The organism is Paenibacillus sp. 1_12 (assembly GCF_900114475.1).
Taxonomy (GTDB): Bacteria; Bacillota; Bacilli; order Paenibacillales; family NBRC-103111; genus Paenibacillus_S.
This window is the reverse complement of sequence record NZ_FOTE01000008.1, coordinates 230,687-288,357: the sequence shown is the minus strand read 5'-3', so window position 1 is coordinate 288,357 and position 57,671 is coordinate 230,687. Positions and strand designations below refer to the sequence as shown.

Genomic DNA, 57,671 nt, shown 5'->3' with positions numbered 1-57,671 from the left:
GCATTGAAAAGGCTTTTGAATGCGGTATCAATTTCTTTGATACAGCCAACGGGTACAATCGAGGTGAAGGGGAAAAGGCAATTGGTGCCGCATTGAAGCCTTACAGCCGCTCAAGCTATGTATTGTCCACCAAAGTGTATTTTCCAATGGGGTCCGGACCCAACGATCGTGGCTTGTCGCGCAAGCATATTATGGAGCAGTGCGAAGCGAGCTTGAAAAGACTGGGTACTGATTATGTTGATATTTATTTCTGTCATCGATATGACGTCAACACACCGCTAGAAGAAACATTACGAGCACTGGACGATCTGACAGCACAAGGAAAAATAGTATACGCTGCGGTAAGCGAGTGGAGCGCTGCCCAAATTACGGAGGCAGATGGAATTCGCGAACGGTTGAACCTGCGTCCTTTAATATCCAATCAGCCCATTTATAATATGTTCGAACGATACATTGAACGTGAAGTGCTGCCTGTATCATTAGCCAAAGGGTTAGGCCAAGTTGTCTTTTCGCCATTAGCGCAAGGTATACTCACTGGTAAGTATAAGCCGGGACAGCCGCTTCCCTCTGAAAGCAGAGCTGCCAACAGCTCGGTAAATCAAATAATTAATAGCTATCTCAACGATAATGTACTGAATAGCGTGCAGGAGCTGGATCAACTAGCCAAGGAACTGGACATTACTGTGGCACAGCTTGCTCTAGCCTGGGTACTTCGCCAGCCTGGTGTAAGCTCAGCTCTTATTGGAGCCACCCAGCCGCATCAAATCGAAGAAAACGTAAAAGCAATCGACGTTCAATTAAGCTCCGATACACTGGATAAAATTGAAACCATATTAGAGCAGGTTTCAGACTTTTCACCGATGCGCTAATCAAAAGCAATCTCAAGTAAGATCGTGGAAAAGGCTGTCACCTAAGAGTAAACATGGTTGTGTCAATCCCATAAAATATGCTAAGAACCTTCAAAACCCACTACAGATGTGGAATTGAAGGTTCTTTTCTTACCGAAGGTTACTTACACAGTGAGGGATAAAACCTTCAAAAACGACTTGTGTGATCACCCCTCGCTAATACACAGGAACGTGAGGTTCGCTTATCCACTGACGTTTGAGATATAGCTGCACCTTAGTATGGAAGCATCTCCTGATTGGGATCAGCTAACCCGAGCGATTTGCGCAGTCGCTGCGTAATAACAACAGCTTCAGCTCGTGTAGCCACTTTAGCTGCCCAAGCAGCCTGCACTTGCTTAGTGATCGCATTCAGTTGAATGCTGTCGGCTTGCTCCTGCTTGCCATTGGGTTGCCCATACACTAGCTCGCTATTGACGTGTCCTTGCTTGGTATCCTCTTCCTCTTGTTTACCGTCCAACAGACCTGCGGCAATTGCACGTTGTTCAAGCAACGTTTCATCGATCATGGTCTCAGGTTCCATTACTCTCAAGCACAGCAATATGAGTACTGAACGGGTTAATTCACGATCCCATTCGTCTGATGTGAATTCATTTTCCTTCATAATACCAACATCACTTAATGACTGGATATTACCGTTGTGAATAGAAAGTTCAGTAGGATTAGCCGCATTTGGAACAGAATTGGCTATAGTCGAGGCCAGATTGGGGATACCTAGGCTTGCAGTGAGCAGCGCCGCAAACTCCCCCTGTGTCAAAGAATGATCCGGCTTGAAGGTTCCATCCTCAAAACCAGATATGAAGCCGTTCGCAGCAGCCTCACGAATCGGAGCTTCCGCCCAATGGCCGCTCATATCACTAAATGATAAAGAACGTTCTTCACCATTCGCTGCAGCGGTGCTACCAGGCTCAGCTGCTGAAAAAGTATCGGAGAAAATTACCGTCTCATTTGATCTTGCGAAACCAGTGTGACTTGGAAACAACAAGCTAAAAGGCAAAGTAACTGCTGCCATTACATAGACCGTCTTTCTTATTAGAGATAGTACCGACAAGGCAATCATAAGCTTGATTTTGTTTTTGATAATTCGGTTTGCCCGAGCTCTGTCCGTAACTGTTTTGTTAGGTAGAATAACATTGCTTTTTGAATAGATCACCTTACAAGCCCCTCTCCTTAAGGTTTACGATGCAAACATTTTTCGTAAGTATGACTCCGTTGGTACTGCATATTGACTACATTAGTATGACTTCACTCATAGGATTCGTATAACCAGCTTAGATAACGTGTCGTAATTAGCGCGACATCCCCAATTCCCCACTAACTGTGAAGGCTTATTCAGCCTCATAAACCTTTACAATGCGGCTGCTCTCACGTTTTCCTTGAGAGGTTACCGTCACATAAAGACGACCGCCATTCCCGTTGAGCTGGAGACTGCCAATCGTGGCTGTGGTCGTTCCAAGCGCTGCAGAGGCAGAAGCCTCTATCCCAGTCACCGTCTGCATCGGTGTAGCTATTACCGCATCGGCGTATAGCTTTATCGTGTCACCCGGCTTGATAGCAATCGCCGTAACCTCGTCATTTCCGTATGCCCCTGTCAGATTGGATATCCGCAGCTGGTTTGGTGAAAGCGGAAGGGTTACAGGCTCAGCTGGATATATTTTAGCCGTACGTGCACTTTCTTCCTCTTGCTTACGGGTAACGGTTACATAAATAACACCATAACCTGTTCCAGGTAATGCTGCATGAACCACAACAGAGCTACCATCATCAGAGGCAGTCGCGCTTCCAATGGCAGCTGCTGATATATCATCCGCATAAACCTTCACGGTATCACCTGCCTGTAAGCTGTTGACCGTAACTGTATCCTCTGAACCGACTGCATTATGAATTTGAATATCGGACCGATCCGGTGCACCACTTGCCAATTCAGCGGCAAATGCTTTGATGACACGACGGCTCTCCCCGCGAAGATAAGAGGTCACTGTCACATATACATAGCCAGCCTGTCTGCCCAGCTGAGAAACCGATACCTTTACTTGGGTTGAACTGCCGTCTGCGGTTGCTGAACCTATCACAGTAGTTGAAGAAGCATCTGCATATACTTTAACGATATCGCCTGCTGCCAAGCCTGACAGCTCAATTCGATCATCAGTTCCAACAGGTTCGTTGGTCACAACAATCGTCCCTGGTGACGGCGCAGCCGTAACCGGCTCTGAAGGGAACTGTTTGGCAACGCGTTCACTTTCCTGCAGCGGTGAGCTTGTAACGGTAACGTAAACAGTACCTTCTCCCACTCCCAGCTGAGGCAGCGATGCGTCAGCTGTATCAGAGCCTGGGGCTACAGCAGCTTGAGTCAAAGCCGAGGCCGCTTTCTCTGAAGCATATACTTTCAAAATATCACCTGCCTGCAAACCGCTCACGATAACATGATCGTGAGCTCCGCTTAGTTCGTTCATAACACGAATTTGTGCCAATTTCGGTTTAGCGCTCATCGCTTCGCCGGCATATCCCTTTTCCGTTACCCTACTCTCTCGTTTCCCTAACTCCGTGACCGTAACATAGACAACACCTTCAGCGCTTCCCAACTGCCCGATGGAGATTATGGTTCCTTCTGCGGTACCCGTTACTGCAGTGGCAGAGCCTAGAAAAGTGTTTTTTGAAGCATCTGCATATACCTTGGCGACATCTCCTGCTTGCAGTCCCAGCAATGCAACCGTATCCGATGTACCCGCTGAATGATTGGTAATCCGAATGGCGCTTGCGGCAGGAGCTACCGACAATGGCTCTGCCAAATACGATTTCACTATACGTCTGCTTTCCGAATACGTGGGTTGTGTAACGGTAACATACACATATCCGGCCGTTACACCCAGCTGATTGATCGAAATGGCTACACTATTCGAGCCGCTGCCTACCGTCGCAGTACCGATTGGTGTAACCGTTCCGCCATCTGTATACACTTTAACGATATCTCCGGCAGACAGTCCGGTTACGGTAACTACATCCGAGATTCCCGTGAGCTTATTTTCAATACGGATCATGCTCGGAGCAGGCGGAACCGATGCAGCAGCAAAAGCCGTATTGCAAACAGCTATCGGGAGCAGTAACGTACTAACTAAACCCGCCACGCAGGCTTTCAGAAAACTAACCTTTAAAACCTTATTCACAAACAATCAGCATGCCTCCCCCTTTTACTGGCTTGACTTGAAATCCAGCGGATATTCGTAAATAACCGTTTTATAAACATCACCGTCATAAGACATTGAACTGCTGCGTGGCAGCTTCACCTTTACCCTATAGATCACAGCAGGCCCCTTCAGAACCTGAACAATATGCTCACTTTCCCTCACATAGCTGTATGGAAACACCACCTCTGGAGACAGATCGTCTACATAATCTTCAAATACAATAACAGGCGCAGCAGACAGCAGACTGCCTATAGAAGGCGTTCCATCTAGACGAAGCTGTAAATTTCCCCGAAGTCCTGCTTCAAAGGCTGCATGTGCAAGCGGACGATCAAATACCACAAGACCATCAGCAAGCCAATCCTTATTCACCTGCAGAGCCGCATCATGAGCGCCGCGATTCAAAGTGAATTTCAAACGATTATGCGTCGTCGTCGTAACAAAGCGGTCTGCCTCAAACCCCGTCGTGTACAAAAACATTAACACCACAAACAGCAGCAGCAGCGCTCTATTCATGTTTCCATCACCATCACCGTACCATCGCCTCGCTCATCTGTTTGGCATAACGGACAATTTGCTGGGGGTCGCGGTCCTGGCTGCCAAACATGCTGTGAAACAGCCAACGTGGCGTGCTTTTTACATAAAGCGTTCCCTCAATATATTCACCCCTAGGTGTGAGTACCGTGGTTCCGATAAATCCGATATCCGCACCATCCAGCAAAAAGGTATGCTCTAGCGTATACCGCATCTCATCGATAATTTCCGGCGTAAACCGTCCGTTATCTGCATTAGCTGCTTTTTGAATGGCACTGTCGAGCACCATTTCTACCGCATTAGCCCGTGTTGAATAAATATCATGCAAAATCGGCTGAAACAGCAGCAGCAGCAAAATATAAACGCTCAGCATCTCCACCAAAGCGGCTTTCATGCAGGAATGGAATCAGATGGTATATGAAATGCAGAATGTAACAATGGCGTGTTCTCACTGTGCTCCGTGTCAGCGTAAAGATATCGATGGATGCCTTCACGGATCCCTCCACGTGCAATGGCTGGCGTATTAATGAAGCTCGAAGGAACATTAGTATTATTAAATAAGTCATCCATTTGCGTCTTTTTATCCTTAATCGAGCTCCACATTGCCACAAAAATGAACAATCCGATAGCTGCCAATGTAGCCGCAATGAGCAAAAACTTTTCCAAGGCCGGTTTCATTATTCATCCACTCCTTCTCATCTTCAACCAAAATGATTCGTGCTGCGCGCCAAATCCGTCACATACTGCTGGGCAATGTTCAGCGCATTCCACAAATAAATCAACAGTGGGCTAAATGCAGCCGCATAGGCCAAGCTCCCAAAAAACTTGCGTCTTCGCCGCCGATTCTCGCGAAGCATTTGGGTATAGCTCTCTTCCCTCGCCTCTACCAAGGCGGAAATATCCTCCGGTGGTGTCATTTCCAGATCTGCGAGCAGCTTGCACAGCTCCTTGGCCTCCTTGGTTCCGATCTCCTCGCCAATTGCGTGTAAAGCAGCGGATGCCCCTTCGTCAAACAACCGAAGACCTTTATTCAAGGCGGGTTTGATTCTTACGGTATAGTCGCGAAGCTTGGTCAGCATCGTATGCAGATTCAGCCTGCGTCGCCCGACCCCTTTGAGCTCATCAGCGATCATGCTGTAAATCATAAACAGCTCGCGATTTTTTTCACCATCGTCAATCTCCTTCCATTTGGCCAGAAAGTAAGTGAGCAGCGAAGCTTTCGTGTTGGTCGCAAGCAGCATCACCACCGGCCCCCACAGCTGCAGAAGCAGTGCAGGCAGCGATTGAGCACTCCAATTAAAAGAAATGTCATATAAGCTGTTGATCAGCCACAGCATCGCCACACCATAACGGATAGATTGGATTTTTAGCGCATTCATCCCCAATGGGTAACCGGTACGCTCAAGACGTTGATCCAGTTCTGGATGACCCAGCCAGGTTTTCAATCGTATATACTGAAGCCGGGACATATATTGAATGGACATAGGGGTCCGCAAACGACGATGAAGGAGATAGGCAGCGAGCATGTAGTTCAGGCAGATCAGGATACTAAGAAGCCCTCCGCCGACAGCATATACATCATGATGCATTTGAAAGAAAGTATTCGACCTCCTTGTGGGCTACTAATATTAAGGGACCAGTGGATGCTATCCGACTAATAATCATTCGGTGGACGTCGGAACCAGGTAGCTAGAAGCAGCGAGCCGATAATGAAGCAAACTGTAACCGTAAGCCAAAATCGCCCCTGCTCCGTTCCTAATTGGTAGTGCACTGTGCTCGTGTAGCCCATAAAAATGACCATCATGATCAAGAGCAATGGAAACAAAAGCACATGAAGCCAGCTTAGCTGAAGTACCTCGGAGCTGGAATCCCCCTCATCACGAAGCATATCGATCTGTTTATGTATATTTTTATCAATTGCCATGAGCGTGCTTTCCACATTCTCATTACGCAGCAGTCCTTTCAGCATCGTTAAGCCAAGCTGCTTGGCAAAGGATGTTTGAATACTGTAGATAAATTCTTCAACCGCTTTCTCCATCTCGCGCGAGTCCACATAGTTAAGCTCCTCTCTGATCAGGTTCATAAAATGGCTGCGGATCGCGCTGGACGACATTTCCTGGCAAGCGAGCTGCAGCGCCACCCGCATATTACCGCGGGTAACCTTGTATTTACTGGTCAAAATGCCTATCGTTTCAGCAAGATCGTATCCGCTTTGGATTTGCTGGCTGCGCAGCTTCAATCACTGATAGATGATCAGTACTGCAAAAGCTACTATCGCTACAAACAGACTGAAACGTATGTCGACAGCCATGACGTAGGAAACCATTCCAGCAGACAAGGAGCTCGATACAGCCAGCAGCAGAAATCGCTGAACCGAATATTCGTTATAACGCTCCTTCTGCGTCGCTTTCAGCAGCAGTTCCAGCTGCCGATGGATCCGTCGGTACAGCACCGCAATTCGCCCAGCTTGAATCATAACTTGCCGCTTGCGCTTAAGCTGCTTCATGCTAAGTCGATGTCGCCGCTCCGTCTGAAGCAGCTTTCGCATATAACGGAGCGGCTGCTTCAGAGCCATGTACAAACCGATCGTAAATAAGCATGCAGAGATGAACAGGAGCCCAATCATCACTATTGAAAACAAGGTCAACGGCTATGCATCCTTTCCTGCTGACATCTGGGAAGGTGATTCTTGTGAGACTGCTGATGTTCGCTCAGCTGAATGATCTTCTGCTGATGCAGCAAGTAAAGCTCGTGCTGGCCGTACAACCGTACTTCCCTCTGCTAGAGAGGAAGAGAATGATTGCACAAGGGGACTATGCAATGCAGCAGCCACTTGCTCTATCGAGACACTGATCCGGTGCAGCGGATTGGCCGCTGCAGGATTATAAACGACTATTCCTTCTCCCTCGGGAATAGGTGATGCCGCTGATAATGCAGCTAACGTTTGGAATGTTCGTTCAGACCATTCGGGGTGGACCTCCTGCATTTCCTTACGCAGACCCTCGCTCAAATCGTTGCGGTATGTCCATGTATCCGTTAACTCATTCCAATGCATCAGTTCATGAGTGCTAATCTCTCCGGTATACCGATTGTAGCGAAGTTCCATGACACTTTTGATCCGTTTACGCGTTCGACTCGGGTCCTGTGTTTGGACGATCAAAATATCGATATTTTCCGCTACCCGTTTTTCCTCCTCCTCAAAACGAACACCGGGATTCAAGCTGCACAACAGCCTGGCGAATTGCGAGGGCACGGTTTCCGGTTTCCAGGTGTGGAAAGTGCTGCCGAAGCCCTTAAGCAGCCGTTCGCAAGCCAGCATAGCGCCCTCCGCTTCTACTCTGCGTACTTCACCGATAATCGCATAATCGACATCAAAGCGCAGGATCTGATCCATCGCATGATGAAAGGTGCCTTCATGGGTAACCCGTTCGATCAGCTTTTTCTCGGGAAAATCGCGACTGGCGGCCAGTTCATAATGCTTTTCTATAATGGCACCTGTGTAATGGTTTGCCCTTTCAGCTAATAATGCTTTGAGTGTCGTAGACTTGCCCGTACCTGGCGGGCCAATGATAATGGTATTACAATGGGTTCTTGATAGGCCCTGCAGCAGCTCGATAGCTTCCGGAGGAATCGTCTTTCTTCGTTCATCTGCAAGGTCCTCTACTGTTACGCGGCCAATTAAAAACCGCCGGAATGTAATCACATCATGCCGTACATCAGGCTTCACCGTGAGCGTGACCCGCTCCCCCGTATATAAATCCACCTCCAAGGTTGTGTTGTAGAGATTGACGATCGCATCTTCCTTTTGGCGGGTGAGTGCACGGACGATTTTATCCACCTCCTGCGTGGAGGCAAACTGAAAGGGCATCCTTTCATGACGTCCATGATGATGAATCCAGATAGAGGTTCCGATAATTTGAGCGGCATAACTGTCCGGATACGTCTGCCAACAAGCCAGTGCCTTAAATCCGTAAATCTCATGAAACATGGCATGTGTCACATCGCCGTAGCATCGCTGCTCTTCCTTGGCAAAACGCCTGAGATTCATATAATAGTCCGGCAGCTCCAGCTGATGCAGTCCATGACGATCCACATGCGATTGTATTTGCTCCATAATCGCAGTCACCGTCTCGGGCACACCAATAATCGCCTTGTTCTCCAGCTCGACGAAAGCTTCCGCATCATCACCTTCCTGTCCGCCTGTCGCATTGCGGCTGTCTAGCCCTTGATGCATCGCACCTGCAAATCGTTCACCCACCATTTCTTTATATGTTCGACAAGCTTGCTCGAAGAGAACCTTTCCGCCACTGCTCATCAATTGGGGTAGTGGCGTGTAAGTTGCATGGGCATGCTCAACTAAGGATGAATGTGTCGGTTCCCACATCTCAGGCTCCGTATGAAACTGTCCAATATGAAACCTTGACTGGCTCACTGTTTAAGCCTCCTTTACAGGCTTCATCCATCGAAACCATGAGCCCTTCGAGGTGCTTGCTGCAGAGTCCGTCAGCTTGGCCTTTTCCATAGCTGAAGTATTAACAAGCGGCAAATCGTAATAATGCAGCATCGCTTTTGCTATTTTACCCAGCTCCTTGTTGTAATCGTGATTTTGCTGTTGACCCCACACTCCCTCTGCTTCCTTGCGATAAAATGACGGATCATATGGCAGACTGCCCACATAAGGCATATCTAGCTGGCGTGACAGCTGTTTTTCATTCTCGATATCGGGTGAACGAACCATTTTATTAAATAACAGCATCGTTTGGCGCTGCTCCCATTGGAAAACCGGATGCAGAATATGTTCGCACATTCGACGCCACTGTGCCTTGGCCTGCTGACTTTGACTCATAGTAACAAGCAGCAGATCAGAAGCATGTATGCTTTGCGCTGCAAGGGCATGGTCAGGATAGCTGCCCGCATCAAGCAGCACCAGATCAAAGCATTCCCGTGCCTTTTCGATTAACCATGCCGCACCGTCCGTCTGGTAATAATAAAGTTTTTTCAAGTCCCGGCTGCCCGCCAAATAATAAACGTTCGGAGCCAGCAGCTGCATTTTACCCGGAAGCTCTGCAGCTTGGAGCTGCTTACTTTGCAAGCTTCCCCACAGCTCATCCATATATTTGGCGGTATATAGTAACCCGCTATCCCCCGGATTCCAGCCGTTTAATCCAAAAACCCCCACTCTCACACCTGATAATGCCGCTAAAGTAACACCGATTGATAATAAGCTCGAAGTAACACCAAGTTGGGGCAGCGCACCGATAGCCGTAATAACCTTACTGACCGCCCTTGCTTTAATCAGGCATATTCTCCCTGCCTCATCCGCTACCTGCTCAGGTGTGTGATAGGGGAGCACATAGTCAATACCATGGGCCGCACACAAACTTTGTGTTGTTTTTAAGTTCAATGGATCCGTTCCATTGCTAAGCAAATATATAATCCGATTAGCTGGATACTGACTGCGCAGTGTGAACATTTCGTGCATGTCGATCAGTGCATCGCTTACAATCCAAATATCTTCGGGCAATAGTGAAGTTTCAAGAACCGTTGTAGACGAATTCGATGTGAAAGAACGAGCCCTTGTTGCAAAAGAATCTTGTTTGCTCCCCGTTCCCTCTCCCATAAGAAGAACCCCTACCATATCCTTGGATACGGTGGATACCGACTTATAATTGCCGGATAGCCTTAACGCTTCTAGCAGTCTTCGGTCACCTGACACCACATAAGCATTCAATGTTTGATAGGCCTCCTTTTGATAAATACGTTTAATCAATACCTTCAACAAGTACCGATTGAGCTTAAAAGTGCAATGAACAATGGACAGGTGGCGAAAGTTTGTGTTCTGGAGAAGTGAAGCGTTCGTCTTTGTTCATGGATTTCCACTTCTAAATCCCCGCAGCCCCTCTTATTCACCGCAATTTTAGTGATAAACGACCAGGAATCGGTAACCTTTGGTGCCGTATTTACGAATCAGCTCTTTTTGATCGTTATTGACAATCAACTCTACCGTACTGACCATCCCTGTCGGCTTCTTACGGTCATCAGTCGCTCCAATTTCCTGATTATTAGTGCCTTTAGCATAGCTGACGACGATTTCCTGAAGCTTTTTTTCCTCCTCGTAAGGAATATTCAGCTGATCCAGCTTTTCTCGCGACAGCTCCTGATTGACCGCCTTGTCATCAACCTTTTTGCTTTCTTCCTTTTGGACCAGCAGTAAGGAGACCCGATCACCACGCAGCAAGCTGCCGGGCGGTTTTCCGAACATCCATTCCACAGGAAGCGGCATATTCCATTCGTCAGGAGCAGGCAGCAAATGCGCAGTGTTCAACATATCAGCTGTTATTTGCTCATTCAGTCGAACGGCTCGTGTCGTCTCCTGACGAAGTGCTGCTGGCATGCGTACTAACGCTCCGTCAACAAGCTGCTCTTTTTTTACCTTGACCGTTTTGAGGTCTGCTTCGGTTAACCTTAAGCCGCGTTCGATAGAACGGGAGGCCTGAACCACCTCTACCGTTCCCCAATTAGGTTCCACGATCCATTTCCAGCCTATAAGCAATGCAGGTCCTGACAGGCACAAGCCGATAACCAATACATAGTACATACATCTATACCAAACATTCATCTGCCGGATCCTCCATTTCCTTTCTATCCGTCATTCCATAGCTTGTGCAGTAGGCCTTTGGAACTCGTATGAGGCAGCCAGCTGCAAAGCCAGTCTTGCAATGAACGCTCCAATTGAGCTCGGATCCCGGGACGATCCTGCACCAGCACACCCAGCCAGCTCGCCTCAGCGATTTTGGTGAAATCTATTGCTGGAAGCATACAGACCGGTGGTTCGGGAAGCACATTCAACCATTGTCCGGTGTGTCCGGATTTCACTGCCTTGTTGGCGATGCCCCATACCGGCTTGCCCAGCAGTCGCAGCTCCTTGAGCCGCTTCAGATTACGTCTTGCGGTGGCCGACTCCAGTTTATGCAGCATTGGATCTATAACATAGACAATGTCGGAAGCAAGATGAATCAGCTCATTTGCAGTGCTATCATGCCAATTCGAGCCTATATCGACCAGCACAAGCGGACGTTCTATTTCTTCTAACAGTAACTGCTGCAGTTGGCTGCAGGTTTGATCGTTGCCGCTATTAACAGCCAAGCTCTGCTGCAAAGGATCTATACCTATGGAACCATTGGGGAGCAGTGGGTAGGAGGATAACCTCCGACTGTCATGCTCAGGTGAATCCGCTTCAGATTGTGGCGCCGCTGGCAGCCAGAGCGTGCTGCCATCCTCCCAAGCCGGCTGCTCCTGCCGCAAAGCAAATCCAGCCTCGTTATAGCAGCGGTAATTTTGCGGAGCATGCTTCTCGCCGTACAATAACGCATATAGCTCAGGCTGCCTCGACTGCGCTTCCACAACCGCGTGCTTCACACCAAGTCCATGCAGTGTACGAGCCAGCGATAAAGTTGTGAAGGTCGCCCCAGCTCCTGCGTACAGCCCAGCTATAATCAAGATACGAGGACGCGGCTTGCTCATGCTTGTTTTAATGTTATCCCTTGTGTATGCGCCTATTTCGTCGTCTAAGTCACTTTCGCTGATTCGTGATACTCTCTGCACGTGAGCCGCTGCACTTAATTCCGTATGCTGGAGCATCGACTGGATTCGCAGCAGCACAGTACGCACTTCCGCGGCGCTCTGGCAGCGAGCTGACGGGTTCGCTTGCAGCAGCTTCTCCACAAGCGCCGACAGGCTCGGAGAAATCGAGGTGTTATGATTGTGCAGAGGTCTGCGGACGGCGTAATAATAGTGACCACCGCTTAGTAAGTAATACAACAACGCACCGAGCCCGAACAAGTCCGTGCGCCCATCGGTCTGTCGTCCCTCGAATTGCTCAGGTGCAGCAAAACCAATCGTACCAATACGCACTGTATCGGCAGCTTGTCCAACCTTATAGCTGCGCGCGATACCAAAATCAATAAGCCGTATCCGCTCCTGGGCATCTATCATCAGATTGGCAGGCTTAACATCTCTGTATATAATCGGCTCAGGCTGATGGCTGTGCAAATAATCAAACACATCGCACAACTGCAGCGCATACCCGATCACATGATGGGCTGGTAATCGCTTGCTTGAGCGTTCGAATCGCTGCAGAAGCGTTTCACCCTCAATGTAATCCATCACTAGATAGCTACAGCCATTTCCGTCCGCTGGAAAATAGTCAACAATATCCGGTAGATTCGGATGATTGAGCTTTACAAGCATTTCCGCCTCCGCCAGAAAATCATATTCCGTCCCGTTACTCTGCCGAGATTCCTTAACCGCCCAGCGCTTGCCGCCTAATCGTAAATCGTCTGCCAAATATACAGTCGACATTCCGCCACTTCCCAGCACGGATACGATACGGTATCGTCCTTCAACGACATCACCAATTTGTTTGTTCTGCGGCTGTATTTGCACTTCAACCACCCCTCATAGAGCTATTTAATGTTCCCCTTCCTGCTCCTATCCCTCAGTCAGCACGATAAGCAACCTGAATCCTCATTTAGATACAAAAAGATGCACAAAAAACCGCCCCTTCCATGCGTATCAGCATGGGAGAGGCGGTTCTTCCGCTCATCACTTTCAATATTGACTATAAATTACCACATTTTTCAATTTAAAGCAACTAGATTCGATAGCATTCCCCAAATGTCACCATGGGAGCCGATCTAATTACAAAATTCGCAGTAAATAACCACTGGTTCGCATTTTACTTCACGAATGATGTCTTGTTCTGTATAACAGCACTTGGTACAATTATTTATATCATGTAGCCATGAGTAGTAAGAGATTAGAAAACAATAGATATTCATTGGGAGTGTTCTTTTGGGGGATTATGTATTTGTATTGTTTGTAGGACTCATAGCGGGTGCTGTGAGCGGCGTCATTGGAACAGGTTCATCCATTATGCTGCTGCCTGTTTTGGTATTTGCATTTGGCCCTAAGCAAGCAGTACCTATCATGGCAGTAGCTGCTGTCATTGCGAACATGGCAAGAGTCATGGTCTGGTGGCGCGAAATCAATTGGCGGGCTTTTGCTGCTTACTCGATAACTGGTGTTCCTGCCGCCGCTATAGGTGCGCGTACCCTGTGGGTATTACCGTCACATGTTATAGATATAGGGCTGGGTACGTTTTTTTTACTTATGATCCCATTCCGGTATTGGCTAAAAGCAAAGGATTTCCACATTTCCTTATGGCAGCTTTCGATCGCTGGAGCGCTCATTGGCTTTTTGACTGGAATTGTCCTTTCAACTGGGCCTCTTAGCGTGCCTGCGTTCACCTCTTTTGGATTAATGAAAGGTGCGTTCCTTTCAACAGAAGCGGCGAGTTCACTTGCACTTTATGTCAGCAAAGTTGTGACCTTCCAAGAGCTTGGGGCACTTCCTATAGAAATGTTAGTAAACGGAATGATCGTCGGCGCCTCGCTCATGCTGGGTACAATCGCATCAAAAGCTATTGTTCAACGAATGAGTGTGGTCTCGTTCCAATATGTGTTGGATATTCTATTACTATGTTCCGGGCTTTCCCTTCTATGGGCTGCAATCCATTAGCACGAACCCAACGCTCTCGGGCTCGTGTCTTGGATTACGCATGAATATTTTAATGATAGCCCCGTTTGTATGGCTGCGGCACATGGGACTGCTCACTCTTGAGTTCAATGGCAGCATGTGTGGCCCAGTACGGATCCCGCAGCAGGCCGCGGGCTATGGCAACTAGGTCAGCATCCCCATTGCCAATGACAGATTGCGCAAGTGCTGGAGACTCCAGCATACCCACTGCAACAACAGGCACGTCCAAAGCTTCTCGAATTCTGCGCGCGAATGGAACCTGGTAACCTGGATAGTTTCCTGGCTTTCTTTCACCCGCTGGACCTTCCCCGCCCGAGCTCACATGAAATATGTCTACGCCTGCCTCTTTGTAAGCCTTTGCCAGCTTCAGTGTATGATCGATATCATAGCCGCCATCCACATATTCAACTGCAGAAATACGGAAAAACAAAGGCATTTCCTTGGGTATTACTTTTTTAACTGCTTGAATGATTTCCACACCGAATCGAGCTAAATCATGTCCATACACATCGTCCCGTTTGTTCGTAAGTGCGGAATGGAACTGGTGGATCAGGTAACCATGGGCTCCGTGAAGCTCAATCATGTCCACACCGGCCTCTATAGCGCGGCGAGCTGTATCCGTAAAAAGCTGTACCATCTCTTTAACTTCATCGGTCGTGAGCGCCCTAGGAACCTTATAGTTAGGACCAGGGAATTTGATCGCGGATGAGGATACCGGTACTTCGGCATCTTCAGCTTTGCGACCGGCATGTGCAATCTGGATACCGATTTTGGCATCATGAGCATGCACTTCATTAATAATTCGGGAGTAGGCAGGAATCTGATCATCTGACCACAACCCCAAATCCTTATCGCTTATACGGCCGTCCGGATGAACATCAGTCATTTCCATAATGATTAGAGCCGTTCCTCCGATTGCGCGGCTAAGATAGTGAACATAATGCCATTCATTCGGTTTACCGTCCTTGGCATCAACGGAATATTGACACATGGGTGCCATCACAACACGGTTCTTTAATTGTAAACCCTTGATCTCATAGGGCGTAAACAGTTGATTTCTCATCGCAATCCCTCTCCGCTATTTCATTTTGATGGTATCGTTACGCAGGTTATTATAACCGCTGCTTATTTTCATATTAATGCTTTTATGATGAAGTTCAAGTACCCACTTTTATGTAAGATAGTATCAAAAGTATAGCTTATAGCATAAACGATGTACAACTTCCCAACTTCTTTATCACAAAAATACGATTGCGGACAGATCCGTTACAGTCGATGTCCGACATACAACAGCAAGCTTAATTCAGATGCAGATCCGTACATCCCCTCACAAAGGTAGAAAAAGGTTGGGTATGCACAAATTACTTTTTTTCAATGGCTAATACTCGGTGAAATGGGAAAACTATCTTCGTCCTACTACACGAAGGAGGCTTTGATTACCATGTGGACTGTCTCCATCCCCATTGTACTGTCCGTATCGATGCTGCTGAGCGGAGCCATGAATGAACTATCCAGTGCTCCCAGTAAAGGGCGTCCTTATTATGAAAAAAGAGGTGAGATCGTATGGGAGGTGCCTACTGAGGAGAAGATTATTGCGCTCACCTTTGATGACGGCCCTGATCCTGAGGATACACCGCAAATATTAGACCTTTTGCAGCAATATGGAGCGAAGGCTACTTTTTTTGTAATCGGCGAGAAAGCTGAACGTTATCCTGAGCTTATAAAGCGTGAGGTCGCTGAAGGCCATGAATTGGCAAATCACACCTATACCCACATGTATTTTACCCGTGGAGTGAAGGAAAGTAATATGCGTGAACAATTGATGAAGGCGGAAGAAGCTATCTTTCGGGTCTCTGGGAAAAAGCCACACTTATTCCGTCCGCCAGGAGGCTACTATAACGATCCCTTGATTCAAATCGCCAAACAGGAAGGTTATACGGTCGTTATGTGGTCCTGGCATATCAATACGATGGACTGGAATACTCCGGGTGTTAGTCACATCACCAAAAAGGTGCTTAACAATGCACGTAACGGAGATATTGTATTATTTCATGATTACGTAGAGGGCAAGACGCAAACCATTGAAGCACTCAAGCGCATTTTGCCCGTGCTAAAAAGTCGCGGCTACCGGTTTGTCACGATTTCCGAGCTGCTCGAGTTTCGCAAAACCAGTCCTGTGAAGGGGATTGACTGAGTTTTAAGGAGGAGGATCCAATAATGAAAAAGCACCTGCCAGCATCCTGTAGCCTGCTGCCGTGGTGCTTCTTCACCTATTTTTGAACCATCATGAAGATTTCATATATGCTTAAATTGACCTTGGCGCTTACACGCCCCAAAACCCTGCTCCTGTAATGATGACCAATAAAATGAACAGAACCAGAATCTCGCCTGTCGATGTGCCGAACCCACCATATGGACTTGCGCATCCTCCTGCACCTACACCGCCAACATGTGCCAATAGAATCACCCCTAAGTCATCATTAAGCCGAATACATCGAATGTACTCCAACCCATATCATAGTGTATGGCAATTAGCGGAAAAGGTATGGACAGATGCACAGATGAACCGCCCATTTCTGTATTTATTGAGAGGCTTCTTCCAATATCCATACGCCCTTGGCTGGGATCGTAACTGCTCCATTGACCACTCGGTTGCTGAGCAGCTCGGTGCGCTCGTTCGGACCCAGATTCACCTCGGTCTCGCTGTCATTGTGATTCAATATCATCGTATATGCCTTACCGTCCTTAACGCGTTTGGTCGCTTCAATTCCTTCAGGAGCGCTTAACACGGATTCAATCCCCGCTTGCTTCACCAGCAGCTTGGCAAAATCGGAAAGAAATTCTTTATCAGGACTGGATGCTACATACCACGCTTCACCTTGCCCAAAGCTGTTGCGTGTCAGTACAGGCGTCCCCTTGTAAAATTCTTCCCCATATTCAGCCCAAACCTCAGCCCCCTCCGTATGCAAAATATCGCATAGCAGATTGCTGGAATATTCCTTTTTAAACCCTTCTCGCCCATCTGTCATCACGATACGGTTAGACATATGCGGGAATAATGCGTCGATTTCTTCAACCCAAATCCCGAGCAGCTTGCGCAGCTCACCCGGATATCCGCCAAGTGTAACTAGATCGGATTCATTCACGATACCACTGAAAAATGTCGTTACAAACCGACCGCCGGTTTCAACAAAGCGTTCGATTTTGTCTGCAACTCCCGGTTTCACCATATAGAGAACAGGTGCAATGACGACATCGTAGCGGGAGAAATCGGCTTCCACTGAAATCATGTCGACTGCAATGTTTTGATCGTAAAAAGCAACATAATATTTCGTAAGCTCGGTCATGTAGGACAAATCAATCGTCGGCCCTGAGGAAAACTCCATCGCCCACCAATTTTCCCAATCAATAATAATCGCTATTCTGGCTTCGATCCGTGATCCGAGCAGCTTATCCCCCAGAATCTGAAGCTCGCCGCCCAATGTCGCACATTCTCTGAAAACACGGGTGTGCTCATGACCTACATGCTCGATAACTGCTCCATGATATTTCTCACATGCGCCCACCGAACGACGCAGCTGGAAAAACATCACCGTGTCCGCACCATGCGCTACAGCCTGATAGCTCCACAAGCGCATCACACCTGGACGCTTCAAGCCATTATAAGCCTGCCAATTTTGCTGACTCGGTGTTTGCTCCATCAGCATGAATGGCTGACCGTCCTTCAAGCCTCGCATAACGTCATGCCACATGGCCACATGACTTAGCGGCGTCGTGTTGGATGGATAGCTGTCCCAGGAAACCACATCAACGTGTTTTGCCCACTTGGCATAATCCAACTGCTTAAACATCCACATCATATTCGTCGTAACCGGAACATCCGGCGTTACAGCCTTCAGTTCGTTGTATTCCATCAGGTAGCAATCGAGCAGTCCATCTGAATTAAACCGCCAGTAATCGAGTGAAATCCCTTGAAAGCTGGTCCGTGTCTCACCCGTGTGCTCACTTAACCTATTCGGAGGCACAATCTCGTCCCAATCATAGAAGGTATGGCCCCAGAATCGGGTATTCCATGCTTTATTCAACTGATCAAGACTGCCATAGCGCTGCTTCAGCCATACGCGGAACGCCTTGGCACAATTGTCGCAATAGCACATGCCGCCATATTCATTATTTACATGCCATATGGCTAGGGCTGGGTGATCCTTATACCGTTCTGCCAGCTTGCGTGCCAGTCGTGCTGCATGAAGTCTGTAGGTGGGGCTGTTCGGACACGAATTATGGCGTTGGCCGAAAGTATGCTTGCGCCCTTCAAAATCGACCCGCAGCACATCGGGATGCCGATGTGCCATCCAGGCCGGATGCGCACCCGTGCTCGTCGCCAAGCAAGCATAAACTCCATTTTCATGAAGCTTATCCAGAATCTCGTCAAGCCATTCAAACTGATAGGTCTCTTCATCTGGCTGCATTAGCGACCATGAAAAAACAGCTACTGTCGCAATATCAATACCCGCCAGCTTAAACATTCTCATATCCTCGATCATGATCTCTTGCGGCCATTGTTCAGGACTGTAATCGCCTCCATAGGCGATTTTGTTTAATTTACTGCTAATCATGGAATGACCTCCAACTTTTTAAATTGCCTCAGCCTTATTGAATTTTGTAAGGGTACTCGAATTTGCAGAAACCGGAGGCCCTTGGGCTTCCGGTTTCCTTATGCGTTATGTTATCAAAGTCGATCATCCATGACTATCAAGGCGAATGCTGCGCTTCTACAGTAAACTGCTTCATTCTCTTGCTATCCATGGGGAAGCACTCTAATAACTTATTTATATCCCAGCTTGTGCAGGTTGCGTAAGCTAATGGCCAGACTGTCAAAAGGATCGTTACCGTAGCATTGATCCTGCTCAACCGCTCCCCATTCCACGCCTGTAGCATCACATGCTTTTAGAATAGCAGGATAATTCATATTGCCCTCTCCAACCTCGGCAAAACGACGCTCCCTATCAACTGTCACGGCCCAGTCCTTCAGATGCACAACCTTCATTCGTCCTTCGACTTTACGAATCCATTCAACAGGATCCGCACCGCCTGCTTGCACCCAATGCAGGTCAAGCTCAAAATCGAACACTTCAGGGTCTGACTCTTCAAACAAAATATCCATGCCTGTACGGCCGTCAAATTTTACAAATTCAAACTCATGATTATGATAAATAAATTTCAGACCGGCATCCTTCAGCTTACGGCCAACTTCGGAAAACTCCTTGGCAAAGGTAGCGTATCCTTCCTTGCTTGTCCGGTATTCCGGCGGCAATCCACCCAAACCGACATAGGTACAATCCCATATTTGATGCTTTTTAATGACTTCATCAAGATTAGCAAAGTCCGAGTAAGGAATATGGGTCGCACAAATCTTTAATTGCTCCTGATCTGCAAGCGCCTTCAACTCCTTGCTGTCAATAGGGCCAACCCCTGAAACCTGAACTGAATCGTAGCCGATCTGTTTCACTTTTTTCAAAGTAGCGGCAATATCCTCGGGTGTTTTCAAAAATTCCCTAAGCGTATAAAGCTGTGCTGCAATTTTCAATGCTAATCTCTCCCTTATTTGAACTTTGTATCCCCTTCCATTTTACACGAAGTATGGATACTCGGCTACCTTGACTTCAACCAAACAAACTACCTTTAACTCGGAAAGTCATTGGATGCTTGTATCGGCCCTTCAGGATGAGAATAAACCAAATTTTTGATAGCTGCCTAATGAAAAAGATTCGGCCGCAACCGCCCATGGAATACCCATCTCGGAGAACAGCATACCATCCGTCGCGGCACGCCCCACATCAGCTCCGATACCTGTGATTCCTGTAAACACCGTATTCCCTTCATTTCTCCGCACAAGAAAAACATCAGAAATCGGATGCGTTTCCCCGCTCGATTCAAAGGCACCATTCACAGCAAGCACAAATTGACGACACTGCTGGAGTGAGCTCAGAAGAGCGACCGATTCATCCTGGATAGCAGCCAGCGTATTCAGATACATATTATGGACATAATCCTCTTCCCCAAAGCTGCGGCTCGTTGGCTGCGAACCCGTGATTTGAATAGCTAACATATTGTTGTATTTCCATACAGCTTCACCCAGTGTACCTTTCACCGTGATGGAAGGAATCGATTCGCCTTCATGGCACAAGCTGGCATAGAAATGAACAATTGCTCCGCTTTGAGTCCGTATGCGAAGGCAGGAGGTGTCTTCACCTTCGATAGCATTGGCATGATACAGCTCTGCTTGGATATCAAGCGGTGTGCTCTCTTCGGCATTCCCTCCGCCTGCAACCAGCAAGCAATTGTTCAGCAAATGAGCAAAAGGGTTATTGATCGTGCCATCCAGTACATAATTTCCTTTATATTTAAGCTTGCCTGCCCACGGCGTACGGTCGTAATAAGCTTGAGTACGCTTCCAAAGACCAACTCCCGTAACACTTTGGACATCGCCAAGTTGTCCCTCTTGAATAATATGGAGCAGTTCGCGGAATGCCGCTCCCGAAGTATTTTGAAAATTAACCTGACATAATGATGAAGAACCCGCTTGAGCATGCAGCATTTCATCAAGATCCTGTATCGTTACAGCTGGTGGTTTCTCAAGCATGACATGGATACCACGTGAAAAAGCATACATCGCCATCTCTTTATGCATGGGAATAGGCGAGGCGATCACAACCAAATCAAGCTCGGGATGATGGTCAAGCATTGTTTTATAATCGGAATAAGGAGCGCCGCCAAGTGCCAGAAGCTGCTGCCAGCCTGACGGGTTTATATCTGGATTGATGTCACTAAAGGCAGTGACCTCCAACAGCCCTTGACCTGACAGCTCCACCAAATGACGGATATGTACTTTACCAAATCCACCCAGACCTATCAAAGCAGTACGAATTGCTCTCATGAATAATTCCCTTCTCTCGCACATGTATAAGACTTTGGGCCGCTCAACGATGTAACCCGCTGACCAGCCCGAAAACCCCGCTTAAATTCCATATAAAGATCATAGTAATCTGCAATGCTGCATTGTTAAAGACCTTTAACTTTAATACCTCTTAGCGTTAATATTGCTTAATATACATGCCGCTAATGCTTGAAAGCAGTTATACATGCTCCAAATAGCGTGCCTTCATTTCTGCCAGCACTTCATCACCGGGACGATCCCAAATGGTCTGATTGAAAATTTCCACCTCGATAGGTCCTTTATAGCCGGTAGCTTCAACCGCTTGGCGAATACGGCGCAATTCAATCACACCATCACCCATCATACCCCGGCCAAGCAGCATATCAGGAGTAGGCACAATCCAATCGGAAACATGGAAACCAAGAATTCTACCGCTTGCACGGGCAATTTGCGTGTACAGCTCTGGGTCCCACCACACATGAAACACATCGACAACAACGCCTACCTGCTGCGGTGTGAATTTCTCAGCAATCGTAGTCGCCTGTGCAAGTGTGGAAATCACGGAGCGCTCAGCAGCATACATCGGATGCAGCGGCTCAATACCGAGCGTAACTCCACGTTCCTGCGCATAAGGCACCAGCTCATGAATCGCATCCTCAACCATGCCTCTGGCACCGTCGATATCACGGTCAGGAGCCGGACCACACACCAATACAAGAACTTCTGCTTCAAGCTCAGCAGCCTCGTCAATGGCTCTGCGGTTATCGTCAATACGAGCTGCGCGTTCGGCTGCCGTTGCTGCTGGGAACATCCCGCCGCGGCATAAGCTCGATACTTTCAAGCCTGTATCACGAATGATCCGTTTACTTTCAGCCAGCCCTGTCTCCTCGACCTTATTGCGCCACAAAGCAATCCAGGGTACCTCCGCTCTGACGCAGCCCTCTGCGGCTTCACGCAAGCTCCAGCTATTGGTCGTAATCTGATTTAAGCTCAAACGATCTATGTTTGTAAAACGTTCCATCCATAACCCTCCGTCCATTGAATGTCTGCCATTCGCTTCAAGCATACTTGCTATTCAATTCCAGACAAAGCCAATACCCGTTTCATCCGCTCGACCGCAAGATCAGGACGCTGCAGCAATCCTGCTTGATCCGCCAGAACAAACAGCTCGGACAGATGAACGATCGAACGCGAGCCTTCTGCTCCGGCAATCATCCGAAAATGCTTTTGATGTCCGTTCAGGTAAGCCATAAATACGATACCTGTTTTGTAGGCGTAGGTAGGCTTTTGGAATATGTGTCGGGACAAGGCAATCGTCGGCTCGAATAAAGCATCATATTGTGCCATATCTCCACGATCCAGAGCTTGCAAGGCAGCTGCTGCAACCGGGGCGATAGCATCAAAAATACCAAGCAATGCATGACTGTAGCCCTGCTCATCACCACGAATCAGCTCGGGGTAATTAAAATCATCGCCCGTATACATCAGTACACCTTCAGGCAGCAGACGTCGCATTTGAATTTCTTTATCTGCATCTAATAATGAAATCTTGATACCGTCTACTTTGTCGGCATTGGCTTTGATGACGCGCAAGCAGGTTGCCATCGCTTCATTCACATCCGTGCTTCCCCAATAACCGGCAAGAGCCGGGTCGAACATATCCCCCAGCCAATGCAGAATCACAGGCTTCTTCGTTTGACGTAGAATACGGCCATACACTCGCTCGTAATCGTCAGGGGTTTTGGCGCATGCTGCCAGCGCACGGCTTGCCATCAGTATGATCTGACCGCCGCAGCCTTCTACATAACCACACTGTTCTTCATAAGCAGCCTCTACATCTTCAAGGGTGACATTCGGGCCAGCAGCCAAATGGTCCGTACCCGCTCCGCAGGCGATTTTACCGCCAACAGCGTTGGCTTCATCGATGGAGCGTTTAATTAACTCCTTGGCTTGAAGCCAATTCAGCCCCATACCGCGCTGTGCTGTATCCATCGCTTCCGCGACAGATAGGCCCAGCGACCACAGGTGACGTCGATAGGATAATGTATCGTCCCAATCGATTGAAGGCTGATTCAAAGGATCGGTACCCGCGAAGGGATCGCACACGACATGTGCGGCCGAGAACGCAATCCGTCCGGTGAATGCTCCTTGGGGTGCCAGTATCGGAGCTTTGGTACCAGCGACGTACTCATACAAGGCGCCGCCAGCTTTTGGCAATATCAGCTTATTAGTCAAGATGTTGTCTCCTCCTTATTAGTCCGTGAACAACCTCTATTACAGTTTTAAGTCTGGAACATCTACCCATTGACGTTCTTTCCATGATTGAAGCCCAAGATCGGATGTTTGCGTTCCTTTAGCACCTTCCAGCAGGTCCCAAGGGAACGGTGTATCGATAACAAGATGCTTAAGGAACAATTCCCATTGAACCTTGAAGCCATTGTCGAAAATTTGGTTCGCGGGAACATCTACCCATTGTTCTGTAAATGCGAACGGATTCTCAATATCCGGATTCCATACAGGTTTCGGTGTATTCACACGATGCTGTACTTTGCAATCACGCAGACCAGCAACCGCACTACCTTCCGTGCCATCTACCTGGATCGTCAGCAGGTCATCGCGATCTACGCGTACGGCCCACGAAGAATTCGCCTGCACCACAATATCGCCTTCCAACAGGAAGGTTGCATAAGCGGAATCATCAGCTGTAGCTTTATAACGTTCCCCATTTTCATCCACACGCTCAGGAATATGCGTTATGCCCAGGCAGGAGATCGACTTTACTTTACCGAACAGGTTGTCCAATACGTAGCGCCAGTGAGCGAACATATCGACAATAATGCCACCGCCATCTTCCTTGCGATAGTTCCATGAAGGACGTTGTCCTGGCTGCCAATCTCCTTCAAATACCCAATAACCGAACTCCATACGAACTGATAAAATTTTCCCGAAAAACCCGGAATCTACCAGACGTTTCAGCTTCAGCAAACCTGGCAGGAACAGCTTATCCTGAACGACACCGTTCTTAACACCAGCCTGAACTGCCAAACGAGCAAGCTCCAAAGACCCTTCCAAGCTCGAATCCGTAGGTTTTTCACAATAAATATCTTTACCTGCCGCGATTGCTTTCTTAATGCTTGCCGCGCGATGCACGGTCGTTTGGGAGTCAAAATATACCCGATTCGCTGGATCCGCCAAGCAAGCGTCCAAATCCGTGCTCCAACGTGTAACGCCGTGTTTTTCTGCCAATGCTTTGACTTTATGCTCTTGTCTGCCTACCAGAATCGGATCCGGCATAATAATATCACCATTCGGTAAAGTCACGCCGCCTTGCTGGCGAATAGCCAAAATCGAACGAACAAGATGCTGATTCGTCCCCATTCTTCCTGTAACTCCGTTCATAATAATCCCTATTGTGTGTACCGTCATATAGTTGCAGCTCCTTTTCGTTTATCATCATCGTTTTCCGTTATTGATACTTTTCCAGCATAGCTGTTATCCGTAAGAACGTCTTATCAGATTGGAGTAAAATTCTCAGATATGGAAGCGTTTTTGTGTAAATCACAAAAAACCCGCTCAGACGGACTGGTCGGGATTTCGGTACTGCTGCCTATATTTATTTGGTGAAAGCTCGACGTAACTCTTGAACGTGCGGTAAAAAGTAGGAAGTGACTCGTAGCCGACCTCGAAACCAATAGAAACGATATCCTTATCCGTTTCTGCAAGCAGCTTCATGGCTGTGCTCATTCGTACCTCTGTCAAATATTGCAGAAGGGTCAGCTGGTATTGCTCTTTAAATATATGAGCGGCGCGGCGGGAGCTAATCCCAAGCCTTTGGGCGAGCTCGCCCGGCATCAAAGGCTCGAAGTAGTGGGAATCGATATAGGAGCGAATTCGTTCGGCACGCAATCCATTCGCATCGGTAAATTGTGAGCTCTGCTTGGCCCGGGCGAGCAGCAGCAGCACCTCCAACAGATGAATTTGCATCGCCCATTGGCTGAGCGAGTCCTCCTGCTTTTGCTCGAACAGCAGCTTGCGCAGCAGTTGTCTCAGCTCGTTGCCGCTAACCGAATTGAGCCGCAGCAGGATGGAGCCGTCAATCGTATCTGCCTTCCATCTTGAAGCAAAAGCATCCTGCATCAGCGCAGCATCGAATTCCATAACCAGCAGCGTCAGATGCGAGTCCGAGGAAACGGCATGCTTCGAATGCGGAAATATAATTGCCGCGCACTCTTGTTCGACCGCGTGCTTGACTCCATCCAGCTGGATGGAGCCTTCCCCTTCAATCGCATACAATATTTGATAATTATTATGGTGATGGACATTCACTTCGTAGCTTTCCCGATGCTTGCTCTCGTAGAGATGAATTCCGCTCATTGCTCACAACCCTTTCAACATCCGGTAATCTTAAAGCGAGTCACCTGTTTAATTAGACAGGCTGCTGGCAACCACTTGTTTCAAAATCCCGGCATCTGCCAAAAACTGCTGCGGATCGTCATCCTTGACAAACTCCAGCATCGCATAACGCTGACCAGGAGCCTCACGGATGATGCTGATATAATCGCTCCATTCCTTCGCGCCTTCTGCCAATGGCTTGCGTACTCCTGGCTCCCACTGAAACACATGAATATTGGCTAACCAAGGCAATACCGCTCGTAAATCCTGCTGCCTTTGATCGATAGTTAGTGCGACCGATGGCTGCCAGTTGCAGCGAATATTTGGATGCCCGATTCCATTAAGTAAACGGACCGCTGTTTCGCGTGTATCTGTCAATGTATTTCTATGATATTCAAAATCAACAGTAATTCCAGCTCTTTGCGCCAGATCAGCGATTCTTGCACCGTCGGTTATTACCTTGTCCCACCATGCTTCGTCAACCTTAGCCGAGCCTTGATCTCCTGCCCATACCCGGATCGCAGGAGCCTGCAATGCTGCTGCCGATTCAAGAACCTTATCGAAGGACAAGCCATCTTTATTCATGCACCCGACTCGGTAGTAGGAGCCGTAGGAGGCAATAGCAATCCCCGCAGATTCGGTCCAGTCCTTTACTTCCTTAGCCCGATTCACATCCCCGTGAGGCACATGAATATCTCCGCCCCATTCGATGGCCTGCAAGCCGGCCTGTGCGGCAAGCTGAATAATTTCAAGCGGAGACAGCTGACGAAAAGTAACGGATAAAAGTCCTGTCTTAATCATTCAACAACCTCCCATTTACAAATATTGCTACTTGTATATTGTGGATCATGCCATTGTTTCCAGCATACTTAGTGTAACCTGATATTGCAATGGGACACCACTTAAATAGCGTTCACATTCACCGGCAGCATAGTGGCCCATTCTTGCCACCTCATTGCCCATACTCCCTGCGATATGCGGAGTTAGAATTACGTTATCCATCCCCAAGAAAGCGCTGTCACGACTTACAGGCTCGGGATAAGTCACATCCAAGACCGCCGTCCTTGTAGGTGTATCGCGCAATGCTTGTATCAGATCTTCTTCCACAATTTGAGCGCCGCGGCCCGTATTAAGAAAAGTCGCGTGCGGTTTCATCCGTTCAAAATGCTGCTTATTTATCATTCCTACTGTAGCTGGCAGATTAGCCAAATGATTGGAGATGACATCACAGTTCGTAAAAATATCGATCAGATCGGTTTTACGTACACCAAGACTAGCGGCAATGGGATCAGGCAAGTAAGGATCGAATACGTCAATCTGAATATCGTAGGGTCTCAGCAGCTCAATCACTTTTTTGCCGATCATACCAGCACCGAGAATACCCACTCGCGCTGCGTAATTACCCGGATAAAGCCGGGCACTTTGTTGGCTTTCTTCATGATTGCGCTTGCAATGAAGTGATGTTTGAAAATAACCTTTGTTGGCTAACACAATTTGAGCAGCCGTATATTCGGCAACTGGTACCGCGTTAGCAGCCCAAGTGCTGACAACAGCACAATCACGTGATATGTACTCTCTTGCAAAGCGTTGAACGGACCCGGCAGCATAAAATAATATTTTCAGATTAGGCAAATAGGTTTGGAGTTCTTCCGCTGTGAACAAGGGAAGCCCCCATGTAGAAAAAGCAATTTCCACTCCAGCAAGCTCATCCTCGTGTTGCTTGGCATTACTCGGATTTATCCATACTGGCTGCAGCTCTACCTGCTGATTAAGCCTATCCATAACATTTCCATCAAATACCCGATTCACCATGGCGTTACCCTGCTCGGCCAAGAATATGGCTTTCTTGTGCATTCCCTGTATCCTCCTGACATTCGCTTCATCTGTATAACTGCTGCATCTGTTTATCTGCTACTATCTATAGCCCATCATAAACCCGTTAGCTATGAATTTCCAGCTTTATACGGATTCAAATTTTGATTAAAATTATTTATATGTATTATAAAAACATATAAATTTACTTTATAACAATAACATCTTATACTTGAATTATATAATGAAAGGGTGTGAACACGATGGCAAAAGTTACCGGTTTAGATGGTATCGTTGCAGCGGAAACAGATATTGGTCATGTAGATGGAATTAATGGACATTTGATCTATCGAGGATTCTGGGCTAAGGAACTGTCAGTTCATTATGAATATGAGGAAATTGCTTATTTATTATGGGTGGGAACCCTCCCGGATAACTCTCAAAAACAAGAGTTTACGATACGTTTGGCAAACAGCAGAGTACTGCCTTTGTCCGTCCGCAGACTGCTCGACAATATTCCCCGGGAAATGCCAATCATGAGTGTGCTTCAAACCGCAATTGCTATGCTGTCAGGAGAAACCTTCAGCTGGCCGCCAACTATCGAACAGGCCATCACCTTAACTTCACTTATTCCTACCATTATTGCTTATAACTATCGATCCCAGCAGGGTCTAGCTCCAATAGAACCCGACAGCAAGCTTAGCCATACCGCTAACTTCTTATATATGCTGACTGGCAAGCAGCCCGAATCGGCTCATGTTAAGGCACTGAACGCCTATCTCATACTGGGAATGGAGCATGGGATGAATGCCTCAACTTTCGCTGCCCGTGTCGTGCTGTCCACTCAATCGGATATGGCCTCAGCTGTTAGTGCGGCTGTTGGGGCTATGAAGGGACCGCTTCATGGCGGAGCGCCTACCGAAGTCATTGCCATGCTTGATGCGATTGGAAGTAAAGAACATGCAGAACCATGGATCCGCCAGGCATTGGAACGAGGCGATAAACTGATGGGTTTTGGGCATCGTATTTACAAAACGAGAGACCCACGAGCAGAAGCGCTTCGTCATGTAACCGAGGCTCTTTCAAGCAATGACCCATGGTTTGATCTTGCCGTTCATGTTGAAAAAACAGCTATAGCCCTGCTTGAAGAATACAAGCCGGGCCGTCAGCTCTATACCAATGTTGAATTTTTTGCCGCATCGATTATGCGCGCGATTGCCCTGCCTTCAGAATTGTTTACGCCCACCTTCACAGCAGCAAGAGTTGTTGGCTGGTCCGCACATCTGTTAGAGCAGGCACAAGTAAACCGGATCTTCCGTCCACAATCGGTATATACAGGTAAGATGCCAGAATAGCTGCTGAAACCTAAGGAACAGCTGCGAGTGACTCGATTTCAACGGCGCTGGCTGCCAATGCTAATCATGAGAGGGATTTCAGGATCCCTTTCCTGCCAGCAACAAGTCGTCCATCGTAAACAGGGAAACGAGTGTCAGCCCATCCTGTTCAAGATTAGCTTTACTTATCGGATCTCTTTCAATAACACATAGCACAAATTCGATATGTGCTCCTAATGCTTTAAGCTCCTGCGCACTTGAAATAATTTGTCCCCCTGTCGTGACTACGTCCTCGATGATACAAACCTTTTTGTTGGTAATATCCGCTCCTTCCGCAAGTTTGGAAGTCCCATATTCCTTCGCCTTTTTTCTAACAAACGCCGCAGGAATACCTGTTTCCAAGGATAATGCTGTTGCAATTGGAATGCCTCCCATCTCCAGACCAGCCAAAATCCCCGTATCCTCCGGGACAAGCTTTTTCAATTTTCTAGCGATCTCAGCAAGAAGTACAGGATCAGCTTCAAAGCGGTACTTATCGAAATATTGATTGGACCTTTGGCCCGAACGCAGTTTAAAATCTCCTGATAAATAAGCAGTCTTATATAGGCTTGCAGCTAACTGATGATAATCCATGTTGATCCTCCCCCATTTGAATTAATTGAATAATATCAAGAACTGGAAGGCGCATATATGTCGCAGCGGACAAAAAAAAGAACCGACTTTCGTCGGTATAGCCAATTACATTTTGGAGGGTACGTGTTTGTATGAGACCTGAGTGTTGTGACTCACCCTTCCGACTCTAACATTTGATGTATTTTCAATCCCATATGAAGCAGCAGCCGCTTTTCCGAATCATGAACATTGCAATCCGTTAGCTGCTCGATTTTTTGTAACCGATATTTTAATGTATTTACGTGAATAAACAGCTTCCCCGCAGTATCCGTAATAGAGCCGTCATTAGTAAAGTACTCGATCAAGGTCGTTACCAGATTCCCATGATGATTCGTATCATGTTTGACCAGCTTTCCTATCGTTCCCTCGTAAAGACTTTCAAGCTCCTCACGATTGTGAAATGGACTCAATATTCGAAACACACCAAGATCTTCATAATGCATACACCCTTTCACTGCAATGGGTTTACCCAGCTGGATCGCTCTTAACGCCTCGGAATATCCCTGTTGAATGCCATCAAAACCCGGATAACCTCGACCCATACCTACAAAGAAAGACATTCTCTCATACGCGTCGCTAAGATATTGTTGAACCGCTTCTGCCAGTCTCCTGACATTCCCTTGAAACCCAGAATAGTTCTGGGTATGTGGCGAGTTTCCTTGATTGCTAAGTATAATAATGTTCCCTTTTAGAAAGGTAACTATAGCCTTATCCTCTTCAAATCGAAAAAATGACTGGACCTTTGACAGCAGCCTGACTGAAGGCTCTTGGAATCTAACTGTTTCATTCTCAGAGGATTGTACTTTAGATTCATTCGCAGGATTGACTGCGATGCACAAAACGTCATAGCTTTTGGATAAATCCCAGCCAAATCTTGTTGCCTGTTCCAACGCTGCCAACTGATCCTGAACCTGTCCCAGCAGCACCTCCGCTAACAAATGATCCTTGTAGGTCTGCTCCACTTCTGTCTTGGTCATGATTTTGAGAAATTCCATCGCAATCAATACCCTTGTGCGTTCGAGAATCCAAAGATCCTGCTCTTGAAACTCTCTACGCGTATGCCAACATGTATAATCACCTGCAAGTTCTTCGTTCAATATTAAGGGGGTGACCATACAAGGAACAAGGGTATGATTCAAACTGCGTACCATTCGGATCGGCCGCTTGGCTGTTATAAGTTCATTTTTTTGCACTCGGGTTAAGGGACTGACTTCCATGCCTTTATTCAGATCCATACTGCACAATTCAGAACCGACCGTGATCTGATTAAGGGTTACCTGCTCCACAGCATCGATCAACGCCGTTATTCCTTTACCTCCCATCGCCAACTCCGTAATCCATTGGAAATATGACTCCAGCTGCTCTTTTCCTGGGTCCGCTTTGCGCACAATCAGCTCCATCAAAGGAGTCATGATTTCCAAATAGGACACTTCACTAGCTATTTCGATAATAGGCAGTTGGATTCGATTTCCGGCTTCGATGATGGCTTTAGGAATTTCCTGCACATATTGTCTGGTCTTAATTGCTAATGCGGCACTGTTGACTTCGTTTAACTGCTGCACCAGTTGGTTGATCGCTTCCGTGTCGTCTTTAATGGGATATAAGCTCGATAGCAGGAGCACGTTACCTTTCAGCCACCGAATTACATCAGGTACTTCCATGACGGTTATCGAATCGATGACGCGATCCAGTCCACCTTCTCCGGCAACGACCTTACATCGGACAAGACCTCCAATCCGCATAGCTTCTCTTACCGTAATACCCACTTATATCCCGCCCCTACTCAACCGTTATGAATGATATTATACATGACTCCAATGAAAACGTCTGTTGCCGATTTTCCTCTCCGTGGAATCGCTGTATGTCAAGGATCATTTCATCGCTTGGGTTAGGGTAATCGAATTATCCCCTTCATTCCAGGTTACGGTCCACCCCAGAAGCTCTGTAATAAAACGAAGCGGAACGACTGTGCGGCCATCTTTATTGATGTAGACTTGTGCCCCGATATTTTGTCTCACTCCGTTAACTTCCATGAAGTCTTTGCCGATCCAGAATTTCAGCATGCTGCTTCCGGCTTTAACTCCAACTTCTTTAGTCGCATCATTCCACATCACTTCTGCACCGATGCCTTCACTCAAATAACGCAGCGGGATGTATGTGTTGTCACCGGACATGAATGGAGCGGTATCCATCATGATTGCTTTATCATTGATTTTCAGCTCGTTGCTGTTCAGCTTCATCCATACCTTGGTCATGTTCACAGGGCCTGCTGGGGTTGGAGCCGGTGCTGGCGTTGTAGTCATAGGGATCTGAAATTTAGCATTGTTTTGTGTAACAATCGCCCCACCCAAAGCCTGCCCTACACCAAACATAAATTTGTAGCCTTCACGGAACGTTGCATAAGAAGCATCATAATTTTGGGCTACATATTGATCAAACGTTTGTTGAACCTGATCTTCATGCGCCCGCAAAGCGTCCTGTGCACCCTTGGTTGGCAAATTCTCGCCAGTCGCTGTTCCCAAAAATGCTCCGAATTCAGTTACGAATTTGCTGATACGCTGCTTGGCTGCTGCCAGAGCTGCGGCATCACCATTTTTAGTCGCTATCACGATGTCACTTTGTGCATGGATATGATCGCCTACCCAAATTTTCTCAAAGGCATTCCCACCGTCAATCCCATAGATGGAGGTTACTGCCGCTTTAAAGTCCACGGTATTGCCAGCTTCTGCACGAATCAGAGCATTGTAATCCTTGGAGCCTTCATATTGCTTCGGCATTTCCAGTGCTGACAGTGCGAAATGCTCGGATGCGAGGCTGTTCAGTGCCGATCTCAGATCGGCTGCTGGTGTATCGGCTTTGCTGTTCGCGAACTTTTCCGGCATTTGTGTAGTTATGGCAGTTGCCAACGCTTTACTGATAGCGAACATTTCGTTGAAGCCGACGCGGAATGTATCGTAAGCTCCGGTTAGGTCACCTTTTACATAGCTGTCAAACGTATCCTGAACGTGCTTCTCATGGGAACGGATAACATCAGCCGCTGCTTGCTCAGGAAGCTTGCCGCCGGTTGCCGTTGCGAGGAATTTGGCAAATTCAACGACAAAGCCCTGAATTTGGTCTTGGGCTTTCTTCACTGCGGAAGGATCGTTTGCCTTCAATCCTTTGACTACATCGTCGGTGTATTTGTTATGGGCACGAAAGATCCGCTCGAATTCCATACCACCAGCCTCACCATAAAGCGATGCAATAGCAGGCTGCATATCCAGAGCATTTTGATCCAGTGCCTTATAAGCGGCGGCTGCATCTGGTGATCCGTCATAAGCTTTCGTCATCGCCGTGACTGCCAGTACGAAGTGTTCGGATAAAAGGTTATCCAGAGCTGCTCTCAAATCCGCTGCAGGTGTATTCACAGTTGCCATCGACGCCATTGGGGCCGTTTCTGCGTAAGCAGCCATTGGGATAACAGGGACCAGCATCGATAAGCTCAGTACAGGGACCAGTAATTTTTTCATTTTCATATCAATTCCTCTTTTCTATGTTTTGTTGGTAGCTAATGTCGCTTGTTTCTTTACACTTACTACAACGGGCTTCATCTCCATTCAGATCACCTTTTGTTAAAAAGAAAAAATGGCTAAATTTCACCGAATTTCGTTTCAAATCGGCTTTTATTGGGTATAAGCACAAAAAAACGGCAGAGCTCGTTTGCCCTGCCGTCGCACAATTTACACCTTGTATCCTATTCCACATCCAGACCCTGCGCTTCCAAATAAGCTTTGACATCCATACGCGTAGGCGTCTTCAGCTTATTCCTCATATCCTCCGACCAGGTTCCGCTTCGCTTACCACCGGTTCGTTTGAGGATATAATCCTTCATCGTTTGATCGTATTTCAATATTTGCTCCTCCATACCGTCTGTTTGATATGTATTATGATGCAGGACAGCTTTCTGCGGCAAACGCGGCCGTTGACCAGGATCTTGATCCGGGTAGCCTATGCACATGCCAAATAAGGGACTTGTATATTTCGGCAGCCGTAGAAGCGTAGAAACGCCCTCAATATGATTACGAACACTCCCTATATATACAATGCCCATACCTAAGGACTCGGCTGCAATAGCGGCATTCTGAGCGGCTAACGCAGCATCGACAGTCGCGACAATCCAATTTTCCGCAGTCCCCAGATATGCTTTGTCCGCATTCTCATGAATCTCGTACGCTGTACGCAAGCGGTGCAGATCAGCGCACCATACGAGGAAAATCGGACTATTCACCACATACGACTGATTGCCCGTCCATTCAGAAATCTGTTGGCGCATCCCCGCGTTCGTTACATGAATGATACTATAAGCCTGTACATGGCTTGAGCTTGAAGCCCATTGGGCAGCTGATATGATGGTATCCAACTGCTCCTGCGTAACCGGCTGATTCGTAAATTTACGAATGGATTGATGGCTTGTCAAAAGCTTGATGGTTTCATTCATACAATCGCCTACCCTCTTGTCATTTAGTAACGCGGACAGCAGCTTTTATACGGATATTATAGGAACTGTCACACATTGATTGCAAGGGCAAGGATAATGTTAAAACCGTCAACTCTCCAGCTTCACCTGACTTACAACTGATAGCATACAGAATATCGGTCAGCAGTACCATTCCATTTATGTATAATGACCTTACAACTAGCTGTCCTTTGTGTAAACTCCATCGAAAGGCCCCTTGGTATAAAGCTTATGATGAGTAAGGGGCCTTTCTAATAGGGCCATTGACATCAGCGCGTCCGCTAATGGCAGTCGAGTCAGATCCTGTTCATGGACTCAAACATTCCAAAAATGGCCTACTACACGCTTTATCTGTGAAAACCACGAAGAATTATGACGAGCAAGATATACAGAACCAGGATAGCACCCATTGATAATCCTCCTGTTGGCTTGCAATGGGCGTGATGATGTTTTTTGGGTTCATAGATGTTAATCTCTTCAAAGCTGGCATGAACCATGACCGGGGCTGCTTGATTAGCGGGCATATACGGCATTGGATTCATCGATGCAGGTGATACATTTGTAGGCATTTGCATGTTGGGCATTTGTGAATTGGACATTGACGGTTGATATCTTTCCATTTGGGACACCTCCATAATGTGTAGGGCGCGTTACGAGTGAACACACCATCAGTCTATGGAGATTTACCTATGGGAAACACGGTATTCACCTATATGAATAAAAATAGACGGCTGCCCGTAATCGGACTACCGTCTATACCTGATGTTTGGTTATGAATACTCCTAACCGCTTCTGCTAACAATCACCACGAACAAACCGAAGCTTCAATTCCTGCGGGTGATCGCCAAAGCCGGCTCCAAACAGATTCATTCCGCGACAATTCTCAGCGTCCGAACGAACCTCCAGCCTTACCTTGATCGGTCGGTTGTAATGTAGATCTAGCGCTGGAAGCGTCATGTCCGAGCACTTGACTCCATTAATACAGCTCTCCGTCTCCGAAATGCTCCATTCGGTCAGCAAGCCATACTGTGTGCAGCCGAATGCAAGACTCTGGGAAAGCTTTCCCTTTCTGTCGCCATAATCCCCATCACAGGTCCAAGTCCCAACCTGCTTCCCATTGATGCTCAGCGTAATATCAGACGGCCACTCTTGATTATAGCCTGCTGCCTCCGAACACAGCTCAGCGCTTATAAGCAGTTTGCGCAGCGGCACACCGCCAGGCAGCGGATTGGCAAACACATATTCCACATATCCAGCCTCACTAAACCAAAGGAGATTCGCCTTAGTTCGCTCCGGCATATAGAAAGCGCGCGGATCGTCCGGACAACCTATAGCTCCTTCCATACCATGCAGTCCGCAAGGCGGCTGAATGACACAATCCGTATATAGACCGATAGGCATCGAAATCTCTTCAATTTGCTGCAGCCCTTCGCCAGGGCGCAGCGGCAGCTCGAACAGGAGTGCATCGAGAACTCGGGAGCAAATCTTCTCCCGGCTGCCCCCGCTCGTAGACGAACTAATAAGACCCGCCTGTTCCAAACCTTGCACATTAATAGAAACGGTGGGCTGTGCGACACCCAACTCCTCAACCAACTGTGAAATACTTTTGGGACGCTCTCCCAAAGCTTCCAAAATACGCAGACGTAAATCTCCCGATAGTGCCTTCGCTACCTCCTGTATCTGATTTGCAGGTACACGTCTCACTGTATCGATTTGTTCATCAGCCATGCTCATCCATCCTTCTCTATTCAACATTCAAAATTCACAATGTATATTGCATTTTGCAAATATTTTAATTGCGTTTATATAATATACATTGTATATTCTGTATATCAAATAAGCAATGAAAGGTTGTGTACATATGACTACATCTGCAAATGAGGTATTAATCAGACCTGAATATCCAAGACCGGATTGGCAGAGAGCGGACTGGCTTAATTTGAATGGGGACTGGAGCTTTGGTTTTGACATCGACAATCAGGGTTTAACCGGGCGTTGGTTTGATGGGACGACCCAAGCTTTGGATAGAACGATTACCGTCCCTTTTTCCTGGGCCTCCCCTTTGTCCGGTATTGGCGAGAATGTAAAAGGAATCGCTTGGTACCGTCGTACCGTTCAATGGACGCCTGAAGCGAAGGGCTCTCGCTTGTTCCTTCGATTCGGTGCTGTTGATTACGAATGCCACGTATGGGTAAATCAGATTCAAGTAGGCAGTCATCGCGGTGGTTATGGGACCTTTGAGCTGGAGGTGACCCACGCTTGGAATTCGGATCAGGAAAATGTAATCGTTATTCGTGTTGAAGACCAGGATGAAGCCTATCAAACACGAGGTAAGCAGGGATACGGTGAAATCCGTGGGTTATGGCAAACGGTTTGGATAGAATCAAGACCCGAACAATATGTGGATCATGTCCAATTTATTACCGAACTTGACGGTTCAGTGACCGTAAAGGGTGTAGTTCAGGCTGCTTCTGCACAAGACGCTGTATTGAGCTTTGCCTTTGACGGTTCCGTGTCCCATACGGTAAATCTGCAGCTTCAGTCAGGAGAACAAGCTTTTCAAACCGCTTTTCAAGTGGATCAGCCTCGACTATGGAGTCCCAATGACCCTTATTTGTATGAAGGTACGATTACGCTCAGCTTAGCGAACAATGCTTCCGATCAAACAGGCGGAACGGACTGTGTACAGACGTATTTCGGCATACGTACGATAGGTACCGTACTGCCTGAAGGTTTACAGTCACGTTGGATTACGCTTAACGACAAACCAATATTTTTGAATGGAACTCTGGACCAATCGTTCCATCCTACAGGCTTCTTCACCTATCCGACCGATGATATGATGCGTGATGAGATTTATCGTTTGAAGCGGTTGGGCCTGAACTTCGTGCGTATTCATATTAAACCTGAGGAGCCACGCAAGCTGTACTGGGCGGACAAACTCGGGATGCTTGTAATGGAGGATATGCCCTGCTTCTGGGGAACTCCTGATGAACAAGCACAAAATGCCTATAAGCCTGAAGCACTTGAAACGATCCAGCGGGACTGGAACCATCCTTCGATCATTTCCTGGGTCATCTTCAATGAGAGCTGGGGATTGCTTCACAAAACCGAAGCGGACACAGGTAAAGTTACTTCCATCTATTTACCGGAAACGCAAGAATGGGTCAAACAGGTGTATGAGTGGGCCAAAGTTATCGATCCCACACGGTTGGTCGAGGATAACTCCCCATGTCGCAACGATCATGTGAAGAGTGATTTGAATACATGGCATTTCTACCTTAATGGCTACCAACTGCTGCGTGACCATGTCGAAGAGGCCGCCCGCAGCACCTATCCCGGCTCTACCTGGAATTATATAGATGGACATCAGCAGTCTGATGCGCCGCTTATGAACAGTGAATGTGGAGCAGTATGGGGTATTGAAGGCAGCGCCGGCGATAGCGATCTTGGCTGGCATTATCGATATATGCTGAATGAATTCCGTCGACATGAGAACATATGCGGCTTCGTGTTCACTGAGTTTAAGGATGTGACCAATGAATTCAACGGTTATTATCGAATCGATGATTCGGAAAAGGACTTCGGCTACGGTGGATTTTGTGAAGAAATGAGCCTGCGTGATCTCCATCAGCCGGACTTTATCGTTATCGATGCACCACCATGCACAACCGTAACTAGCGGTCAGCAGGTCAGCATTCCGCTGGCTGTATCGAGCTTCGCCGATACGTACCAGGGTCAGAGCATGCAGCTATCTTGGAAGCTATGGTACGACCATCTGGGAGAAAAAACGATAGCTGCTCAAGGCACCGAAGCCATTAGTTGGAGTAAATACGGCACAACCACGTTGAGAACGCTTGAGCTTTACATGCCGGAGAACGATGCCGTAGCTGTGCTCGTCGTGGAGCTCAAAGATCCTTCACGTGCCTCAAGCCATTCGGTTGCACGTAACTTCATCACCTTCGATGTTCGCAGCCAAACCGCTCAAGGACTATTTGACCTGGAAGGACAATGGCAGCAGGTCGAGCCGGCGAGCTTCTCACAGCAGCATTGGGACTATGCCTGGCAGGCGCTGCAGCATAGCAAGGTAAATGGCAGCGGCATGAACGGCGGCTATTTTGAATATGAAATCGATATTTCCGGTCTGACTGCGGAGCACCCCTTTGGTGATCTCGATCTGTTTCTTGAAGCCGGCGCCAAACAGTTATTGGAGAAGGACCAGCAGCTGATCGATGACCCATCCGTCGATATCTCTTTCATGCATGGCAAGAAGGCAGATCCCGGTATGAACGCCAATTCGTATTTTATGACTGATACCATCAAACATCCAAGCACAGTTAACGTCTACGTCGACAACATACAAATCGATCAGCTGCAGCTCCCGGATGATCCAGCAGACAGTCGCGGTGTGCTATCGTGGCATTATCAGATTGATGACCGCAGGCTTGATGAAGCCGGCTCCTACGGTTACCTGCAGCACATCCGGATTCCGAGTCGACTCACGCCCGAGATTATTGCCAGAGGCTCCTTCCGGTTAAAGCTAGAGGTTCCTGCTGATCTGCCAGAAGGCTCCGGCGGCCTATGTCTATATGGACGCAACGCGGGACGTTATCCGATTGATATCCTGGTTCGCTGTAAATAATTTCCAACAATCCCACCATCTAAACCTATACAGAACGCTTGATGGAGCGCTTCGGAAGTGGCATAATAGAAGAATCCCGTGTTCAGGATACATTTACGCTTACAGGTTCTGCGAGTGATGTAAGCGTTTAAGTAAAGGTGAGGAGTGTTGTGTAATGGAAAAACCAACTGGTGTTCCACAGGATTTGTTGGAGCTGATTCTAAAGAACGTGATTACCGTTTCCGAGGTAACAAGGACAGAGAAACTATCCGAGATTCTGGATTCTTATGCAAACAAGCAAAATAACGACATCTACACGCTTCAAAATGCAGATAATAAGCAAGCACGAGGCATTGTTGTGGATTTGGATTATTTTTTGGAATTAATTTATATTAAACGACTCGTTGAGGAATCGGAGCATGTAAGCGTGGATCCGGCTGCGTTGGACAACTTCAAGCAGACAGTCACAGCCAAAGTCGATGAAGAAGCGGAAAAGCTGGTGCCTGCTCATGATGATTTGGCGGATATTATGAAGATAGCGGAAATCGAGCTTTAAACGGAATGATGGGTAAGATGATTAAACCAGGGGACTGCCAAGCGGCAGTCCTCTTCGTGTGTCCCTCCACATGTTCAGCCTGCGTGATATAAAAGTAAAACAAAAGCTCCTTCATTACCGCTTCTACGAGCGATAACGAAAGAGCTTAAATCATCGACAAACGCTACACGTACGGGTTATTATCCCGCTCGTAGCCGATCGTCGTTTTCACACCATGACCTGGGTATACCACCGTCTCATCCGATAGATTGAACAGCTTGCCATGTATCGAATCAAGCAGTTCTTCCGATCTGCCTCCTGGCAGGTCGGTACGCCCGACCGACAAGCGGAACAGCACGTCGCCACCGAACAAATACCAGCCCTCGGTTTCAGAGCCGATCAGAAAGCTGACACTGCCCGGAGAATGTCCTGGCGTATGCAGTACCTTAATCTCCAAGCCAATCATCTTCAATACTTGACCTTGATCCAAAGCGAATTCGGCTGGATCGGTCTGGATCGGTCCGCCAAGCTCGGGATATTTCGTAGAGCCGTTCAGCTTCGGATTCGTTAGCCAGTCTGCTTCTGCATCATGCAGATAGACCGGACAGCCCTTCAGCTTGCGGATCTCATCCACACTGCCGATATGGTCAAAATGGGCATGCGTAAGTAAAATAGCTTCAATCTGCAGGTCTCCGATCCGCTTCAGGAGCGGCTTGGGATTCATGCCGGGATCAATAATAATCGCTTTGCCCTCATTGGGTCTGGACAGTAGGTAGGCGTTTGTCCCAATTGGTCCCAATGAGAACGATTCAATCTTCAGTCCTTCAATACTCATGCTACGCCCGCCTTAAAACGAGGAAAGCAGATCGCGAAGTTCTTTGACGATAACGGTTTGATAACCAGTGCCTTCTCCGTACTGACGACCCATTTCCTGGCGCGCCACCTGAATTTTCTCATTATAATCCGCAGCGTTACGATCCGGATTTTCTTTTTTGAACTGCGTCATAACCGACTGCACATGCGCCGGACGAGGTCCCCAATGCCCAAGTACATGACCGCTGAAATCGGTGAAAATAATGATTGGGACGGCTTCCCCGCCACCAGTCAAAAACTGCGCCATCACATCGGGATGCTCTTCCTTAATTAATACCTCAGTCGGTATACCGGAAATTTCCAAAGCACGGAACACGGCAGGCACGTTACGTACAACATCGCCGCACCAATCAGCGATCAATGCGAGGCAGCACAGGTCATCACGATTATTCAAGGATTCGAAGAATTCCTTGTCGTCCTCGTTTTCCCATGTAAAAGCTTCATACCACTCCACAAATTTTTCCTTATTCTTCGTCATACCTTCAATAAATTGCTGCGGCTTTAAGCCTGTGCGAAGCTTGCTTTCCAGGTTTGTACTCATGGATCCTATTACCTCCTTATGGGCTGCTTTCCTTTTTATTTTAACGAGAAACCACAGCGAAAACAAACTCTACTTTTCAATCACTTTCGTACAGCGGCTATCCTCTTATTTTTAGACGCTTCGCTTGCGGTTACGAGTCAATACTTTATAAATAATATACAAAAGAATAAGAATAATGCCCGAAATAATCAAAGGTCTCAAATACGGAGTTGCAATCTCATTGATTTGCTCCCAATTCGAGCCCAGTGTACGACCCAGATAAACGAATAAAACTGCCCATGGAATCGTTCCAAGCATCGTGTACAAAAGAAATTGCAGCATCGGCATCCGCGCCATACCTGCGGGAATGGAGATCGCCTGCCGCACAACCGGGATAAATCTGGCCGTGAACACCATCCCCGCTCCATATTTGTTGAACCATTTTTCTGCCATGTTAATGAAATGCGGCTTAAGCAGCAAATATTTGCCGTATTTTTCAATAAAGGGTCTGCCCCCATACCGTCCGATCCAATACAGGATAACCTGCTGGAGCACGCAACCGATCGTTCCGAATATGATGGCTCCGAGGAACGATACCCTTCCCTGTGAAACCAGATATCCACCAAAGGACAGCACAAGCTCGCTCGGAATCACCTCAAGCATCAATCCGAGTAAAATACCCCATACACCCAGACTCTCAATAAATACTAAAGCGCTATGAATCAATTCTTTTAGCATCCTCTTCCAGCCTCTTCCTCTCTACTCCGGAATAACTCCGCCTCATTATCTTTTTCATTCTATCATACTTACAGGTAATCGAACCAGAGTCCTGCTAGCCGCGGTTTTGTATCAGGTACAGTTTCCCTCGCGGCTTCTTCCGCATAATCTATACAGGAAGGAGAGAGGTCTTATGGTGAACTCGTTAAACAATAATGTAAAGCATAATCAGGACTATCCCACAGCTCGCAAAATCAGACGTTCCTGCAGCCGCGAAATGTTCCGAGCACGCAAAAAACTCGGGCAGTGGATTGCACCCGAGCTGGTGAAGCAGGCTGACGAGCTCTATTTTAAAAAAGTGATTTTGAATATGCCATGGATTGTGGCAAATGGCAGCAACCGAAGACTACTCTCCGATTGGTGGGATGAGCACATTGCTCCAGAGGTTGCAGAGCTGTGGAAGGTAGACCTCGCTGTATTATCCAAAGCGTTTCGCGATTCATTCGGCGGGTAACAGGTATATAAAGGAGCCACACAGTGCAGCATCCTGCGATTCTGTGTGGCTTACCTGGCACAGTTCAGCTGAACATCGGTCAGCTTAGACTGATCGGTTTCCCGGACATAAGCTTGCTGATGAAGCACCCATTAGGATGAGTGGATAAGTTGGTATCCAGACCGGTTTCAAGCGACACTGCTCCATGCCACTGTGCAGCTCGAATTCTTAGAGAATGAGATAAGTACTTCTCTATTTTTCACCCCTTAACGGAACCAAGCATAACCCCTTTGGCAAAATGCTTTTGCAAGAAAGGATAGATCACCAGAATCGGCGCCATCGACAGCATGATCGCAGCCATCCGGATCGTTTCCTGCGGCAGCGTCCGGTCATCCCCTCCAGCGCCCGCCTGACCCACCCCATTGGAATCGGAGTCGATGACCAGTGTTTTGACGAGTACCTGCAGGGTCCATTTTTTCGAATCGGAAATATAAATCATGGCATTAAAATAAGTGTTCCAGTGGGCGACAGCGAAAAACAACGTAAACGCGGCAATCGCAGGCATGGAAAGCGGAATGACGATCCTTAAAAATACACCCAAATCCGTGCAGCCGTCGATTCGGGCTGAGTCCTCCAGCTCCGGAGGCAGCGATTCGAGAAAGCTTTTGATGACGATCAGACTCCAGGCACTCGTTAAACCTGACCATATTAACGACCAGTATGAATTAAGCAGTCCCAATTCTTTTATCAGAATGTAGCTGGGTACGATCCCCGCATTAAAAACAAGTGTAAAAATGACAGCGCTAAGCATAATTCCACGCCCAGGCATCCCTTTTTTGGTTAGCGCATACGCAAGTGAGAACGATACAATGACGTTGAGCACCGTACCAACTACGGTAATAAACGTAGTGCTTTTAAATGAATTCAGAAAGCTGTTGGTCGACAAAATATATTTGTAGGCAATCAGCGACCATTTTTCCGGAAATACGTAAAATTGCAGCGGCACGTACACCTTCGGGTCTGTAAAGGATACGCTGAACACATATAGAAACGGAAACACACAGACGACCGAGATGATCCCCAGCAGGGTATAGTTCACCCAATCGAAAGGCGTCAGTTTTTTACTGGCAACAAAGCTCATAGCAGGTACCCTCCCCTCAATAAATGCCTTCGTGGCCGAGCTTCTTGACAACGTAATTCGACACCAATACGAGCACTAGACCGACGAAGCCTTTGAACATCCCTACGGTCACGCCTGCGCTGATTTGTCCTTTCAAAATTCCGTGCGTGTAAGCATACGTATCAAATACCTCCGATACCGACAGCACCAATGGATTTTGCATCAGCAGCACTTGCTCAAACCCGATATCCACCATATGACCCAGTCTGAGAATAAGCAAAATAATAATCGTCGGACGAATCGCAGGCAGCGTAACATGCCAGATTTGACGCCAGCGGGAGGCTCCGTCCACAACAGCCGCTTCATAACGCTGCGGATCGACACCTGCCATAGCGGCAAGGAATATGATCGTTCCCCAGCCTGCTTCCTTCCACATATTTTGCGCAGTGATCATGCCCCAGAAGTAGTTCGGGTTGGTCAGAAACGCCACACTTTCGCGGCCGGAGCCGGTAATAAGCTTATTCACGATTCCCACATCGGTCGACAAAATAAAGAAGGTCATACTTGCCACCACGACCCATGACAGGAAGTGGGGCAAGTATACGATTGATTGATTAAACCGTTTGAACGCTTCGTGTCTAACCTCGTTCAGCATGAGCGCGAGCAGAATCGGCAGAGGGAACATGAACACCAGACCGATCAAATTGATTGAAAAGGTATTGCGCAGCATGATATAAAAGTTGTTATCCGAAAATAACGATTCAAAATGCTTTCCTCCGACCCAGGGACTGCCCCAAAATCCGCTGAACGGATTATAGTCCTTGAAGGCAATGAGCAAACCCCACATCGGCACAAATTTGAACAAAATAAAATAAATAATACCCGGTAGTGCTAGAAAATACATATATTTGTACTGCAGCATGCGTATTCCGAGCCGCGGCCAGAATCCGGTTGCCTGCCGTCTTTTTGTAAGCTTCATGTTAGCGAGTGCATTAGGCTCCTGCATAAGCAACACCTCTCTTCGTTTGGGGAATATCAAGCAGCTATTGCTTATGCCTATGCCAGCTGAGTGAGCTCATAATAAGGCTGATTGGACAGATCAGCGTCAAATCCAGGCACTAGCCACGAGAGGCCCTGATCATTTTGAAGCTCAAAATAGTAAACTAGCGGGTATACGGAATCGGTATATGCACCAGGAATGACAGCCTTTAGCTCGCCTTCCGATTCAGACATAACCACAGACTCATAAGCCTCCGCTTGATTCACATGACGGTACAGCAGGGTCACCTTCACTCCATCTGCTGGCCCCGAGAGCTTCACAAGCAGCTCCACAGGAGCCCCCTTGCGATACTTTCCGGGAGAAACATGCTCGCAAACAGGTCGTGCAGACACATCTGCTGCTGTTGGAAAAATATCCGCATAAGCAAGAGCATCCGGGTAATGACCTACAGACACTGCAGCTGGGATAAATTCCTGAATCGACGCGGCTTGCGGGATGAACACGTCCGTGGACGAAGCTGCTGCCACTCCTGCTTCTGTTGAGCCTGCCGCCGTCTCTTCGACTGCTTCCTCCACACCGCTCAGCTGCTTCGCGTACACCTGCTCCATCATGGCGATATTCGCATTGATGTCTTTTAGGCGATCCGCCCAGCTGCCTCGCATGATCTGTACGTGTCCATATACCTGATCAGGCTGATAAACGTCCTTCGTGCTGGCGACCACCTGCTCCCAGGCCGCTTTCGCTAATCGGTAACTACTTAATGCTTCCTCCAGACGCTCTATGCTGCCAGTGCGTTCATACCAGGAATAGGCAACCGCGGAGCGCAGCTTATGTGCAAAGAAATGCCCGAGTCCTGCTTGAGCCGTCACGTCAATAGCAAGCCTGCGGTAAGAAGCTTCTGATGAATCGCCTACAAGTGACTGCGATGCGTTTAAATACTGCTCTGCCGTTTGGGCAAAGCCAGCTAACCAATCCGCCACCTGAAGCGGTGTAATCTTGCCGCTGCGTTGATTGCGCAGGCAGTCATTGACAAAGTCATCGACCCGATAAAACAAAGCAGAGTCCAGCGGACTTACGGAACCAAAGGTTTTTGGTGCCGGCGTATCAAAGTCGTAATGCGAAGGTTCACCTGTGTTAACAATCGTCTGGTCCGTATAGATTTCCGGCCAATAGACGTTGTTAGCTGCCGAAGGCAGATGTGCAGTCGTAATCAGCGGCAGGATCCGTCCTGCATAAGCAAGCGCCTGCTCACAATCCGCTGCAGCCGCTCGGAACTGCTGTCGAAGGTACCTTTGCCATACCTCTGGATCTGTGTCAGGATTATACAGAAGCCGACCCCACAAACGGTAATAGTAGAGATATTTCTTCCACTCTTGACCGTTCAATTGAAGCCTGCTGTCCAAATAAGGCTCACGTCCACCTTCCTTGCCGCTTCCTTTGCGGCCTTTAAAGGCAAGCGGCTCGCACAGCTCAACACCGATGCTTCCGCAAAAGCTTCCGCGCCGGCTGTAGCCTGCTGCCATCGCCGGATCGCCCCACAGCAGCACTCTTTGCGTTCCCGGCCAAATGCGGTGGAGTACCCCATAATTACGGCCCTCTTTCAAGTAATCGCCATAGCCATAGCGGGTAAACCGCCGATAAGTTGCCGTGATTGACATCAGATCCGGACGGTCTGTGCTCGCCACCGGAAGCTCCCAAGGACGAATACCTGCTTGGTGATAAGGAAGTCCCATATGCTCCGCCCAAAACTTGGGTGAAAGCACGACGGGCATTCCCGTATCCAAGAAAAGCTTCAGCATCTGATCGTCTACACCTTTGGTATGCATATCGATTTCAACAGGACGTCCGCAGGCCTTAACACCGCTCATCACGACCTCCCAGAACAAATGGGCCGGTTCAGGAATTCCCCCTTCATAATGGGTTCGAATGGTTACTCCGTCGATTTCAGGGCATGTTTCCAGCAGCAGCTTCAGCGCGTCACGGCAGTAAGCCGCATGATTAGATTCGTCAATGCCTGTAATTTTGTAATCCGAATCTGGACTGTCCTCCTGTACAAAGGCATGCGTCCAAATTCCAAGCTGAAAATGGATGCCGCGCCGCTTAGCTTCCTTAGCTATGTATTGCAGCGTTGTCATATTGCGCTCCATTTCGCCATCAGCCAGCTCTGCGGCACGAACCTCATAACCTGGAACATTCAGCAAAAACGGGTATGCAAAGCAAAAATAGTTATCCTTTACATTCGGGTTATGCCCATAATCGTAGCCCATGCCTAATGCCAAATGGAGCCGATTGAATCGTTGTCCGGCAAGCTCGGTCAAATATTCATCCCAAAACGCCAGGTCATAGAACCATGGCTTATCCTCAACTTCACTTACGAATAAACGATTAATACTTCTCACCTGATTATGCGGCATATCAGAAAATGATGGAGTTGCTTTAAGTGTAGCTGCTGGGTCTTCGCTAAAGGCAATCCGGTCTGCCAGCTCCAATAATCCATACAGCAGACCTTTTGCATCGGCGCCGATCACTGTGATCTTTATTCCAGCAGAATTATGAATATTCACGATGCTGTAGGATTCTGCGACCGTCGGTACTTCGATGCTATGTGCATGCAGAAGCTCCTGTGACTGCGCCGATTCATTCCCCCATATCTGTATTTCGATGCTTCCTGATAAGCTTTTTGAAGCTGCAGTCGATGTTTGCATACTAGCAGCTCTATTTGCAGCTTCATTTACACTGTTATCGCCATTCTTGCTAACGCTAAAGCCTTGACGAATTAATACCGTCTCCAATTGGTTAATCGCCCAGCTTACCGAATCATGAGCTGTCAACGATTCGGAAGCATCACAAACTATCGTTACGGGTACTCCGTTTATTTGCGTCATCGGTCAAAAAGTCTCCTTCATGCTCAAGTTTTTAGATTTGTGAAATCTGGTAATCCGCTTTATCCAGCCATTCGGGGTTAATCGTAACCCCCCATCCCGGGCTATCCGGAATCCGTACCTGTCCGTTAGAAACTTGCAGTTTGGATGTAAACAGCGACTCCGTCCACGCATCCGATTCGATCGTATACTCCATAAATGTGCCGGCATTCGGAATTGCGGCGACCATATGCATGGTGAACACGGTTACCATCGAATGATTGGCTGCATGTGGTGTGCAGGTCATTCCTGCGTACTCGGCCAGCTTAGCTACTTCCAATGCCCGACTTAAACCGCCAATGTAGCAAATATCCGGCTGAACAATATCAACCGCGTGCATCGAAATCATTCTTTTCCAATGCGCCATATCATTATCCTGCTCCCCGCCCGTCACCGCGACGTCCAGAGCATCGGTTACTTGCTTCGTCCATTCCAGCTCCGGATAAGGACACGGCTCCTCATAATGAACAACTCCCTGCTGCTCCAGCATTCGCCCTACTTCAATCGCACGGCGTGGGGTAAAGCCGCTGTTGGCATCGACATACAAAGCTGTATCGTCACCAATCGCCTTCCGTACAGCTGCAACGACTTGCTCCGTCCTGCCTGGGTATACATCAATATCGCGGCCGAAATTATTGGCAATCCTTATTTTGAAAGCTTGGAAGCCCTGATCGGCCTGCAGTCTCTGCAGCCGCTCCGCTTCGTCGGCGGGTGAAATATTGCGTCGCATACTGGACCCATAGACATCAATCGGACGCGGCTTGCCGCCAAGCAGCTCGCAGACGCTAAGGCCAGCACGCTTGCCATGAAGATCCCATAAGGCCGTGTCCAGACCGCCAACAGCTCTGCATACATAGGAACCGGGGAATTTGTGCTCCCCTTCCACAACTCTGTTAACCAAATCGGCAATTCGTTCGGCACTTGCGCCTAATGCATATGGAGCTACCTGCTGATGCAGCACCAATGCGGATATATTCGCGTGATAGGTGGCAATTTGACCATATCCTTCAAAGCCGTCATCGGTTCTCACACGTACAATACTGATATTTCTCGTGGTAAAGGTTTCAATACTTTTTATTTTCACATTGCTCCTCCTTCGACTTGTAGCAGGTTCAATTCAACTCAGCTTCTCTTGCCGTTTCGAAATCATTCACGCCTTGCTAACTGATCCTGCACGAGCGATCCAGGCATCGCGTCCGGGTATTGCAATCTGCAGCCTTGAGCCATGCTGCGTCCACTCTGCATCGCCCCAGTACACATGATCGGCTATCCATGCTCCCCATGCACCGGAAAGCTCGATCTCAATATGTTTTGTTTCTCTGCAAGGGTTTAATATCCAGATATATAGAGACCCATCTGCTCCCTGCGATAATCGGGACTGCACACCGGCGTCTGATATCTTTACATGCGGGTTGATATCAGCCCAGTCCAGCACCTTAGAGAAGTATTGCAGATTTTCCGGAGCCTGCGTTTGATAATAACCTGCCGATGGGAACGTGCCGATCAGCAGTGTTCTCCCCTTGCCATGTGTATGCTCAACAGCAGCAGCGGAACCATCTTCATAATGTCCGGCTACCTGTCCTCCAGTCGTTCTGTAAGATTGATTATATATACCTCCACGCACTTGAATACCGCCGAATTCAAAAGCCAAAGCAGCAGAAATGTCGGGCATAAATTCCACCTGGTCCTCTACAGCACCAAACACTTGATCCAGTCCATAATTAGGCTGCAGTGTCCCGACCTTGCCACGATCTCCGAAATACGCGGGGCAGCCCTCGCTGATCAACACACCGCCATCAGATACCCACTGCCGCAGCGCTTCTGCTTCATTTCTGCCAATCATCACAGGATAAGGCCAATACAGCACACGATAATTAGCGATATCTTCAATATGCACCCAATCTGCTTGAACTCCTTGATCAAAAAATCCTTGATAAGCCCCCCACATCGCCTGCTCATAGAAAGCGTTCTTGCCTTCACGGTTTAATAAATAATCGAAAATCTGTGTATCAGGAACGACCAGAATGCCGATATCTCCCTGCACAGGAACGGATCCAAGCAGCTCCTGCTGTTCAGGAGCATTGGCCCATTTTGCTATGGAGCTGGCCATATCGGAACGCGGCGTTCGCGAGCCGTCCATCGCATAGGGACCAAACGCACCAAACAAAGGTCCGTCCAGCAAAGGCCGCCATCTTGGAAACAGGATACCGCGAGCACCACCGGCAAGCGTGATCATCTGCCAGATGCGAATATCCTCCGGCTCGGTAACCCGGCCGTCATGCTTCGCCCGTCCAATAACCTGCGGCTGCAGCCATAATGGGCCGCCCTGCGTTTCGGCATGCCAGAAGGTTTTGCCGCGCGAAGCAGCACGGGTCAAATCGACAGCGTGCCACTGCTTCCAGGGCTCATTCCCTTTGCGCGAGGCCACCCAGGTAAACCCATACAAATCAACTTTGGAGGCTGCCAGCCAATCATCGGCTCCCATCGAAGCCATGACGTTGATACTGCCCGCTATCCCATGGGCAGTGATCAGATTCTTATCATCAACGCTGCGGATCAGATCGACCCGCCACTGCATATGCTCATAAAAATTGTGTTTCGTAAATTGCAGCCAATCGATACATTCCGGATACGGCCCCAGCTGTTGAGGCGACCTTACCTGCTCCCATGCGGAATAGCTGTATCGGTGCCAGGCTTTGTTTAAGGCCTGCAAGCTTCCGTATTTGCGGTCCAACCACACGCGAAACTTTGCATTTGTGTAGGGTCCATGGCATACCTGCGGAGAATAATTGCATTCGTTCCAGACATCATAACCCACCATCGCGGGATGATCTTTATAACGAAGCGCAAGCGCAGTAAGAAATTTGCCTGCCTGATCTTTCACTTCTGGACAGTCCAGAGACAGCACACCCTGCGAGCCTTCTCCAAAACCTCCACTTGAGCTGCTCACACCCATTTGTGTGCGGAGCGGAGTTCCGTCTGCCTTAATATGGGCAGCATGGGCATATTCGAATGCAGCCCATTCCGGAACCGATATAATCATTTCGGCAATAATGGTCTTCAACCCATGCTGTGCAGCCAAATCCATATGCCGATCGTAATCTTCCCAATCATAAACACCCTTGTCTGTTTCAATGGCTCCCCACATGAACCAATGCCGGTTTATATTCATACCATCCTCTTGGGCTACCGCATAATCACGTTCCCAATCTTCTCTTGGCGGGTTGGATTTACGAAAATAAACGGCGCCGTAGGGTATTTGAGGCAGCTTGCTTAATCCAGCCAATGGTTCCCCTCCTAAATTCCAGGAAATTTGCAATAAGCTTAATTGTGTCAAGTATCCTTAACAAGAACAAAAGGAACGGGTTTACACATCGGGAATTTACAAACCCTGCCTATGTCCCGTTCCTGCATGATCTAACGAAAGTCGCAATCGCTCGCAGCTGTTTTATTTACCAAAAAATTCCTTGTACTTGACAGCAAATTCTTGGTACGATTTTTTGATATCCGCATTTGTATTCAATTTGTCTACATAGCTCTTGTATTCATCCATTGAAATTTGTCCGACGATTGCTTTAATAACCATCGATTGCCATTCTTTTTCATACTTCGGCCAGGTTGTTGTCCACGTATCCGAATAAACAACGTTAAATAGATTCATTTTGCCTACCTTGGCGAATACTTCCGTTTCTTTGATTTTGGCATCATTGTAGGCTTTTGGCGCTGAAGCGTTAAATACCTTCATAATATTGTTGAATGCCAGAGGAAACGGTTGGTTAGCATTGGTCGTGACTTCCTTGACTCCCTGATCGGTAAGCTGTGGTTGTCCGTCAACCAATTTGTGATGCACGCCTTCAATACCAAAATAGTTGAAATCAGTAAATTCTTTAGTTGTGGTCGTATTAAAATATTCAAGAATTTGCTTTACCTTGGCTTCAGGAACTTTCTTTGAGATATAGAACGCTCCGAACAACGGCGGAACCAATGCGACACTCACGCCTCCTGGCCCCTTCATCGGAGGCAAGGTAATGACCTTCGCCTCAGGCTGGACCTTCTTAATATCCTGCTCCCACGAATAGTCGCGCCAAATATTACGGGTATACGAAGCCGCACGACCGGTCGCAAACATTTCCTCAGCCTGCGTTTTCTTGATCGTGGAAAATTCCTTGGCCAAAATCCCATCCGCATACTGCTTGCGGAACCAGTCCACCATTTGCGTATAATTAGGAGTCAAAACTTCTTTGATCAGACCGCCATCCTTGTCAAAAATCGGGTCCAGACCGCCAAAAGCAGCCAAGTAAGAAGAATCGCCATCCGCGAGAAGGAAGCCATGTCCGAGAATACCGATGGTATCCTTCTTGCCGTTGCCATCTAAATCACTTTCAACAATTTTCTTTAGTGCAGCCGAATACTCATCCAAAGTTTGCGGAATCGGCAGATTCAATTTATCCAGCCAGTCCTTACGCATTTTGATGCCGGGATCGATATTCGGACGGTTGCGGGCTACGCCATAGATTTTGCCGTTCACCTTCATATAGTTCCAAACATCCGGGTCTGCGTTTTTCTTAAGATTGGGGTACTTGCTGAAGTCGCCGAGCAGCGGTGTCAGATCCCAAAATGCGCCTTGATTAATCGCATTCAGCAAAGTCGGACGAGTCGCCGATTGGGACACGATTACCTCGGGAAGATTGCCGGAAGCCAGCACCAAATCGAATTTAGTATCATAGTCACCGGATGGAATCCATTCTATATCGAGCTTGCTGTTCGATCTTTTTTGAAACTCTGTCCAATACTGATCAGCCATATTCGGAACTTCGGCAAAAGATGGTACAAGAAACTGGATTTTTACCGGTTCAGCAGCAGCGGGCTTAGTATCCTTTACAGTACTCGTTCCTGTACCTGTTCCGGCAGCAGGTGCTGCGGGAGTGCTTCCTCCTGAGCAACCAGCCAATAAGCTGATGGATAGAACAGGAGCTACTACCCAACTCACTCGTTTACGAAATGATCTTTTCATGTATACCCTCCTAAAAAGTTAGTAGTACCAAACATTTAATCAACCGACCCTTGGAAAGCCAAATAACTGATAGCGCTTTCTTCCCATAGCATAGTGGCTAATTTACAAACAGGTAAGAGACAAATCTTTTCCTACATGGGCTTTTGCCGCCTCAGGTCAATAATTGTCTCTTTTGCCTGTGCAATGTCCGTTGCTTTATCCGTTACGGTTTTCCGTCCTGTATACACCTGGCGTCATTCGCGTCAGCCGCTGAAATACACGGGTCAGATTGCGTTCCGAATAGCCGATGATCGCCGCAATTTCACTGATGCTTTGATCGGTTTCAAGCAGCAGCCGCTTCGTTTCCTCAACCCTGCATTCAACAACAAACTCCAGAAAATTGATACCCATCTCCTTCTTGAACAATCGGCTCAGGTAGGAGTGGCTGATTCCCATCCGTTCCGCGCAGAGCACCAGGGAAATATCTTCCGTACAATGTTCACGGATGTACTTGCACACCTGCCGGATTACGGACTGTCCGACATTATTGTAATAATCCTCGGTCAATTTTTTGTATAGAGGAAACAGAACCTCCATAAACCAATCCGTGATTTCCCTTGATGTATGCTTGCTTTCCAGCTGGCCAAACAAATTGTGCTCGAGAATATCGAGAATACTGCCTTCTTGCTTCTCAAGCGATGTAACTATCGCGGATACCAATACATAGTAGCTTTGATGAATAAAGTTGTACGATTGTGAAACATTGAGCGCCTTCGAAAAGCTGGTAAGGGATTGCTCGGCTCCTGCCAAATCCCCTTTTGTTAAAGACTCGATGATCGCGCTCTCCAGTTCACGCGGATATCGAAAAGCAGACCCGGTTTTGGCGTTTTCCAGATCCTCAATATGCAGGATAGAGTCGGAATCATGATAAATCCGATACTGTAGGGCGAGCTCCGCTTCCTTATAAGAAACCGGAACATCCGCAATATGCGAATAGCATCGGCCCATCCCGATGGAAGCGTCAAAGGCCAAATAATTTTTTAAAGATTCACGGACGGAATTGGCGAACTCAATCACTCTATGATGCAGCTTGATGAGCTCGATTTCATTTTTCCATTGCAGCAGTGCAATACCTTTTCCTTGATAAGGGAATACATAGCCATTCAGATGGGGACTCTTGTCCATCAGCTCCTGCATGACGTTGGTCACAGCAAACGCAACAATCGTTTTATCCCCCGGTAAAAACCGCCGCTCTCTATACACATTTTCCACCTCAACCACCATAACAACATAGTTCGAATTGACGGTTAAGCCGTATGTATGACAATCCTGAATTAACGATTCGCTGCGAATATAGTCACCATCTAACAGCTGCTGCAAACACCTCTCGCGCAGTGTCGGTTGAATCTTCTCCATATAACTGCCTAAATACTGCGTTTCCTTGCTCAAATAATCAATACATTCACGTATGTAGTCTAATTCGTTGTCCTTACTCTGCACCTTGCCCGCACCTACTGCTTTACTATGCTTGATCAATTGCTCTATAGGACTGTAAGCTCGCTTCGTACTGAAATAAGTAATAACAACGGCCAGCGCAATTAGAAACAAGACCGTCAGCATCGTAAAAGAGCGAATCCACGTCAGTCTTTCCGTTATGCTTTCCTCCGTTACAATGGCGACATAGGTGCGGCCGAACACACTCTTTACATACGAATAATGAACACGCTTGCCATTGAGTCCATCATCATAAAAGCTGTCGATAGTCGTATCAGAAGCAATAATCTTTTGCAATGAAGGTAAGCTGGACAGCCTGTCTACCTTGCTGAACGTATGCTTGCCCGTAAGCTTCAGGTCGGGATAATTGACGAAAACCAACTCTTGTCCCTGAGACATGATCGTTGTATCCGCTTGCAAAAACTTGCTGACAACCTCTGTCTCAATCTGAAAGGCAATGATTCCTCTTGATGCAGAAGTCCCTATCACCGGCAGTCTCCTGGCAAAGGTAAGGTAGCCCTCTCTTTGGCTTGACGGCAGATAGCTCCAGCTGGAAAGTGCATCCTGCTTCATGAGCAGCTCTATGTCCTTATTATATTTGTAGCTTTCTATATCAATCGTCCCGTACGTATTCGAAACAACAATATGGTCAATATCATTGTAAAAATAAATTTCATTAATAAAATCAGTAGCGTTCTTCGCCATCGTAATCTTCGGTAACAGCTCATGATGCCAAACAAGCGGGTTCCCGGTCACACGCTTCGTGAACAGGTCGTAAATAGCCGGATCTGCTGCCAGCTGCAGCGATTCCTTCTCAATATTTTGCAGGATGCGTTCGGTTCTATCCTTGAGCAGAACCAGAGATGATTTGCTCTCATCCATAATTTCACTTTTCATCCGTTCCATCGACAGGTTGTAGTAAATCATACCCGCTAACCCAATAGGAATACAAACGGCCAAACAGCCGATCCAGACAAAACGGTGCAAATATTTTCCGCTGCGGCCCGCTTTTCCAAAAAACAAATAACGGGTCCATGATTGAATCCGGTTCACCATAAAGTCCTCCTCTGGATGGATGTATCAGGTATATTCAGTATACGGCATTCACCTGAAGGCGATAACGGACAATTCTTGCTCTATGTGCCGGATGCCCATTTATTAAGCGTCCAAAGCAAGTATTGTCACTTGCAATAAATGAGATTATCCCAACCAGATCACAGAAAGCCATTGGATCATCCGCTTTTATCCACATATGCAAAAAAGGCATAATCTGCAGCAGAAAGCAGCAGCTAAGCCATAGAATAGAGATGCTTGCCATAAAACATATGCTCGTTTGAAAATTACATGTGAGACAGGGGTTTGAGGGATATGCCATTACCATTGATAATAAAAAACATGAGTAATTTATTCGGGGACAAAGCGTTTATTCCTTGGGTATACGCGCCATGGCATGCTTATAATAAGCATGCCATGGCGATTAAAGAAACGGATAGCAAATTCGCTACCCGATTGTTTGTCTACATCCTACGATTCAACTGCTTAAATTCGAAGCGATAACAGGATCCAGCTCCACATCCACAGCACCAAGGCTATCCTGCAAATGATGTTGATTTTTGCAGCCAACAACAGGGAACACAGGAAAAGACTGTGCAAGGAGATAAGCCAATGCTATCTGATTGGTCGTGGCCTTATGCAATCTCGCAAGCTCTTCGGTCCGTTCCAATCGGGTGAAGTTGGTTTCATTGTGATACAGCTTATATATATTACTTCTCCCTTCTGGCGGCACGTCGTACTCTCTGCGATATTTCCCGCTAAAAAAACCATTCGCCTGTGAGCTGTATGGAATCAGCGCAGTACCTGTGCGTGTGTGCCAGTCAATCAACGCCTGATCTGTTACAACCTGGCTCGGGTCTTTGATCGAACCCGGGTTGACAGTCGCCAGGCTCCACAAATTACTTACCGCGACAAACCCTGCATACCCTTTGCTTGCGGCATACAGCTGAGCTTGCTCCAAGCGCTCCAATGTCCAGTTCGAGCAGGCATAATAACGGATATGGCCTTGGCGCACGTGAGTCTCCATGATTTCAATCAGTATCTCGACAGGAATTCGTAGATCATCGCGATGCAGGTAATAGAGATCAATGTAATCGGTACCCAATCTTTGCAGGCTCCCTAGAATGTCATGCCCAATCTCTTCTGCAGACAGTCTGGAAATCATCGGGGTATCCAGTCGCGGATGCCCTCCTTTGGTCGCTACGATCATTTGATCGCGATTCCCTCTGTCCTTCATCCATTTCCCCAAAAATCGCTCACTGCTGCTCGGTTCAATAGGCAACCAGTTCGCATACACCTCCGCCGTATCAAGGAAATTTCCTCCCGCGTCTGTATACGCATCCAAAATCCCGTTAGAATCATCTTCACTGATCGAACTCCCTATATGAGAAGTTCCCAAACAAATTACAGATGGCAGCAGATCCGTGTTCCTGATGGCTTTAACCTTCACAATAACAGCCCTCCCGTTTGTATTGCGAATTCATTCCGCCTACTTCTCCTATTATAAGGAAAGCCTTTAATCAAAGTCTACCAGCTTATTGAACTGGACCCAAAGAAAATAACCCCTACCACAAGCTTGGGTTAATCCCATTGGTAGAGGTTATTAGTGACCATTCGTATCGCTGCTATTCCCGCCAAATGCCACCCGCTGTTAAGACATGCAAGTTCGCATACCCCTCCTTGGCGAGTTGAGCGCATAACGCATCTGTCGACTGCTGTCCCGCATGGACGAGAATTGTGTGCTTACTTGCAAGAACGTCCAGCATAGCTCTGACATCCGGCAATCCTTGATGCACCTTAAAGCGTATAAAATGCACCTGTCCTGCATCATGATCGAGAATCTCCATTTGCTCACGGGAAGCCATCAGCAGCCGATGCCCACAGCTTCCCTTAGCCAAATGTCCCGTTAAAATGACGCAGCAGGCGTTATCCTCGACCAGCTTTTCATAATACCATTGGCCGCGGGCCGATTGCAGCATCCCATCATTGGTCAATACAATCCGGCTCCCGATTGCAGATACCGCTTGAAGCCGCTTTTCTTCACTATCCACAAAAACAATTCTCGGGTCTATCAGACAAGCTTGGATACGTTCTATAGCATCCAGCTGCAGCCACTCCGGCCCTTGCAGCAGCTGCTTCAATCCTACGGTAATTTCCTGTTCAACAAAAATCGGGATATCCGGGAATTGCTCTCTTGCCCATAGCAGCATTTCCTGCCCGCGTCCATAGGTGGGAACAGGCAGCAGAACAGGACCACCTTGCTGCAAGGTTTCTTCCATTTGCAGCCGCAGCTGCTCCAGCTTCTGCTGCTGGGAATCTGGGTCGATTCCATATGCGGCATCTATAATGGCAAAGTCAATGGGATTCTCCAAAAGTTCAGGCTGTGGGCGATCAGCAGCCAGTAGTGTCGATTCTGCTGTATAGTCACCTGAGTAGAATACGAGTCTGCCCTCCACATTCAGCAGCAGCCAGATGGATCCAGCCAAATGTCCGCTTCTTCCCCAACATACGCTCAAGCCCGGTTGAATCGCATACCATACACCGGAAGGCGTGTGTTCCTCAATGAATTTGAAGCGGATCGCGGAAATATCTGTATCTCGGTATGGAAGCTCTGCTTGAGTGGAAGCGGCAAATCGTTCCCAAGCCTGGTAATAGGAAGGCAACTGTTCACTGGTTGCTCTTGTAGTCCATACTATGCCGGCATAGCCCATCGTATAAAGCAGGGGAATCGCTATCGAATGATCCTCGTGGGCGTGGGACAAGAATACTGCATCCAGCTGTGGAACCACGTTTTCCTCAAACAGTGGATACTCACCTGATCCCTCCTTCTTCACCCCGCAATCAAGTAAAACGCGTGTTCGGCCTTGCTCAATCAGATAGCAAGAGCGGCCATGCTCGCCAGCACCACCCCATACTGTTGCTTGCATATGTGTATTCACACTCCACTAGATGTAAGGTTTATGATACTGATTATAAATTTTTCTTGGCCGTCATTTTATTCAAGCCAAGCAGCATGAGTGTCGTCAAACCTACGGATACGACAGCCATTGCCATTCCGAGTGATACCTTTCCCTGCTCAAACTGGGCAAAAATATAGGTCGCCGACGTTTCCATCGATGGCGGTAAAATCATCAGCGAGGCGACCAGTTCCCGAACCGAAATCGTGAACGTCATCATCCAGCCTGCTACCATACCCGGAATAATGAGCGGCAGCAAAATTCTTCGAAAAATGTAAGCCGGCTTACCGCCAAATACACGACCGGCTTGAAATAACGAGTCATCCAGCTGGGCGAAATTCGCTTTGACATATTGAACCGTATAAGGAAGGAAGAATACAACATACGTCAGAACGACCATACCATAAGTGTTATAGAGCGGAATCGGCATCCACGGCGAATTCCAGAACAGGATAAGTCCAACTACAATAACGATGCCCGGCACCGTGTTGGGCAGCAATGCGAACAAATCGGT

The 57,671-nt window shown here is 47.7% G+C and carries 49 protein-coding genes (2 of these 49 running past the window's edge); 7 read left to right on the top strand and 42 right to left on the bottom strand.

Annotated features, from left to right (window positions below; all coding sequences use genetic code 11):
- A protein-coding gene (locus BM210_RS19430; RefSeq protein ID WP_091171576.1) for an aldo/keto reductase family protein crosses the window boundary here: on the top strand, positions 1 to 869 show its 3' portion. It extends 106 nt beyond the left edge of the window; only the last 869 of its 975 coding nucleotides appear in the window; the start codon falls outside the window, past its left edge; the stop codon is at positions 867 to 869.
- A 253-nt stretch (positions 870 to 1,122) separates the two neighbouring features.
- Here BM210_RS19430 and BM210_RS19425 read toward each other — a convergent pair whose 3' ends face one another.
- The 12 genes from BM210_RS19425 to BM210_RS19370 form a co-directional block, all read right to left on the bottom strand.
- Complete coding sequence (locus tag BM210_RS19425) at positions 1,123 to 2,058, bottom strand: S-layer homology domain-containing protein (RefSeq protein WP_091171573.1); 936 nt, start codon at positions 2,056 to 2,058, stop codon at positions 1,123 to 1,125.
- Positions 2,059 to 2,233: 175 nt separating this feature from the next.
- Positions 2,234 to 4,075 carry a hypothetical protein gene (locus BM210_RS19420; RefSeq protein ID WP_091171571.1) on the bottom strand — a complete coding sequence of 614 codons (1,842 nt, stop codon included), beginning with the start codon at positions 4,073 to 4,075 and terminating at the stop codon, positions 2,234 to 2,236.
- Between the two features lie 18 nt (positions 4,076 to 4,093).
- Complete coding sequence (locus BM210_RS19415; RefSeq protein ID WP_091171569.1) at positions 4,094 to 4,603, bottom strand: hypothetical protein; 510 nt, start codon at positions 4,601 to 4,603, stop codon at positions 4,094 to 4,096.
- Positions 4,604 to 4,616: 13 nt separating this feature from the next.
- Complete coding sequence (locus BM210_RS19410; protein WP_143101070.1) at positions 4,617 to 4,994, bottom strand: hypothetical protein; 378 nt, start codon at positions 4,992 to 4,994, stop codon at positions 4,617 to 4,619.
- 17 nt (positions 4,995 to 5,011) lie between these two features.
- Positions 5,012 to 5,299, bottom strand: a complete 288-nt coding sequence (locus tag BM210_RS19405) for a hypothetical protein (RefSeq protein WP_091171565.1) — start codon at positions 5,297 to 5,299, stop codon at positions 5,012 to 5,014.
- Positions 5,300 to 5,322: 23 nt separating this feature from the next.
- Complete coding sequence (locus tag BM210_RS19400) at positions 5,323 to 6,210, bottom strand: hypothetical protein (RefSeq protein ID WP_091171563.1); 888 nt, start codon at positions 6,208 to 6,210, stop codon at positions 5,323 to 5,325.
- Positions 6,211 to 6,275: 65 nt separating this feature from the next.
- Positions 6,276 to 6,860: a hypothetical protein gene (locus tag BM210_RS19395; protein ID WP_091171561.1), complete on the bottom strand. Its 585-nt coding sequence runs from the start codon at positions 6,858 to 6,860 to the stop codon at positions 6,276 to 6,278.
- On the bottom strand, positions 6,861 to 7,268 hold the full coding sequence (locus BM210_RS19390; RefSeq protein ID WP_091171559.1) for a hypothetical protein: 408 nt from the start codon (positions 7,266 to 7,268) through the stop codon (positions 6,861 to 6,863). It lies immediately after the preceding gene.
- Between the two features lie 3 nt (positions 7,269 to 7,271).
- Positions 7,272 to 9,053, bottom strand: coding sequence for an ATPase, T2SS/T4P/T4SS family (locus BM210_RS19385; protein ID WP_091171557.1), 1,782 nt, complete (start codon positions 9,051 to 9,053; stop codon positions 7,272 to 7,274).
- 3 nt (positions 9,054 to 9,056) lie between these two features.
- Positions 9,057 to 10,352, bottom strand: a complete 1,296-nt coding sequence (locus BM210_RS19380) for a CpaE/TadZ family protein (RefSeq protein WP_091171556.1) — start codon at positions 10,350 to 10,352, stop codon at positions 9,057 to 9,059.
- 186 nt (positions 10,353 to 10,538) lie between these two features.
- Positions 10,539 to 11,240 carry an SAF domain-containing protein gene (locus BM210_RS19375; RefSeq protein WP_091171552.1) on the bottom strand — a complete coding sequence of 234 codons (702 nt, stop codon included), beginning with the start codon at positions 11,238 to 11,240 and terminating at the stop codon, positions 10,539 to 10,541.
- Positions 11,241 to 11,263: 23 nt separating this feature from the next.
- Positions 11,264 to 13,066, bottom strand: coding sequence for a serine/threonine protein kinase (locus tag BM210_RS19370; RefSeq protein ID WP_091171549.1), 1,803 nt, complete (start codon positions 13,064 to 13,066; stop codon positions 11,264 to 11,266).
- A 408-nt stretch (positions 13,067 to 13,474) separates the two neighbouring features.
- On the opposite strand from BM210_RS19370, the gene BM210_RS19365 reads away from it, so the two are divergent.
- On the top strand, positions 13,475 to 14,200 hold the full coding sequence (locus BM210_RS19365; protein ID WP_091171546.1) for a sulfite exporter TauE/SafE family protein: 726 nt from the start codon (positions 13,475 to 13,477) through the stop codon (positions 14,198 to 14,200).
- Between the two features lie 49 nt (positions 14,201 to 14,249).
- Here BM210_RS19365 and BM210_RS19360 read toward each other — a convergent pair whose 3' ends face one another.
- Positions 14,250 to 15,281 (bottom strand): NADH:flavin oxidoreductase/NADH oxidase, encoded by a 1,032-nt coding sequence (locus BM210_RS19360; RefSeq protein ID WP_091171543.1) that lies wholly within the window; start codon positions 15,279 to 15,281, stop codon positions 14,250 to 14,252.
- A gap of 378 nt (positions 15,282 to 15,659) precedes the next feature.
- On the opposite strand from BM210_RS19360, the gene BM210_RS19355 reads away from it, so the two are divergent.
- Entirely contained in the window at positions 15,660 to 16,412 is a 753-nt protein-coding gene (locus tag BM210_RS19355) for a polysaccharide deacetylase family protein (protein WP_371263501.1), read from the top strand.
- A 129-nt stretch (positions 16,413 to 16,541) separates the two neighbouring features.
- On the opposite strand, the gene BM210_RS35395 is transcribed toward BM210_RS19355, so the two are convergent.
- The 10 genes from BM210_RS35395 to BM210_RS19310 all read right to left on the bottom strand — a co-directional run bounded on the left by BM210_RS35395 (position 16,542) and on the right by BM210_RS19310 (position 27,401).
- The gene (locus BM210_RS35395) at positions 16,542 to 16,676 is read right to left on the bottom strand and encodes a YjcZ family sporulation protein (protein WP_218184947.1); all 135 of its coding nucleotides are present in this window, start codon (positions 16,674 to 16,676) and stop codon (positions 16,542 to 16,544) included.
- Positions 16,677 to 16,800: 124 nt separating this feature from the next.
- Positions 16,801 to 18,834, bottom strand: a complete 2,034-nt coding sequence (locus BM210_RS19350) for a beta-galactosidase (protein WP_091171540.1) — start codon at positions 18,832 to 18,834, stop codon at positions 16,801 to 16,803.
- A gap of 209 nt (positions 18,835 to 19,043) precedes the next feature.
- A complete protein-coding gene (locus tag BM210_RS19345) occupies positions 19,044 to 19,805 on the bottom strand; it encodes a sugar phosphate isomerase/epimerase family protein (RefSeq protein ID WP_091171537.1) in 762 nt (253 codons plus the stop codon).
- A 132-nt stretch (positions 19,806 to 19,937) separates the two neighbouring features.
- On the bottom strand, positions 19,938 to 21,155 hold the full coding sequence (locus tag BM210_RS19340) for a Gfo/Idh/MocA family protein (RefSeq protein WP_177237900.1): 1,218 nt from the start codon (positions 21,153 to 21,155) through the stop codon (positions 19,938 to 19,940).
- Between the two features lie 199 nt (positions 21,156 to 21,354).
- A complete protein-coding gene (locus tag BM210_RS19335; RefSeq protein ID WP_091171532.1) occupies positions 21,355 to 22,176 on the bottom strand; it encodes a sugar phosphate isomerase/epimerase family protein in 822 nt (273 codons plus the stop codon).
- Between the two features lie 50 nt (positions 22,177 to 22,226).
- The gene (locus tag BM210_RS19330; protein ID WP_091171529.1) at positions 22,227 to 23,390 is read right to left on the bottom strand and encodes a dihydrodipicolinate synthase family protein; all 1,164 of its coding nucleotides are present in this window, start codon (positions 23,388 to 23,390) and stop codon (positions 22,227 to 22,229) included.
- 39 nt (positions 23,391 to 23,429) lie between these two features.
- Positions 23,430 to 24,581, bottom strand: coding sequence for a Gfo/Idh/MocA family protein (locus BM210_RS19325; RefSeq protein WP_091171526.1), 1,152 nt, complete (start codon positions 24,579 to 24,581; stop codon positions 23,430 to 23,432).
- Between the two features lie 147 nt (positions 24,582 to 24,728).
- Positions 24,729 to 25,529, bottom strand: a complete 801-nt coding sequence (locus tag BM210_RS19320; protein WP_091171523.1) for an AraC family transcriptional regulator — start codon at positions 25,527 to 25,529, stop codon at positions 24,729 to 24,731.
- Positions 25,530 to 25,577: 48 nt separating this feature from the next.
- The gene (locus BM210_RS19315) at positions 25,578 to 26,348 is read right to left on the bottom strand and encodes a sugar phosphate isomerase/epimerase family protein (RefSeq protein WP_091171520.1); all 771 of its coding nucleotides are present in this window, start codon (positions 26,346 to 26,348) and stop codon (positions 25,578 to 25,580) included.
- A 45-nt stretch (positions 26,349 to 26,393) separates the two neighbouring features.
- Positions 26,394 to 27,401: a hydroxyacid dehydrogenase gene (locus BM210_RS19310; protein ID WP_091171519.1), complete on the bottom strand. Its 1,008-nt coding sequence runs from the start codon at positions 27,399 to 27,401 to the stop codon at positions 26,394 to 26,396.
- Positions 27,402 to 27,622: 221 nt separating this feature from the next.
- On the opposite strand from BM210_RS19310, the gene BM210_RS19305 reads away from it, so the two are divergent.
- Entirely contained in the window at positions 27,623 to 28,714 is a 1,092-nt protein-coding gene (locus tag BM210_RS19305; RefSeq protein ID WP_091171516.1) for a citrate synthase/methylcitrate synthase, read from the top strand.
- Positions 28,715 to 28,792: 78 nt separating this feature from the next.
- Here the strand turns inward: BM210_RS19305 and pyrE are convergent, their stop codons facing one another.
- The 6 genes from pyrE to BM210_RS19270 form a co-directional block, all read right to left on the bottom strand.
- Positions 28,793 to 29,326 (bottom strand): orotate phosphoribosyltransferase, encoded by a 534-nt coding sequence (gene pyrE / locus BM210_RS19300; protein WP_091171515.1) that lies wholly within the window; start codon positions 29,324 to 29,326, stop codon positions 28,793 to 28,795.
- Between the two features lie 152 nt (positions 29,327 to 29,478).
- A complete protein-coding gene (locus BM210_RS19295) occupies positions 29,479 to 31,131 on the bottom strand; it encodes a PucR family transcriptional regulator (RefSeq protein WP_091171512.1) in 1,653 nt (550 codons plus the stop codon).
- 105 nt (positions 31,132 to 31,236) lie between these two features.
- A complete protein-coding gene (locus BM210_RS19290) occupies positions 31,237 to 32,880 on the bottom strand; it encodes a copper amine oxidase N-terminal domain-containing protein (protein WP_091171509.1) in 1,644 nt (547 codons plus the stop codon).
- A 218-nt stretch (positions 32,881 to 33,098) separates the two neighbouring features.
- On the bottom strand, positions 33,099 to 33,842 hold the full coding sequence (gene nfsA / locus BM210_RS19280; protein WP_091171505.1) for an oxygen-insensitive NADPH nitroreductase: 744 nt from the start codon (positions 33,840 to 33,842) through the stop codon (positions 33,099 to 33,101).
- Between the two features lie 365 nt (positions 33,843 to 34,207).
- Positions 34,208 to 34,480, bottom strand: coding sequence for a hypothetical protein (locus BM210_RS19275; RefSeq protein WP_091171503.1), 273 nt, complete (start codon positions 34,478 to 34,480; stop codon positions 34,208 to 34,210).
- A gap of 175 nt (positions 34,481 to 34,655) precedes the next feature.
- Entirely contained in the window at positions 34,656 to 35,588 is a 933-nt protein-coding gene (locus BM210_RS19270) for an ArsR/SmtB family transcription factor (protein ID WP_091171500.1), read from the bottom strand.
- A gap of 133 nt (positions 35,589 to 35,721) precedes the next feature.
- Between BM210_RS19270 and BM210_RS19265 the strand changes: the two genes are divergently transcribed.
- On the top strand, positions 35,722 to 38,502 hold the full coding sequence (locus BM210_RS19265) for a glycoside hydrolase family 2 protein (RefSeq protein WP_091171499.1): 2,781 nt from the start codon (positions 35,722 to 35,724) through the stop codon (positions 38,500 to 38,502).
- Between the two features lie 154 nt (positions 38,503 to 38,656).
- Positions 38,657 to 39,037 carry a hypothetical protein gene (locus BM210_RS19260; RefSeq protein WP_091171496.1) on the top strand — a complete coding sequence of 127 codons (381 nt, stop codon included), beginning with the start codon at positions 38,657 to 38,659 and terminating at the stop codon, positions 39,035 to 39,037.
- Between the two features lie 163 nt (positions 39,038 to 39,200).
- Here BM210_RS19260 and BM210_RS19255 read toward each other — a convergent pair whose 3' ends face one another.
- From BM210_RS19255 to BM210_RS19245, 3 genes are all read right to left on the bottom strand, one after another.
- Entirely contained in the window at positions 39,201 to 39,851 is a 651-nt protein-coding gene (locus tag BM210_RS19255) for an MBL fold metallo-hydrolase (protein ID WP_091171494.1), read from the bottom strand.
- A 12-nt stretch (positions 39,852 to 39,863) separates the two neighbouring features.
- Complete coding sequence (locus BM210_RS19250) at positions 39,864 to 40,430, bottom strand: thioredoxin family protein (RefSeq protein ID WP_091171492.1); 567 nt, start codon at positions 40,428 to 40,430, stop codon at positions 39,864 to 39,866.
- 111 nt (positions 40,431 to 40,541) lie between these two features.
- Positions 40,542 to 41,147: an undecaprenyl phosphate transporter UptA gene (locus tag BM210_RS19245; RefSeq protein WP_091171490.1), complete on the bottom strand. Its 606-nt coding sequence runs from the start codon at positions 41,145 to 41,147 to the stop codon at positions 40,542 to 40,544.
- Positions 41,148 to 41,319: 172 nt separating this feature from the next.
- Here BM210_RS19245 and BM210_RS19240 point away from each other — a divergent pair, with 172 nt between their 5' ends.
- Positions 41,320 to 41,640 carry a dehydrogenase gene (locus tag BM210_RS19240; RefSeq protein ID WP_091171487.1) on the top strand — a complete coding sequence of 107 codons (321 nt, stop codon included), beginning with the start codon at positions 41,320 to 41,322 and terminating at the stop codon, positions 41,638 to 41,640.
- A 238-nt stretch (positions 41,641 to 41,878) separates the two neighbouring features.
- On the opposite strand, the gene BM210_RS19235 is transcribed toward BM210_RS19240, so the two are convergent.
- The 10 genes from BM210_RS19235 to BM210_RS19190 all read right to left on the bottom strand — a co-directional run.
- Entirely contained in the window at positions 41,879 to 42,760 is an 882-nt protein-coding gene (locus tag BM210_RS19235) for a carbohydrate ABC transporter permease (RefSeq protein WP_091171486.1), read from the bottom strand.
- A gap of 16 nt (positions 42,761 to 42,776) precedes the next feature.
- Positions 42,777 to 43,745, bottom strand: coding sequence for an ABC transporter permease (locus BM210_RS19230; protein WP_371263500.1), 969 nt, complete (start codon positions 43,743 to 43,745; stop codon positions 42,777 to 42,779).
- Positions 43,746 to 43,795: 50 nt separating this feature from the next.
- Positions 43,796 to 46,624 (bottom strand): hypothetical protein, encoded by a 2,829-nt coding sequence (locus BM210_RS19225; protein ID WP_091171483.1) that lies wholly within the window; start codon positions 46,622 to 46,624, stop codon positions 43,796 to 43,798.
- A 31-nt stretch (positions 46,625 to 46,655) separates the two neighbouring features.
- Positions 46,656 to 47,744 (bottom strand): mandelate racemase/muconate lactonizing enzyme family protein, encoded by a 1,089-nt coding sequence (locus BM210_RS19220; RefSeq protein ID WP_091171481.1) that lies wholly within the window; start codon positions 47,742 to 47,744, stop codon positions 46,656 to 46,658.
- A 66-nt stretch (positions 47,745 to 47,810) separates the two neighbouring features.
- A complete protein-coding gene (locus tag BM210_RS19215) occupies positions 47,811 to 49,946 on the bottom strand; it encodes a beta-galactosidase (RefSeq protein WP_091171478.1) in 2,136 nt (711 codons plus the stop codon).
- Between the two features lie 162 nt (positions 49,947 to 50,108).
- Entirely contained in the window at positions 50,109 to 51,674 is a 1,566-nt protein-coding gene (locus tag BM210_RS19210) for an extracellular solute-binding protein (protein WP_091171474.1), read from the bottom strand.
- 195 nt (positions 51,675 to 51,869) lie between these two features.
- Entirely contained in the window at positions 51,870 to 54,203 is a 2,334-nt protein-coding gene (locus BM210_RS19205) for a helix-turn-helix domain-containing protein (protein WP_091171472.1), read from the bottom strand.
- 475 nt (positions 54,204 to 54,678) lie between these two features.
- A complete protein-coding gene (locus tag BM210_RS19200; protein ID WP_177237899.1) occupies positions 54,679 to 55,650 on the bottom strand; it encodes an aldo/keto reductase in 972 nt (323 codons plus the stop codon).
- 175 nt (positions 55,651 to 55,825) lie between these two features.
- The gene (locus tag BM210_RS19195) at positions 55,826 to 57,127 is read right to left on the bottom strand and encodes an MBL fold metallo-hydrolase (RefSeq protein ID WP_091171467.1); all 1,302 of its coding nucleotides are present in this window, start codon (positions 57,125 to 57,127) and stop codon (positions 55,826 to 55,828) included.
- Between the two features lie 43 nt (positions 57,128 to 57,170).
- Positions 57,171 to 57,671: the 3' end of an ABC transporter permease gene (locus tag BM210_RS19190; protein WP_091171464.1), read on the bottom strand. 1,167 nt of this gene lie beyond the right edge of the window; 501 of the gene's 1,668 nt are visible here — the last part of the coding sequence; the start codon falls outside the window, past its right edge; the stop codon is at positions 57,171 to 57,173.

What these genes read in the sequence shown, in the direction of transcription:
- BM210_RS19415 (WP_091171569.1), bottom strand. Translation starts at nt 4,603, where the DNA reads ATGAATAGAGCGCTGCTGCTGCTGTTTGTGGTGTTAATGTTTTTGTAC.
- BM210_RS19410 (WP_143101070.1), bottom strand. Translation starts at nt 4,994, where the DNA reads ATGCTGAGCGTTTATATTTTGCTGCTGCTGCTGTTTCAGCCGATTTTG.
- BM210_RS19405 (WP_091171565.1), bottom strand. Translation starts at nt 5,299, where the DNA reads ATGAAACCGGCCTTGGAAAAGTTTTTGCTCATTGCGGCTACATTGGCA.
- BM210_RS19400 (WP_091171563.1), bottom strand. Translation starts at nt 6,210, where the DNA reads ATGCATCATGATGTATATGCTGTCGGCGGAGGGCTTCTTAGTATCCTG.
- BM210_RS19375 (WP_091171552.1), bottom strand. Translation starts at nt 11,240, where the DNA reads ATGAATGTTTGGTATAGATGTATGTACTATGTATTGGTTATCGGCTTG.
- BM210_RS19360 (WP_091171543.1), bottom strand. Translation starts at nt 15,281, where the DNA reads ATGAGAAATCAACTGTTTACGCCCTATGAGATCAAGGGTTTACAATTA.
- BM210_RS19355 (WP_371263501.1), top strand. Translation starts at nt 15,660, where the DNA reads ATGTGGACTGTCTCCATCCCCATTGTACTGTCCGTATCGATGCTGCTG.
- BM210_RS19350 (WP_091171540.1), bottom strand. Translation starts at nt 18,834, where the DNA reads ATGATTAGCAGTAAATTAAACAAAATCGCCTATGGAGGCGATTACAGT.
- BM210_RS19340 (WP_177237900.1), bottom strand. Translation starts at nt 21,155, where the DNA reads ATGAGAGCAATTCGTACTGCTTTGATAGGTCTGGGTGGATTTGGTAAA.
- BM210_RS19335 (WP_091171532.1), bottom strand. Translation starts at nt 22,176, where the DNA reads ATGGAACGTTTTACAAACATAGATCGTTTGAGCTTAAATCAGATTACG.
- BM210_RS19325 (WP_091171526.1), bottom strand. Translation starts at nt 24,581, where the DNA reads ATGACGGTACACACAATAGGGATTATTATGAACGGAGTTACAGGAAGA.
- BM210_RS19320 (WP_091171523.1), bottom strand. Translation starts at nt 25,529, where the DNA reads ATGAGCGGAATTCATCTCTACGAGAGCAAGCATCGGGAAAGCTACGAA.
- BM210_RS19315 (WP_091171520.1), bottom strand. Translation starts at nt 26,348, where the DNA reads ATGATTAAGACAGGACTTTTATCCGTTACTTTTCGTCAGCTGTCTCCG.
- BM210_RS19310 (WP_091171519.1), bottom strand. Translation starts at nt 27,401, where the DNA reads ATGCACAAGAAAGCCATATTCTTGGCCGAGCAGGGTAACGCCATGGTG.
- BM210_RS19305 (WP_091171516.1), top strand. Translation starts at nt 27,623, where the DNA reads ATGGCAAAAGTTACCGGTTTAGATGGTATCGTTGCAGCGGAAACAGAT.
- pyrE (WP_091171515.1), bottom strand. Translation starts at nt 29,326, where the DNA reads ATGGATTATCATCAGTTAGCTGCAAGCCTATATAAGACTGCTTATTTA.
- BM210_RS19290 (WP_091171509.1), bottom strand. Translation starts at nt 32,880, where the DNA reads ATGAAAATGAAAAAATTACTGGTCCCTGTACTGAGCTTATCGATGCTG.
- nfsA (WP_091171505.1), bottom strand. Translation starts at nt 33,842, where the DNA reads ATGAATGAAACCATCAAGCTTTTGACAAGCCATCAATCCATTCGTAAA.
- BM210_RS19275 (WP_091171503.1), bottom strand. Translation starts at nt 34,480, where the DNA reads ATGGAAAGATATCAACCGTCAATGTCCAATTCACAAATGCCCAACATG.
- BM210_RS19270 (WP_091171500.1), bottom strand. Translation starts at nt 35,588, where the DNA reads ATGGCTGATGAACAAATCGATACAGTGAGACGTGTACCTGCAAATCAG.
- BM210_RS19265 (WP_091171499.1), top strand. Translation starts at nt 35,722, where the DNA reads ATGACTACATCTGCAAATGAGGTATTAATCAGACCTGAATATCCAAGA.
- BM210_RS19260 (WP_091171496.1), top strand. Translation starts at nt 38,657, where the DNA reads ATGGAAAAACCAACTGGTGTTCCACAGGATTTGTTGGAGCTGATTCTA.
- BM210_RS19255 (WP_091171494.1), bottom strand. Translation starts at nt 39,851, where the DNA reads ATGAGTATTGAAGGACTGAAGATTGAATCGTTCTCATTGGGACCAATT.
- BM210_RS19250 (WP_091171492.1), bottom strand. Translation starts at nt 40,430, where the DNA reads ATGAGTACAAACCTGGAAAGCAAGCTTCGCACAGGCTTAAAGCCGCAG.
- BM210_RS19245 (WP_091171490.1), bottom strand. Translation starts at nt 41,147, where the DNA reads ATGCTAAAAGAATTGATTCATAGCGCTTTAGTATTTATTGAGAGTCTG.
- BM210_RS19240 (WP_091171487.1), top strand. Translation starts at nt 41,320, where the DNA reads ATGGTGAACTCGTTAAACAATAATGTAAAGCATAATCAGGACTATCCC.
- BM210_RS19235 (WP_091171486.1), bottom strand. Translation starts at nt 42,760, where the DNA reads ATGAGCTTTGTTGCCAGTAAAAAACTGACGCCTTTCGATTGGGTGAAC.
- BM210_RS19230 (WP_371263500.1), bottom strand. Translation starts at nt 43,745, where the DNA reads ATGCAGGAGCCTAATGCACTCGCTAACATGAAGCTTACAAAAAGACGG.
- BM210_RS19225 (WP_091171483.1), bottom strand. Translation starts at nt 46,624, where the DNA reads ATGACGCAAATAAACGGAGTACCCGTAACGATAGTTTGTGATGCTTCC.
- BM210_RS19210 (WP_091171474.1), bottom strand. Translation starts at nt 51,674, where the DNA reads ATGAAAAGATCATTTCGTAAACGAGTGAGTTGGGTAGTAGCTCCTGTT.
- BM210_RS19205 (WP_091171472.1), bottom strand. Translation starts at nt 54,203, where the DNA reads ATGGTGAACCGGATTCAATCATGGACCCGTTATTTGTTTTTTGGAAAA.
- BM210_RS19195 (WP_091171467.1), bottom strand. Translation starts at nt 57,127, where the DNA reads ATGCAAGCAACAGTATGGGGTGGTGCTGGCGAGCATGGCCGCTCTTGC.